Source organism: Variovorax sp. GW821-FHT09A10, assembly GCF_059418385.1.
In genome coordinates this window covers 1216673-1271887 of sequence record NZ_JBWKPT010000001.1, presented here as the reverse complement: position 1 = coordinate 1271887, position 55215 = coordinate 1216673, and the positions used below count along the sequence as shown (strand labels likewise).

Annotated in this window: 57 protein-coding genes (2 of these 57 only partly in view); 51 read left to right on the top strand and 6 right to left on the bottom strand. The window is 65.6% G+C overall.

What is annotated here, in order from left to right; genetic code table 11:
• Positions 1-247: the 3' portion of an iron donor protein CyaY gene (gene cyaY, locus AC07Q9_RS06100; RefSeq protein WP_495308026.1), read on the top strand. The gene continues 89 nt to the left of window position 1, outside the view; only the last 247 of its 336 coding nucleotides appear in the window; its start codon lies beyond the left edge, outside the window; the stop codon is at positions 245-247.
• Positions 248-268: 21 nt separating this feature from the next.
• On the opposite strand, the gene AC07Q9_RS06095 is transcribed toward cyaY, so the two are convergent.
• Positions 269-2680 carry a penicillin-binding protein 1A gene (locus AC07Q9_RS06095; RefSeq protein WP_489059004.1) on the bottom strand — a complete coding sequence of 804 codons (2412 nt, stop codon included), beginning with the start codon at positions 2678-2680 and terminating at the stop codon, positions 269-271.
• Positions 2681-2930: 250 nt separating this feature from the next.
• On the opposite strand from AC07Q9_RS06095, the gene AC07Q9_RS06090 reads away from it, so the two are divergent.
• The 20 genes from AC07Q9_RS06090 to AC07Q9_RS05995 all read left to right on the top strand — a co-directional run bounded on the left by AC07Q9_RS06090 (position 2931) and on the right by AC07Q9_RS05995 (position 24864).
• Positions 2931-4010, top strand: coding sequence for a pilus assembly protein PilM (locus AC07Q9_RS06090; RefSeq protein WP_495308023.1), 1080 nt, complete (start codon positions 2931-2933; stop codon positions 4008-4010).
• Positions 4007-4627 carry a PilN domain-containing protein gene (locus tag AC07Q9_RS06085; RefSeq protein ID WP_495308021.1) on the top strand — a complete coding sequence of 207 codons (621 nt, stop codon included), beginning with the start codon at positions 4007-4009 and terminating at the stop codon, positions 4625-4627. Before AC07Q9_RS06090 ends, AC07Q9_RS06085 begins: the two co-directional genes overlap by 4 nt.
• A gap of 6 nt (positions 4628-4633) precedes the next feature.
• A complete protein-coding gene (locus AC07Q9_RS06080) occupies positions 4634-5314 on the top strand; it encodes a type IV pilus inner membrane component PilO (RefSeq protein ID WP_495308019.1) in 681 nt (226 codons plus the stop codon).
• Positions 5311-5853, top strand: coding sequence for a pilus assembly protein PilP (locus tag AC07Q9_RS06075; protein ID WP_489058997.1), 543 nt, complete (start codon positions 5311-5313; stop codon positions 5851-5853). The genes AC07Q9_RS06080 and AC07Q9_RS06075 overlap by 4 nt, the downstream gene beginning before the upstream one ends.
• Positions 5850-7991: a type IV pilus secretin PilQ gene (locus AC07Q9_RS06070; RefSeq protein ID WP_495308016.1), complete on the top strand. Its 2142-nt coding sequence runs from the start codon at positions 5850-5852 to the stop codon at positions 7989-7991. The genes AC07Q9_RS06075 and AC07Q9_RS06070 overlap by 4 nt, the downstream gene beginning before the upstream one ends.
• A gap of 23 nt (positions 7992-8014) precedes the next feature.
• Entirely contained in the window at positions 8015-8563 is a 549-nt protein-coding gene (locus AC07Q9_RS06065; protein WP_495308014.1) for a shikimate kinase, read from the top strand.
• Positions 8564-8596: 33 nt separating this feature from the next.
• Positions 8597-9721, top strand: a complete 1125-nt coding sequence (gene aroB / locus AC07Q9_RS06060; RefSeq protein ID WP_495308012.1) for a 3-dehydroquinate synthase — start codon at positions 8597-8599, stop codon at positions 9719-9721.
• Positions 9718-10854 carry a deoxyguanosinetriphosphate triphosphohydrolase gene (locus tag AC07Q9_RS06055; protein ID WP_495308010.1) on the top strand — a complete coding sequence of 379 codons (1137 nt, stop codon included), beginning with the start codon at positions 9718-9720 and terminating at the stop codon, positions 10852-10854. Before aroB ends, AC07Q9_RS06055 begins: the two co-directional genes overlap by 4 nt.
• Positions 10851-12131 (top strand): MFS transporter, encoded by a 1281-nt coding sequence (locus AC07Q9_RS06050; protein WP_495308007.1) that lies wholly within the window; start codon positions 10851-10853, stop codon positions 12129-12131. Before AC07Q9_RS06055 ends, AC07Q9_RS06050 begins: the two co-directional genes overlap by 4 nt.
• Complete coding sequence (locus AC07Q9_RS06045) at positions 12128-12703, top strand: DUF1415 domain-containing protein (RefSeq protein WP_495308005.1); 576 nt, start codon at positions 12128-12130, stop codon at positions 12701-12703. Before AC07Q9_RS06050 ends, AC07Q9_RS06045 begins: the two co-directional genes overlap by 4 nt.
• Positions 12704-12717: 14 nt before the next feature.
• Positions 12718-13599, top strand: a complete 882-nt coding sequence (locus AC07Q9_RS06040) for a class I SAM-dependent methyltransferase (protein WP_159278667.1) — start codon at positions 12718-12720, stop codon at positions 13597-13599.
• Between the two features lie 29 nt (positions 13600-13628).
• A complete protein-coding gene (locus AC07Q9_RS06035) occupies positions 13629-14330 on the top strand; it encodes a transposase (protein ID WP_495308003.1) in 702 nt (233 codons plus the stop codon).
• A 178-nt stretch (positions 14331-14508) separates the two neighbouring features.
• Positions 14509-19254 carry a glutamate synthase-related protein gene (locus AC07Q9_RS06030; RefSeq protein WP_495308001.1) on the top strand — a complete coding sequence of 1582 codons (4746 nt, stop codon included), beginning with the start codon at positions 14509-14511 and terminating at the stop codon, positions 19252-19254.
• A gap of 35 nt (positions 19255-19289) precedes the next feature.
• Entirely contained in the window at positions 19290-20768 is a 1479-nt protein-coding gene (locus tag AC07Q9_RS06025) for a glutamate synthase subunit beta (RefSeq protein WP_495307999.1), read from the top strand.
• Positions 20769-20833: 65 nt separating this feature from the next.
• On the top strand, positions 20834-21697 hold the full coding sequence (locus tag AC07Q9_RS06020) for an ABC transporter ATP-binding protein (protein ID WP_489058979.1): 864 nt from the start codon (positions 20834-20836) through the stop codon (positions 21695-21697).
• Entirely contained in the window at positions 21694-22476 is a 783-nt protein-coding gene (gene mlaE, locus AC07Q9_RS06015; RefSeq protein ID WP_495307996.1) for a lipid asymmetry maintenance ABC transporter permease subunit MlaE, read from the top strand. Before AC07Q9_RS06020 ends, mlaE begins: the two co-directional genes overlap by 4 nt.
• A 41-nt stretch (positions 22477-22517) precedes the next feature.
• Positions 22518-23006, top strand: coding sequence for an outer membrane lipid asymmetry maintenance protein MlaD (gene mlaD / locus AC07Q9_RS06010; RefSeq protein ID WP_062471729.1), 489 nt, complete (start codon positions 22518-22520; stop codon positions 23004-23006).
• A complete protein-coding gene (locus AC07Q9_RS06005; RefSeq protein WP_495307993.1) occupies positions 23003-23752 on the top strand; it encodes an MlaA family lipoprotein in 750 nt (249 codons plus the stop codon). The genes mlaD and AC07Q9_RS06005 overlap by 4 nt, the downstream gene beginning before the upstream one ends.
• 161 nt (positions 23753-23913) lie before the next feature.
• The gene (locus AC07Q9_RS06000; protein WP_354347910.1) at positions 23914-24576 is read left to right on the top strand and encodes an MlaC/ttg2D family ABC transporter substrate-binding protein; all 663 of its coding nucleotides are present in this window, start codon (positions 23914-23916) and stop codon (positions 24574-24576) included.
• A 12-nt stretch (positions 24577-24588) separates the two neighbouring features.
• A complete protein-coding gene (locus AC07Q9_RS05995; protein WP_119554261.1) occupies positions 24589-24864 on the top strand; it encodes an STAS domain-containing protein in 276 nt (91 codons plus the stop codon).
• 4 nt (positions 24865-24868) lie between these two features.
• Here AC07Q9_RS05995 and AC07Q9_RS05990 read toward each other — a convergent pair whose 3' ends face one another.
• A complete protein-coding gene (locus AC07Q9_RS05990; protein ID WP_495307990.1) occupies positions 24869-26482 on the bottom strand; it encodes a serine hydrolase domain-containing protein in 1614 nt (537 codons plus the stop codon).
• Between the two features lie 152 nt (positions 26483-26634).
• On the opposite strand from AC07Q9_RS05990, the gene AC07Q9_RS05985 reads away from it, so the two are divergent.
• The 13 genes from AC07Q9_RS05985 to AC07Q9_RS05925 all read left to right on the top strand — a co-directional run bounded on the left by AC07Q9_RS05985 (position 26635) and on the right by AC07Q9_RS05925 (position 37560).
• Complete coding sequence (locus tag AC07Q9_RS05985; RefSeq protein ID WP_070059934.1) at positions 26635-27582, top strand: ABC transporter ATP-binding protein; 948 nt, start codon at positions 26635-26637, stop codon at positions 27580-27582.
• A 5-nt stretch (positions 27583-27587) separates the two neighbouring features.
• On the top strand, positions 27588-28343 hold the full coding sequence (locus AC07Q9_RS05980; RefSeq protein ID WP_495308231.1) for an ABC transporter permease: 756 nt from the start codon (positions 27588-27590) through the stop codon (positions 28341-28343).
• Between the two features lie 19 nt (positions 28344-28362).
• A complete protein-coding gene (locus AC07Q9_RS05975) occupies positions 28363-28605 on the top strand; it encodes a BolA family protein (RefSeq protein ID WP_062471708.1) in 243 nt (80 codons plus the stop codon).
• A 42-nt stretch (positions 28606-28647) separates the two neighbouring features.
• The gene (murA, locus tag AC07Q9_RS05970; protein WP_495307988.1) at positions 28648-29937 is read left to right on the top strand and encodes a UDP-N-acetylglucosamine 1-carboxyvinyltransferase; all 1290 of its coding nucleotides are present in this window, start codon (positions 28648-28650) and stop codon (positions 29935-29937) included.
• On the top strand, positions 29934-30575 hold the full coding sequence (gene hisG, locus AC07Q9_RS05965) for an ATP phosphoribosyltransferase (protein WP_062471702.1): 642 nt from the start codon (positions 29934-29936) through the stop codon (positions 30573-30575). Before murA ends, hisG begins: the two co-directional genes overlap by 4 nt.
• Positions 30576-30586: 11 nt before the next feature.
• The gene (hisD, locus tag AC07Q9_RS05960; RefSeq protein ID WP_492679583.1) at positions 30587-31909 is read left to right on the top strand and encodes a histidinol dehydrogenase; all 1323 of its coding nucleotides are present in this window, start codon (positions 30587-30589) and stop codon (positions 31907-31909) included.
• Between the two features lie 37 nt (positions 31910-31946).
• Complete coding sequence (locus AC07Q9_RS05955; protein WP_495307985.1) at positions 31947-32774, top strand: hypothetical protein; 828 nt, start codon at positions 31947-31949, stop codon at positions 32772-32774.
• Positions 32775-32786: 12 nt separating this feature from the next.
• On the top strand, positions 32787-33167 hold the full coding sequence (locus AC07Q9_RS05950) for a hypothetical protein (RefSeq protein ID WP_070059929.1): 381 nt from the start codon (positions 32787-32789) through the stop codon (positions 33165-33167).
• Positions 33164-34267, top strand: coding sequence for a histidinol-phosphate transaminase (gene hisC / locus AC07Q9_RS05945; protein ID WP_495307982.1), 1104 nt, complete (start codon positions 33164-33166; stop codon positions 34265-34267). Before AC07Q9_RS05950 ends, hisC begins: the two co-directional genes overlap by 4 nt.
• Positions 34264-34881 (top strand): imidazoleglycerol-phosphate dehydratase HisB, encoded by a 618-nt coding sequence (gene hisB, locus AC07Q9_RS05940; RefSeq protein WP_062471688.1) that lies wholly within the window; start codon positions 34264-34266, stop codon positions 34879-34881. The genes hisC and hisB overlap by 4 nt, the downstream gene beginning before the upstream one ends.
• Before the next feature lie 19 nt (positions 34882-34900).
• Entirely contained in the window at positions 34901-35560 is a 660-nt protein-coding gene (gene hisH / locus AC07Q9_RS05935; RefSeq protein WP_062471685.1) for an imidazole glycerol phosphate synthase subunit HisH, read from the top strand.
• Between the two features lie 63 nt (positions 35561-35623).
• Positions 35624-36367, top strand: a complete 744-nt coding sequence (gene hisA, locus AC07Q9_RS05930) for a 1-(5-phosphoribosyl)-5-[(5-phosphoribosylamino)methylideneamino]imidazole-4-carboxamide isomerase (protein ID WP_489058963.1) — start codon at positions 35624-35626, stop codon at positions 36365-36367.
• Between the two features lie 20 nt (positions 36368-36387).
• The gene (locus AC07Q9_RS05925; protein ID WP_495307980.1) at positions 36388-37560 is read left to right on the top strand and encodes an AAA family ATPase; all 1173 of its coding nucleotides are present in this window, start codon (positions 36388-36390) and stop codon (positions 37558-37560) included.
• A 16-nt stretch (positions 37561-37576) separates the two neighbouring features.
• On the opposite strand, the gene AC07Q9_RS05920 is transcribed toward AC07Q9_RS05925, so the two are convergent.
• Both AC07Q9_RS05920 and AC07Q9_RS05915 read right to left on the bottom strand, forming a co-directional pair.
• Positions 37577-38491, bottom strand: coding sequence for an amino acid ABC transporter substrate-binding protein (locus tag AC07Q9_RS05920; RefSeq protein WP_495307977.1), 915 nt, complete (start codon positions 38489-38491; stop codon positions 37577-37579).
• 11 nt (positions 38492-38502) lie between these two features.
• Positions 38503-39810 carry a dicarboxylate/amino acid:cation symporter gene (locus AC07Q9_RS05915; protein WP_062471672.1) on the bottom strand — a complete coding sequence of 436 codons (1308 nt, stop codon included), beginning with the start codon at positions 39808-39810 and terminating at the stop codon, positions 38503-38505.
• A gap of 132 nt (positions 39811-39942) precedes the next feature.
• Here AC07Q9_RS05915 and AC07Q9_RS05910 point away from each other — a divergent pair, with 132 nt between their 5' ends.
• The 9 genes from AC07Q9_RS05910 (at position 39943) to tatC (ending at position 44853) form a co-directional block, all read left to right on the top strand.
• On the top strand, positions 39943-40776 hold the full coding sequence (locus AC07Q9_RS05910) for a D-hexose-6-phosphate mutarotase (protein ID WP_495307975.1): 834 nt from the start codon (positions 39943-39945) through the stop codon (positions 40774-40776).
• A 22-nt stretch (positions 40777-40798) separates the two neighbouring features.
• Positions 40799-41584, top strand: coding sequence for an imidazole glycerol phosphate synthase subunit HisF (hisF, locus tag AC07Q9_RS05905; protein WP_056572731.1), 786 nt, complete (start codon positions 40799-40801; stop codon positions 41582-41584).
• A gap of 42 nt (positions 41585-41626) precedes the next feature.
• The gene (hisI, locus tag AC07Q9_RS05900) at positions 41627-42016 is read left to right on the top strand and encodes a phosphoribosyl-AMP cyclohydrolase (protein WP_495307973.1); all 390 of its coding nucleotides are present in this window, start codon (positions 41627-41629) and stop codon (positions 42014-42016) included.
• Positions 42013-42402 (top strand): phosphoribosyl-ATP diphosphatase, encoded by a 390-nt coding sequence (locus tag AC07Q9_RS05895; RefSeq protein ID WP_139701050.1) that lies wholly within the window; start codon positions 42013-42015, stop codon positions 42400-42402. The genes hisI and AC07Q9_RS05895 overlap by 4 nt, the downstream gene beginning before the upstream one ends.
• A 25-nt stretch (positions 42403-42427) precedes the next feature.
• Positions 42428-42817, top strand: a complete 390-nt coding sequence (locus tag AC07Q9_RS05890) for a DUF4870 family protein (protein WP_056572726.1) — start codon at positions 42428-42430, stop codon at positions 42815-42817.
• On the top strand, positions 42807-43166 hold the full coding sequence (locus AC07Q9_RS05885) for a histidine triad nucleotide-binding protein (RefSeq protein WP_159278421.1): 360 nt from the start codon (positions 42807-42809) through the stop codon (positions 43164-43166). The genes AC07Q9_RS05890 and AC07Q9_RS05885 overlap by 11 nt, the downstream gene beginning before the upstream one ends.
• Positions 43167-43231: 65 nt before the next feature.
• Positions 43232-43480, top strand: coding sequence for a Sec-independent protein translocase subunit TatA (tatA, locus tag AC07Q9_RS05880; RefSeq protein ID WP_062471655.1), 249 nt, complete (start codon positions 43232-43234; stop codon positions 43478-43480).
• Positions 43481-43499: 19 nt separating this feature from the next.
• Positions 43500-43961 carry a Sec-independent protein translocase protein TatB gene (gene tatB, locus AC07Q9_RS05875; protein ID WP_062471652.1) on the top strand — a complete coding sequence of 154 codons (462 nt, stop codon included), beginning with the start codon at positions 43500-43502 and terminating at the stop codon, positions 43959-43961.
• Between the two features lie 73 nt (positions 43962-44034).
• Positions 44035-44853, top strand: a complete 819-nt coding sequence (gene tatC / locus AC07Q9_RS05870; RefSeq protein ID WP_495307971.1) for a twin-arginine translocase subunit TatC — start codon at positions 44035-44037, stop codon at positions 44851-44853.
• A 110-nt stretch (positions 44854-44963) separates the two neighbouring features.
• Here tatC and AC07Q9_RS05865 read toward each other — a convergent pair whose 3' ends face one another.
• Positions 44964-46124: a S1C family serine protease gene (locus tag AC07Q9_RS05865; RefSeq protein ID WP_492679609.1), complete on the bottom strand. Its 1161-nt coding sequence runs from the start codon at positions 46122-46124 to the stop codon at positions 44964-44966.
• A gap of 292 nt (positions 46125-46416) precedes the next feature.
• On the opposite strand from AC07Q9_RS05865, the gene AC07Q9_RS05860 reads away from it, so the two are divergent.
• The 3 genes from AC07Q9_RS05860 to pdxA are packed head-to-tail and all read left to right on the top strand — an operon-like array spanning position 46417 to position 49576.
• Positions 46417-47769 carry an MFS transporter gene (locus AC07Q9_RS05860; RefSeq protein ID WP_495307969.1) on the top strand — a complete coding sequence of 451 codons (1353 nt, stop codon included), beginning with the start codon at positions 46417-46419 and terminating at the stop codon, positions 47767-47769.
• Entirely contained in the window at positions 47766-48539 is a 774-nt protein-coding gene (locus AC07Q9_RS05855) for a Nif3-like dinuclear metal center hexameric protein (RefSeq protein WP_489058948.1), read from the top strand. Before AC07Q9_RS05860 ends, AC07Q9_RS05855 begins: the two co-directional genes overlap by 4 nt.
• Positions 48536-49576, top strand: coding sequence for a 4-hydroxythreonine-4-phosphate dehydrogenase PdxA (gene pdxA, locus AC07Q9_RS05850; RefSeq protein ID WP_495307966.1), 1041 nt, complete (start codon positions 48536-48538; stop codon positions 49574-49576). Before AC07Q9_RS05855 ends, pdxA begins: the two co-directional genes overlap by 4 nt.
• Before the next feature lie 22 nt (positions 49577-49598).
• Here pdxA and mscL read toward each other — a convergent pair whose 3' ends face one another.
• Entirely contained in the window at positions 49599-50030 is a 432-nt protein-coding gene (gene mscL / locus AC07Q9_RS05845) for a large conductance mechanosensitive channel protein MscL (protein ID WP_139701059.1), read from the bottom strand.
• 751 nt (positions 50031-50781) lie between these two features.
• Here mscL and AC07Q9_RS05840 point away from each other — a divergent pair.
• The 5 genes from AC07Q9_RS05840 to rffA all read left to right on the top strand — a co-directional run.
• On the top strand, positions 50782-51855 hold the full coding sequence (locus tag AC07Q9_RS05840) for a polysaccharide biosynthesis/export family protein (protein WP_495308229.1): 1074 nt from the start codon (positions 50782-50784) through the stop codon (positions 51853-51855).
• Positions 51856-52012: 157 nt separating this feature from the next.
• A complete protein-coding gene (locus AC07Q9_RS05835) occupies positions 52013-53200 on the top strand; it encodes a nucleotide sugar dehydrogenase (protein ID WP_495307964.1) in 1188 nt (395 codons plus the stop codon).
• Between the two features lie 156 nt (positions 53201-53356).
• The gene (locus tag AC07Q9_RS05830) at positions 53357-54418 is read left to right on the top strand and encodes a TDP-N-acetylfucosamine:lipid II N-acetylfucosaminyltransferase family protein (protein WP_495307961.1); all 1062 of its coding nucleotides are present in this window, start codon (positions 53357-53359) and stop codon (positions 54416-54418) included.
• A gap of 5 nt (positions 54419-54423) precedes the next feature.
• Positions 54424-54996, top strand: coding sequence for an acyltransferase (locus tag AC07Q9_RS05825; protein WP_495307959.1), 573 nt, complete (start codon positions 54424-54426; stop codon positions 54994-54996).
• Positions 54983-55215, top strand: partial view of a dTDP-4-amino-4,6-dideoxygalactose transaminase gene (gene rffA / locus AC07Q9_RS05820; protein ID WP_495307958.1) — the start only. Its footprint extends 904 nt past the window's final position; only the first 233 of its 1137 coding nucleotides appear in the window; the start codon lies at positions 54983-54985; its stop codon lies beyond the right edge, outside the window. Before AC07Q9_RS05825 ends, rffA begins: the two co-directional genes overlap by 14 nt.

Genomic DNA, 55215 nt, shown 5'->3' with positions numbered 1-55215 from the left:
CGACATCGACAACCAGCGGGTCGGCGGGATGATCACGATGACCTTCCGCAACGGCAGCCAGTTGATCGTGAACCTGCAGAAGCCGCTGCACGAAATCTGGCTGGCGGCACGCTCCGGCGGTTACCACTACCGGCACGACGGCCGGGTGTGGGTGGACACCAAGACCGGGGAAGAATTCTTCGGCAACCTCTCGCGCGAAGCGACGCTGCAGGCGGGGCTGCCGCTGGTGTTCGCAGCGGCGGCCTGAGCCGCCGCTTCTCCTTTTTGATCAGTTCCTGAACAGGTCGAGGATGCGGTTGCGCTCCTCGGGCGGCGCAGGCGCGCTGATCGCCGGGCCGCTCAGGGACTCCGCGGGGGCTGCCGGCGCAGAAGATTCCACGCCCAGGCTCGACACGCCGCGGCCCGGCGCATAGTCGTCGTAGTACCACTCGCCGCCGACGCTCACGATGCCCGAGGGCGGCGTGGTCGACAGGTCGGTCACGGGCACGCCCTTGAGGGCGGTTTCCATGTAGTTGATCCAGATCGGCAGGCTCAGGCCGCCGCCGGTTTCGCGGTCGCCCAGGTTGCGCGGCGTGTCGTAGCCGATCCACGAGATCGCCGTCATGGTGGGCTGGAAGCCCGCGAACCAGGCGTCGAGCGAGTCGTTGGTGGTGCCGGTCTTGCCGTAGAGGTCGGGGCGCTTGAGCATCGCCTGCGCCTTCGCGGCCGTGCCGGCGCGCGTGATGGACTGCAGCAGCGTGTCCATGATGAAGGCGTTGCGCTGCGGGATGGCGCGCGACGTTTCATTCAGCAGCGGCGGCTGGACGTCGACCAGCACGCGGTCCTTGTGGTCGGTGATGCGGGTCACGAGGTACGGATTCACGCGGTAGCCGCCGTTGGCGAACACCGAGTAGCCCACCGCCATCTGCATCGGCGTGACGGCGCCGGCACCGAGCGCCATCGGGAGGTAGGCGGGGTGCTTGTCCTTGTCGAAGCCGAAGTTGGTGATCCAGTCTTGCGCGTAGCGCGTGCCGATGGACTGCAGGATGCGGATCGACACGAGGTTGCGCGACTTCATCAGCGCGGTGCGCATCGACATCGGGCCGTCGAAGCCGCCGCCGTAGTTCTTGGGCTCCCAGGGCTGGCCACCGGTGGTGCCGGCGTCGAAGAACAGCGGGCCGTCGTTGATGACCGTGGCGGGGGTGAAGCCCTTTTCGAGCGCGGCCGAGTAGATGAACGGCTTGAAGCTCGAGCCCGGCTGGCGCCAGGCCTGCGTGACGTGGTTGAACTTGTTCTTGCCGAAGTCGAAGCCGCCGACCAGGGCCTTGATGGCGCCGTCGCGCGGGTCCATGGCGACGAACGCGCCTTCGACTTCGGGCAGCTGGGTGATTTCCCAGGTGTTCTTGGGTGTCTTCGCGACACGGATCACGGCGCCGCGGCGGATCTTGATGTTGGGCGGTGCCTTGTCCGACAGGCCGGACTGCGCAGGCTTGAGGCCGTCGCCCGTGATCTGCACGGCGTCGCCGTTGGCGCGGATGGCCTGGATTTCCTTGGGCGTGGCCTTGAGCACCACGGCCGCCATCACGTCGCCGTTGTCGGGGTGGTCGTTCAGCACGTCGTCCACCGCTTCGTCGAGCTCCTTCGGGTCGTTCGGCAGGTCGATGAACTTCTCGGGGCCGCGGTACACCTGACGGCGCTCGTAATCCATGATGCCCTTGCGCAGCGCCTTGTAGGCGGCGGCCTGGTCGGCGGCGACCAGCGAGGTGTAGACCTTCAGGCCGCGCGTGTAGGTGCTGTCGCCGTACTGCGCGTACATCAGCTGGCGCACGGTTTCGGCGACGTACTCGGCGTGCAGGCGGTTCGGGTCGGCGGCGTCGCGCAGGTGCAGCTGCTCTTTCTTGGCCTCGGCCGCTTGCTCGGCGGTGATGAAGCCGGCTTCCTGCATGCGGTCGATCACGTAGAACTGGCGTCCGCGCGCGCGCTGCGGGTTGTTGACCGGGTTGTTCGCGCCGGGCGCCTTCGGCAGGCCGGCGAGCATGGCCGCCTCGGCGATCGTCATCTCGGACAGGGGCTTGCCGAAGTAGGCCTCGGAGGCGGCTGCGAAACCGTAGGCGCGGTTGCCCAGGTAGATCTGGTTCAGGTAGATCTCGAAGATCTGGTCCTTGCTGAGCAGGTGCTCCAGCTTGAAGGTCAGCAGCACTTCGTAGATCTTGCGCGTCAGCGTCTTCTCGGAACTCAGGTAGACGTTGCGAGCCACCTGCATGGTGATGGTCGATGCGCCCTGGCTCTTCACGCGGTTCAGATTCGCGAGGCCGGCGCGGACCAGGCCCTTGTAGTCGACGCCGCCGTGGTCATAGAAACGGGCGTCTTCGGCGGCGAGGACGGCGTCCTTCACGACCTTGGGGATCGCGGCGATCGGTGTGAGGTTGCGTCGCTCTTCTCCGAACTCGCCGATCTGCGTGCCTTCGGCGGAGAACACGCGCAGCGGCAGCTTGGGGCGGTAATCGGAGAGCTCCGAGATGTCCGGCAGGTTGGGATAGGCCACCGCCAGGGCCACGGCCACCACGCACAGGATGGAAAGCAGGCCCGCCGCAGCGATGCCCGCGCCCCAGAACACGAAACGCAACAGCCATTTGAGCCAGAAGGGGCGTTCGGGAGGAGGGGTCTTGGCGCGCCCCTTGGGGCTGGAAGTTTCTTGCATGGGGGCCCGGAGAGTCACCGGACATTATAAAAAGCCGCCCCCCGGCGCGCCCGGATCTTTGTTACCTCGCGCATTCCCTCCCCTTGGGCTAAGCAGAAAGTTACAGAATGCGGCTTTGACGTCACGTTTTGACAACGGTTGCCGGTTCCGGGCTTTCTGCATGCTTGGTGGGCGCTGTGCCTGCTGCTAGCATGCAACCGAACGCATATTTTTCCATTGGTTACAAATAACAGGGGGAGAGGGACCTAACTTGGCTGCTCTTGGATCATTGTTTCGTCGTCAGAACGCCCCCCTGCTGGGACTGGACGTCAGTTCGTCCAGCGTGAAGCTGGTGGAGCTCGGCCGCGAGGCCAGCGGCAAGCTGGTTCTGGAGCGCTGCGCCATCGAGCCGCTCGAACGCGGCTGGATCACCGACGGCAACGTCGAAAAATTCGACGAAGTGGCCGAAGCCGTGCGCCGCGTCGTGCGCAAGAGCGGCACCAAGACCCGCAACGTCGCGCTGGCGCTGCCGCCCTCGGCGGTCATCACCAAGAAGATCATTCTTCCGGGCGGCATGAGCGAGCAGGAACTTGAGATCCAGGTCGAGTCCGAAGCCAATCAGTACATCCCGTTCTCGCTTGATGAAGTGAGCCTCGACTTCTGCGTGACGGGACCGAGCACGACGTCCGTCGGCGACGTGGAAGTGCTGATCGCCGCCTCCCGCAAGGAGAAGGTGCAGGACCGCGAAGGCCTGGCGGAAGCCGCCGGCCTCAAGGCGATGATTCTCGATGTCGAGTCGTATGCTTCGCGGCTGGCCACGGCGCGCCTCATCGAGCAGCTCCCCGGCAAGGGCGTGGACGCCGTCGTGGCGCTGTTCGAAGTGGGCGCCTTCACGACCAGCATGCAGGTGCTGCGCAACCAGGAGGTGCTGTACGACCGCGACCAGGCTTTCGGCGGCGCACAACTCACCCAGCTGATCGTGCGCCAGTACGGTTTTTCCGCGGAAGAAGCCGAAGCCAAGAAGCGCAGCGGCGACCTGCCGGATGACTACGGCTCGGGCGTGCTCAAGCCCTTCGTTGAAAGCATCGCGCAGGAAATCGCGCGAGCGCTGCAGTTCTTCTTCACCAGCACGCCGCACAACCGCGTCGATTACGTGCTCCTGGCCGGCGGCTCCTCGTCGTTGCCGGGGCTGACGAACGCCGTGACCCGCCAGACTTCGTTCGCCTGCTCGCTTGTGAACCCGTTCGACGGCATGGATTTCGGTCCCAGCATCCGTGAGAAGAAGGTCCGCCGCGAAGCGCCTTCTTATCTGACCTCGTGCGGCTTGGCCATGCGGAGGTTCCTGCAGTGATCCTGATCAATCTGCTCCCGCACCGCGAAGCCGCGCGCAAGCGTCGCCGCGAGGCCTTTTACGGCACCCTGGGTGGCGCCGCGCTGCTCGGCGTTCTGATCGCCGGCCTGGGCTACCTCTGGTTCGAAGCCCAGATGTCGGCCCAGCGCTCCAAGAACGGCTTCCTGCAGGCCGAGATCAAGAAGCTCGAAGTCGAGATCAAGGAGATTTCGACGCTGCAGGAAGAAATCGCGGCCTTGCGTGCGCGCCAACTGGCTGTCGAGGACCTGCAAGGCGACCGCAACTTGCCAGTGCACCTGCTCAACGAATTGGTCCGGCAACTGCCCGATGGCGTCTACCTGACCAACATGAAGCAGGACAACCAGACCGTGACCCTGCAAGGCATGGCGCAATCGAACGAACGCGTGTCAGAGTTGCTGCGCAACCTCGGCAACAACAGCCCTTGGCTGGTCAAGCCCGAACTGGTCGAAATCACCTCGGCCAACGTGAGCCTGAGCCAGCGCGACCAGCGCCGTGTGGCGAACTTCACGATGCGCATCGGCCTCAAGCGGCCTACCGACGCCCAGAAGGCGGAGGCCGACAAGGCCCTGGCCGCCAAGGCGCAGGCGAAGGGATAACCGATCATGGCCATCAGCAAGCGATCCCTCCCCAAAGTCGACGTCGCCACCGCACTGCGGAACTTCGGCGACCAGTTCCGCGGACTGAATCCGAACGACCCTTCCATGTGGCCGGCGGTGCCGCGCTACGCGCTGTGCCTTGCCGTGACCGCGGCGGCGCTGGCGGGCCTGTGGTTTGTCTGGCTCACGAATTCCAACGACGAGCTCGAAGCCGAACGCGCCAAGGAAGTCACGCTCCGAGCCGACTACAAGAAAAAGGTGGCGCAAGCTGCCAACCTCGACCTGTTGAAGAAACAGCGCGAACAGGTGCAGCAGTACGTGATCCTTCTCGAGAAGCAACTGCCCAGCAAGGCGGAAATGGACGCGCTGCTCTCGGACATCAATCAGGCCGGCCTCGGCCGCAGCCTGCAGTTCGAGCTGTTCCGCCCGGGCCAAGTGTCGGTCAAGGACTACTACGCCGAGCTGCCGATCGCCGTGCGCGTCACGGGCCGGTATCACGACATGGGCGCCTTCGCGGCCGATGTGGCCAGCCTGTCGCGCATCGTGACGCTCAACAACGTGACCGTCACACCGCAGAAGGACAAGGATGTGCTGACGATGGACGCCACCGCGCGCACCTACCGCTATCTCGACGAAGACGAGCGGGCCGCCCAGAAACGCGCCACGGCGCCGAAGGCGAAGAAATGAAGCCGGTCGCGAAAGTTCTGTGGCTGGCACTGGCCGCGCTGGGCCTGAGTGCCTGCGGCGATTCCGACCAGGAAGACCTGCAGCGCTGGATGGTCGAGGAGCGCGCCCAGGTCAAGCCCTCGGTCCCGCCGATCTCGGAGCCCAAGAAGTTCACGCCGCAGGCCTACACCGAGGCATCGTCGTTCGAACCCTTCAACATGCTGAAGCTGACCCAGGCGCTGCGCCGGGAGTCGAACCAGCCGAGCACCTCCGAACTGATCGCGCCCGAGCTGGCGCGCCGCAAGGAGGCGCTCGAAGCGTTCCCGCTCGACACGATGGCGATGGTCGGCAGCATGAACCGCAACGGCCAGCCGGTGGCGCTCGTGCGTGTGGACAAGCTGCTCTACAAGGTGCGCGTCGGCGAATACCTGGGGCTCAACTACGGGCGCATCACCCGTATCAACGAAACCGAAGTCGCCCTGCGCGAGATCGTGCAGGACGCCGCGGGCGAATGGATCGAACGCGTAGCCACGCTGCAGTTGCAAGAGAGTGCGAAATGAACCATAAGAAATCAACGATGGCACAGTGGCTGCGCGCCGCCGGGCTGGGTCTGCTGGCTTTCGGTGCCTTGGCCGTCGCCCATGCGCAAAACGCAATCGAATCGGTGACGAGCTCGACCCAGTCGGGCGCGGAAGTGATCCGCATCGACCTGGCCCAGCCGCTCACCGCGGTGCCTGCCGGGTTCTCCGTGCAGACGCCGGCACGCATCGCGCTGGACTTCCCGGGCGTGACCAACGCCATCGGGCGTTCGGCCATCGAGGTGAACCAGGGCAACCTGCGCTCGGTCAACGTGGTGCAGGCCGGTGACCGCAGCCGTGTGGTGCTGAACCTGAAGCAGGCCACGGCGTACAAGGCCGAGATCCAGGGCAAGTCGCTGCTGGTGGTGCTCGAGCCGGTGGCTGGCACGGCGCTCGCGGCTTCCGCGGCGACCACTTTCGCCGAGAACCGCAACCGCGACACGCTGCCGCTGCGCGATGTCGATTTCCGTCTAGGCGCCGACAACACCGGCCGCGTGCTGGTCGACCTGCCGAACAACCAGGTCGGCGTCGATGTGAAGCAGCAGGGCAAGAGCCTGGTCGTGGAATTCACCAAGTCGACACTGCCCGAAGGCCTGCGCCGCCGCCTGGATGTCGCTGATTTCGGCACACCCGTGCAGTTGATCACCTCGCAGCAATCGGGTGACCGCGTGCGCATGACGATCGATGCCAAGGGCGATTGGGAACACAGCGCCTACCAGAGCGAAAACCAGTTCGTGGTGGAAGTCCGTGCCCGCAAGATCGACCCGAGCAAGCTCACGCAAGGCGTCGGCTACAACGGCGAGAAGCTGTCGCTCAACTTCCAGAACATCGAGATCCGCTCGCTGCTGCAGGTGATTGCGGACTTCACGAACTTCAACATCGTGACCTCCGACTCGGTCAATGGTGCTCTGACGCTGCGGCTGAAGGACGTGCCTTGGGACCAGGCGCTCGACATCATCATGCAGGCGAAGAACCTGGGCATGCGCAAGAACGGCAGCGTGCTCTGGATCGCACCCAAGGATGAGATCAACGCCAAGGAAAAGCTCGAGTTCGAGGCCAAGGCGGCGATCGAGAACCTGGAGCCGCTGCGCACGCAGTCGTTTCAGCTGAACTACACGAAGGCCATTGCCATTGCGCAAGGCTTGACGGGTACGGGCACCTCCGGTGGCGGTGGTGGTACGACCTCGCGCATCCTGAGCCCTCGCGGCAGCGTGATCGCCGAATCGCGGACCAACCAGCTGTTCGTTTCCGACATTCCCTCGCGCCTCGCGCAGGTCACCGATTTGATCCAGAAGCTGGACATCCCCGTCCGGCAGGTGCTGATCGAAGCTCGGATCGTGGAAGCCTCGGACACCTTCGGCAAGTCGTTGGGTGTGCGGCTGGGGGGCGGGATTTCCGGCGAGCGCTTCGCCTCGTCAAGTGGCAACAATGCCTACGGAAACATCGGCGTGATGCCTATCGTTACCCCAGGAACGAACGGTGGTTCGAGCACTGCCAGGACCACCTGGACCAACTCCAACTTCATCAACCTGCCCGCCGGCGACGCTGGCGGCACCGGCAACGCAGCAGGCAACTTCGCGATCTCGCTGTTCAACTCGAGCTTCTCGCGCATGCTGAACCTCGAAATCTCGGCGCTCGAAGCCGATGGCAAGGGCAAGCTGGTCTCCAGCCCCCGCGTCATCACGGCCGACCAGACCAAGGCGCTGATCGAGCAGGGCGAAGAAATCCCCTACCAGCAGGCCACCTCCAGCGGCGCCACCTCGATCTCGTTCCGCAAGGCGGTGCTCAAGCTCGAAGTCACGCCGCAGATCACGCCCGAGGGCAACATCATCCTCACGCTGGATGTGAGCAAGGACGCCCGCGGCGTCAACACTTCGGCGGGCCCGGCCATCAACACCAAGCACGTGCAGACCGAGGTGCTGGTCGAGAACGGCGGCACGGTCGTCATCGGTGGTATCTTCGAGCTCACCGAAACCAATGACGAATCGCGCGTGCCGGTGCTGGGTGAAATCCCCTACATGGGGGCATTGTTCCGCAAGCGCGAACGCGTTGCCAACAAGACCGAAATGCTCGTCTTTATCACCCCGAAGATGATTACCGACCGCAACGCCGCGCGCTGACGCGCGGGCGTAGCAGCCACCGCGTGGCGGTCGCACTTGTCGGGTTGCCCGGCGCCGGAAAGTCCGCAGTGGGCCGGCGCCTGGGTGCCCGGCTGAACACTCCCTTCATCGACACCGATCACGTGATCGAGCAGCGCATCGGCTGCACGATCCGTGATTTCTTCGATCGCGAGGGCGAAGCCGCCTTTCGCGACATCGAGCAGGCGGTCATCGCCGACCTGGCCGCCAGTCCCCATGGCGTGCTGGCGACCGGCGGTGGCGCCGTGCTGCGCGAGGCCAACCGCCAGCAGTTGCGCGGCCATTTCCACGTCATCTACCTGCGCTCCTCGCCCGAAGATTTGTTCAGGCGGCTGCGCCACGACGTCAAACGTCCGCTCTTGCAGGTGGCCGATCCGCTGGGTCGGCTGCGCGAGCTGCACGATGCACGCGACCCGTTCTACCGGGAAACGGCCCATGACGTGGTCGACACCGGCCGCCCGTCGATTGCCGTGCTCGTCAACCTCATCGTGATGCAGCTCGAACTGGCCGGCGTGGTCGAACCCGGTGCCCACCCGGAAGAGCCCTCCGACTGACCCCGACAGGCCCGAGCGCCTAAACTCGCGGCCATGTCCCTGTCCGTTTCGTCCGCACTTTCCGCCCCGCCACAGCCCGAACGCGTCGAGATCCAGCTCGGCGAGCGCAGCTACCCGATCCTGATCGGCGGTGGCCTGCTGGAAAACCCCGCCAGCTTCGGCGTCGTTCCTGCGGCCGCGAGCGCATTGATCGTCAGCAACACCACCGTGGCGCCGCTCTACGCCCGGGCCCTGCAAACCGTGCTGGCCGGCCGCTTCCGCACGGTCCACCTGCTCGAGTTGCCCGACGGCGAGGCGTACAAGAACCTCGAGACGCTCAACCTGATCTTCGACACCCTCCTGGGCCACGGCAGCGACCGCAAGACGGTGCTGTTCGCGCTCGGCGGCGGGGTGGTGGGCGACATGACCGGCTTCGCCGCCGCCAGCTACATGCGCGGCGTGCCCTTCGTGCAGGTGCCGACCACGCTGTTGGCGCAGGTCGACTCCTCGGTGGGTGGCAAGACGGCCATCAACCACCCGCTGGGCAAGAACATGATCGGCGCGTTCTACCAGCCGCAGGTCGTGCTGTGCGACCTGGACACGCTGCAGACGCTGCCCCCGCGGGAGCTGAGCGCCGGCTTGGCCGAGGTTATCAAGTACGGCCCGATCTACGACATGGCCTTCTTTGACTGGATCGAAGCGAACATCGAAGCGCTGGTGGCGCGCGACCCGGCCGCGCTGGCCCATGCCGTGAAGCGCAGCTGCGAGATCAAGGCGCTGGTGGTCGGCCAGGACGAGCGCGAGACCGGCCTGCGCGCCATCCTCAATTTCGGCCACACCTTCGGCCATGCCATCGAGTCGGGCCTGGGCTACGGCGAGTGGCTGCACGGCGAAGCCGTCGGTTGCGGGATGGTCATGGCGGCGCAGCTGTCGCAGCGGCTGGGCGGCGTCGACGCGGCCTTCGTCGCGCGGCTCACTCGCCTGATCGAGCGTGCCGGCCTGCCCACCGTGGGGCCGGCGCTGGGGGCCGAGCGCTACCTCGAGCTGATGCGCGTCGACAAGAAATCCGAAGCCGGCGAGATCCGCTTCGTCGTGATCGACCGACCCGGCTCCGCCGTCGTGCGCAGCGCGCCCGACGCGATGGTGCGCGACGTGCTCGCGCAGTGCTGCGCGGCATGAGCCTTGCGGCGTACGCCTGCCACCCCGCGCGCTCGCGCGGACGGCGCCACGCGGAGCCGCCCGCGCCCACGCGCGATGCCTTCCAGCGCGACCGCGACCGCATCGTCCATTCCACGGCCTTCCGCCGGCTGGTCTACAAGACCCAGGTCTTCCTGAACCACGAAGGCGACCTGTTCCGCACGCGGCTCACGCATTCTCTCGAAGTCGCGCAGCTGGGTCGTTCCATTGCGCGCGCGCTGCGCCTCAACGAAGACCTGGTCGAGGCGATCGCGCTGGCCCACGACCTCGGCCACACGCCCTTCGGCCACGCGGGCCAGGACGCGCTCAACGCCTGCATGGCCGAACACGGCGGCTTCGAACACAACCTGCAGAGCCTGCGCGTGGTCGATGCGCTGGAGCACCGCTACCCGCAATACGACGGCCTGAACCTCAGCTTCGAGACCCGCGAGGGCATTCTCAAGCACTGCTCGCGCGCCAACGCCGAGCGTATCGAGGCCGCCGAGCCGCAGGGCGTGGCCCGCCGCTTTCTCGATCGCACGCAGCCGGGGCTGGAGGCACAGTTGTGCAACCTCGCCGACGCCATCGCCTACAACGCCCACGACATCGATGACGGCGTGCGCTCGGGCCTCATCAGCGTCGAGCAGCTGGCCGACGTCGAGTTGTTCGATCGCTACCGCCGCGAGGCGTTGGCCGAGCATCCGCAGCTGCAGGGCCAGGGCCGGCGCGTGCTCTATGAAGCCATCCGCCGCATGCTCAGCGCGCAGGTCTACGACGTGATCGACACGACACGCGCGGCCATCGAGGCGCTGGGCCCCGTCGATGCCGATGCGGTGCGCCAGGCGCCGCCGCTGGTGGCCTTCAGCGGCGCCATGCAGGCGCAGTCGGAGGCGCTCAAGCAGTTCCTGTTCCGCAACCTTTACCGCCACCCGCAGGTCACGCAGACCACCGATCAGGCGAGCGAGGTCGTGCGCGGGCTGTTCGACGCCTACCTGGCGCGCGGCACAGAGATGCCCACGTCGTACGCCGAGCGCCGCGATCGGCACCGTGCCGTGGCCGACTACATCGCCGGCATGACCGACCGCTTCGCCATGCGCGAACACGAGCGGCTGACCGGCCGCCGAGGCATCGCATGACGGCAGCCGTGCGCTCGAACAGCACGTCGGCCCGCGTGCCCGCCGCCGCCTTCGCCGTCGTGTTGGGCGGCGTCAGCGCCGCGTTGCACCTGGGCAAGTTGCCGCCCGCCGTGCCGGCGCTGCAGGCGTCGCTCGGCATCGACCTGGTCGAGGCGGGCTTCCTGCTCTCGCTGGTGCAGGTGGCGAGCATGACCCTGGGGCTGATGGCCGGGCTCGCGGCCGACACCATTGGCCTGCGCCGCAGCATGCTGACTGGACTGGCGGTGCTGACAGTGGCCAGCTTGCTTGGGGGCGCCGTCGGCACCGGCCTGCTGGGCGGGTCGCATGCGGTGCTGTGGCTGTTCGTGTTGCGTGCGGCCGAAGGTATCGGCTTCCTGATGGCGGTGATGCCCGGCCCGGGGCTCATCCGCGCACTGACACCGGCGGGCGCCGACAAGGCGGCGCTGGGCCTGTGGGGCGCCTACATGCCGCTGGGTGTGGCGCTCGCGCTGCTCGTTGGGCCGGCCCTGATCGCCTGGGGCGGATGGGCCGACTGGTGGTGGACGCTGTCGCTGGTGTCGGCGGGCGCGGCGCTCTGGGTATGGCTGGCGGTGCCGCGCGACCGGGCCCGCGTGGCCGGGGCGAGTCTGCAGCCCGCATCGTCCGGCTGGGTCTCGCGGCTGCGCGAGACGGTCGGTGCGCGCGCGCCGTGGCTGATCGCGCTGACCTTCGCCGTGTACTCGTCCCAGTGGATGGCCGTGATCGGTTTTCTTCCCGCCATCTATGCCGATGCGAAGGTGCCAGCCGCCTGGAGTGCGGTGCTGACCGCGCTGGCCGCGGCGATGAACATCGTCGGCAACCTCATGGGCGGCCGTTGGCTGCAACGCGGCGTGGCGCCCGAGCGCCTGCTGCAATGGGGCTTCCTGGCCATGGCGTTGGGCGGAGTCGCTGCCTTCGCGCAGGTGGGGCAGGGCGCCGAGGCGCTGGGCCTGCCGCCCGCGTTGCGCTACGCCGCGATCTGTGCTTTTTCGCTCGGCGGCGGCATGGTGCCGGCGACGCTCTTCCTGCTGGGCGTGCGGCTGGCGCCGGGGCCGAGCACCGTCTCGACCACTGTCGGCCTGATGCAGCAGGCGTCGTCGCTTGGCCAGTTCCTGGCGCCGCCCGCGGTGGCCTGGGTGGCGCACCGCGTCGGTGGCTGGCACTGGACCTGGACCGCCACGCTGGCCTGCTCGCTCGCGGGCATGGCGATCGCCACGCGGCTCGGGCGCATTCGCAAGCTCGCGGAGGCCACGCCATGAACGAGCCAACTATCATTGAAACCGCACAAGCCGAAGCCGACACCCGTCGCTGGCTCGAACGCGCCGTGATCGGCCTCAACCTGTGCCCCTTCGCCAAGGCGGTGCATGTGAAGGGCCAGATCCACTACGTCACCTACCTCGACACCCACGAAGGCCGCCTGATCGATGCGCTGCTGGCCGAAGCCCGCGCGCTCGTGGCGCTCGACGCCGAGGTGCGCGACACCACCTTGCTGATCGTCCCCCATACGCTGGCGGACTTTCTCGACTTCAACGATTTCACGGAGCGCGCCGAGCGCAAGCTGGCCCGCGCGGGCTTCGACGGCGTGCTGCAGCTCGCCAGCTTCCATCCGCATTTCCAGTTCGCCGGCACCGAGGCCGACGACATCACCAACGCCACCAACCGCGCGCCGTACCCCACGCTGCACCTGCTGCGCGAAGACAGCATGGACCGCGCGGTCGAGGCCTTTCCCGAGGCCGAGGCGATCTTCGAGCGCAACATCGAGACGCTCGAAGCCCTGGGCCCGGCCGGCTGGGCTGCGCTCGATGTCGGCCCGGGAAGCGCCACGCCATGAACAACAAGAACACCATGCCCCGTCCCGCGAAAGCCCATCCCACCAATAAAGCCGCGAAGGCCGAGGCCGAATTGGCCGAAGTCCTGCGGCCGGGCCAGTCCGTCGAGCTCCTTAAGGAGCTGCACATCCTCACGCGCGAAGGCCGGCTCAACCAGGATTCACGGCGCAAGCTCAAGCAGGTCTACCACCTGTTCCAGTTCATCGAGCAGCTGCTGCGCGAGCTGCCGGGCGAGGGCGCCGAGGCCACGCTGGCCGACCATGGGGCGGGCAAGTCGTACCTCGGCTTCATCATCTACGACCTGTTCTTCCGCGCGCGGCAGGGCGGGCATGTCTATGGCATCGAGACGCGCAGCGAGCTGGTCGAACGCTCCCGCGCGCTGGCGCAGCAGCTGGGCTTCGGGCGCATGTCGTTCCTGAACCTCACCGTGGCCGAGTCGGCGCAGGCGAGCGAACTGCCGGCGCAGATCGACGTGGTCACCGCGCTGCACGCCTGCGACACCGCCACCGACGACGCCATCGCCTTCGGCCTCGCCAAGAAGGCGCGCTGCATGGTGCTCGTGCCCTGCTGCCAGGCCGAAGTGGCGGCCTGCTTGCGCGAGACCAAGGCGCTGGCCCTGTCGCGCACGCCGCTGGCCGAGCTGTGGCGCCATCCGCTGCACACGCGCGAGATCGGCAGCCAGCTCACCAACGTGTTGCGCTGCCTGTACCTGGAAGCCAACGGCTACAGCGTCACCGTCACCGAGCTCGTCGGCTGGGAGCACAGCATGAAGAACGAGCTGATCCTGGCGCGCTACACCGGCCAGCGCAAGGCGAGTGCGGCGACGCGGCTGCGCGAGCTGCTGGCGCAGTTCGGGCTCGACACGCTGGGCGACACGCGCTTCCGCCTCGCCGATTAAGTACCCGGACGGCGTCGTCCACCGTCACCATGGCCCGTCTCCCCCGTCTCACGCTGGCCGGCATGCCGCACCACGTGATCCAGCGCGGCAACAACCGCCAGCCGATCTTCGTCGACCGCGCCGACCACGAGAAGCTGCTCGGCCTGCTGGCCGAGAACGCCGCGCGCTTCGGCATTGCGCTGCATGCTTACGTGCTGATGGACAACCACTTCCACCTGCTGGCCACGCCCGACAGCACCACGGGCCTGCCGCAGTTCATGCAGTCGGTCGGGCGCAGCTACGTGCGCTACTTCAACGACCGCCACGGCCGCAGCGGCACCTTGTGGGAAGGGCGCTACAGATCGACACTGATCCAGACCGAGCGCTACCTGCTGACCTGCATGGCCTACATCGACCTGAACCCGGTGCGCGCCGGGGTGGTCGCCGAGGCGCGCGACTTTCCCTGGTCCAGCCACGGGCACTACGCCGGCCTGCGGCAGGACCGCCTGCTGACGCCGCATCCGCTGTACTGGGAACTCGGCAACACGCCCTTCGCGCGGGAGGCGGCGTATGCCGAACTGGTGCGTGGCGGTGTCCGCGCAGCCGATCAGCAGGCCCTGACCGACGCCACGCTGCGCGGCTGGGCGGCCGGCGATGGTGACTTTTTGGACACTTTGCAGAAGTCCACCGAGCGCCGCGTCATCAAGGCCAAGGCCGGCCGGCCGCCTGCATCCCCCAAAGATCAAGACTGAAAACAGCGGAGTGCCGCATATGTGTTGGAGTTTGTGCTTCTATTTTTGATGTGTCCCCAATTTAATTCTGACAAGAAAACTCAAGATTTAATAGGAATCTGACCCCTATTAAAGTGTTTGGCATTCTTTGTGCATCGCAATATGCTCCCTTTCCCTGCGAAAACTGAAGGAGCGCGCCATGACGACGGCTGCCGAGATTCAACACCTCCAAGAACACGGTCTGTATTCCGGTGCCGATGAGCACGACGCCTGCGGCGTCGGCTTCGTCGCCCATATCAAGGGCGAGAAGAGCCACGCCATCGTGCTGCAGGGCCTGAAGATCCTCGAGAACCTCGACCACCGCGGCGCCGTCGGCGCCGACAAGCTGATGGGCGACGGCGCGGGCATCCTGATCCAGCTGCCCGACCTGCTGTACCGCGAAGAAATGGCCAAGCAGGGCGTCACTCTGCCCCCGCCCGGCGAATACGGCGTCGGCATGATCTTCCTGCCCAAGGAACACGCCTCGCGCGAAGCCTGCGAACAAGAGATGGAACGCGCCATCAAGGCCGAAGGCCAGGTGCTGCTCGGCTGGCGCGACGTGCCGGTCAACCGCGACATGCCCATGTCGCCCACCGTGCGCGAAAAGGAACCGCTGCTGCGCCAGATCTTCATCGGCCGCGGCAACGACGTGATCGTGCAGGACGCGCTGGAGCGCAAGCTGTACGTGATCCGCAAGACCGCCAGCGCCAACATCCAGCGCCTGAAGCTCAAGCACAGCAAGGAATACTACGTTCCGAGCATGTCCAGCCGCACCGTGGTCTACAAGGGCCTGCTGCTGGCCGACCAGGTCGGTACCTACTACCTGGACCTGCAGGACAAGCGCTGCGTCTCGGCCCTGGGCCTGGTGCACCAGCGCTTCTCGACCAACACCTTCCCCGAGTGGCCGCTGGCCCACCCGTACCGCTATGTCGCCCACAACGGCGAAATCAACACGGTCAAGGGCAACTACAACTGGATGAAGGCGCGCGAAGGCGTCATGTCGTCGCCCGTGCTCGGCGCCGACCTGCAGAAGCTCTACCCGATCAGCTTCGCCGGCCAGTCCGACACCGCCACCTTCGACAACTGCCTCGAGCTGCTGACGATGGCCGGCTACCCGATCAGCCAGGCCGTGATGATGATGATTCCCGAGCCCTGGGAGCAGCACGCCACCATGGACACGCGCCGCCGCGCGTTCTATGAGTACCACGCCGCCATGCTCGAGCCGTGGGACGGCCCGGCCTCCATCGTGTTCACCGACGGCCGCCAGATCGGCGCCACGCTCGACCGCAATGGCCTGCGTCCCTCGCGCTACTGCGTGACCGACGACGACCTGGTCATCATGGCTTCGGAGTCGGGCGTGCTGCCCGTGCCCGAGCAGAAGATCGTGCGCAAGTGGCGCCTGCAGCCCGGCAAGATGTTCCTCATCGACCTGGAGCAGGGCCGCATGATCGACGACGAGGAGGTCAAGTCCACCCTCGCCAACAGCAAGCCCTACAAGCAGTGGATCGAGAACCTGCGCATCAAGCTCGACAGCGTCAAGGCCGAGCCGGCCGCGATTCCCGTGAGCCAGGTGGCGCTGCTCGACCGCCAGCAGGCCTTCGGCTACACCCAGGAAGACATCAAGTTCCTGATGAGCCCGATGGCGCAGGCCGGCGAAGAAGGCATCGGCTCCATGGGCAACGACAGTCCGCTGGCCGTGCTCTCCAGCAAGAACAAGCCGCTGTACAACTACTTCAAGCAGCTGTTCGCGCAGGTCACGAACCCGCCGATCGACCCGATCCGCGAAGCGATCGTGATGTCGCTCGTGTCCTTCATCGGCCCCAAGCCGAACCTGCTGGACATCAACCAGGTCAACCCGCCGATGCGGCTCGAAGTGAGCCAGCCGATCCTCGACTTCGCCGACATGGCGAAGCTGCGCGACATCGGCACCTACACGCAGGGCAAGTTCAAGAGCTACGTGCTCGACATCACCTACCCGCTGGGCTGGGGCGATGAAGGCGTCGAAGCCAAGCTGGCCTCGCTGTGCGCCGAAGCGGTCGACGCCATCAAGGGCGGCCACAACATCCTGATCGTGAGCGACCGCGGCGTGGGCCCGACGCAAGTCGCGATCCCCGCCGTGCTGGCGTTGTCGGCCGTGCACCAGTACCTCGTGCGCGAAGGTTTGCGCACCACCGCCGGCCTCGTGGTCGAGACCGGTTCGGCGCGCGAAGTGCATCACTTCGGCGTGCTCGCCGGCTACGGCGCCGAAGCCGTGCACCCGTACCTCGCGATGGAAACGCTGGCGGCCATGCACGCCGACCTGCCGGGCGACCTGAGCGCCGACAAGGCGGTCTACAACTACGTCAAGGCCATCGGCAAGGGCCTGTCGAAGATCATGTCGAAGATGGGTGTCAGCACCTACATGAGCTACTGCGGCGCCCAGCTGTTCGAAGCCATCGGCCTGAACACCGAAACGGTGAACAAGTACTTCACCGGCACGGCCAGCCGCGTGGAAGGCATCGGCGTCTTCGAGATCGCCGAAGAAGCCATCCGCATGCACAAGGCCGCCTTCGGCGACGACCCCGTGCTCGCCCATATGCTGGACGCCGGTGGCGAATACGCCTGGCGCACGCGCGGCGAAGAGCACATGTGGACGCCCGACGCCATCGCCAAGCTGCAGCACAGCACGCGTTCCAACAACTGGAACACGTACAAGGAGTACGCGCAGCTCATCAACGACCAGAACCGCCGCCACCTCACGCTGCGCGGCCTGTTCGAGTTCAAGATCGATCCGGCCAAGGCCATTCCGGTGGACGAAGTCGAATCGGCCGCCGAGATCGTCAAGCGTTTCGCCACCGGCGCGATGTCGCTGGGCTCGATCAGCACCGAGGCGCACGCCACGCTCGCCATTGCCATGAACCGCATCGGCGGCAAGAGCAACACGGGCGAAGGCGGTGAAGACCCCGCGCGCTACCGCAACGAACTGAAGGGCATCCCGATCAAGCAGGGCGACACGCTCAAGAGCGTGATCGGCGCGGCCAACGTCGAGGTCGACCTGCAGCTGAACGACGGCGACTCGCTGCGTTCGCGCATCAAGCAGGTCGCGTCGGGCCGCTTCGGCGTCACCGCCGAGTACCTGCACTCGGCCGACCAGATCCAGATCAAGATGGCGCAAGGTGCCAAGCCGGGCGAGGGCGGTCAGCTCCCGGGCGGCAAGGTCACCGAGTACATCGGCAAGCAGCGTTATGCCGTGCCGGGCGTGGGCCTCATCTCGCCCCCGCCGCACCACGACATCTACTCGATCGAGGACCTGGCCCAGCTGATCCACGACCTGAAGAACACCGCGCCGCACGCCAGCATCAGTGTGAAGCTGGTGAGCGAAATCGGCGTCGGCACCATCGCCGCGGGCGTGGCCAAGTGCAAGAGCGACCACGTCGTGATCGCCGGCCATGACGGCGGCACGGGCGCCTCGCCCTGGTCGTCGATCAAGCATGCGGGCAGCCCGTGGGAAATCGGCCTGGCCGAGACGCAGCAGACGCTGGTGCTCAACCGCCTGCGCAGCCGCATCCGCGTGCAGGCCGATGGTCAGATGAAGACCGGCCGCGACGTCGCCATCGGCGCGCTGCTGGGCGCGGACGAATTCGGCTTCGCCACCGCACCGCTGGTGGTCGAGGGCTGCATCATGATGCGCAAGTGCCACCTGAACACCTGCCCGGTGGGCGTGGCCACGCAAGACCCGATCCTGCGCAAGAAGTTCTCGGGCAAGCCCGAGCACGTCGTCAACTACTTCTTCTTCGTTGCAGAAGAAGTGCGCCAGATCATGGCCCAACTGGGCATCCGCAAGTTCGACGACCTGATCGGTCGCGCCGACCTGCTCGACATGCGCAAGGGCATCGAACACTGGAAGGCTTCGGGCCTCGATTTCAGCCGCCTGTTCGCGCTGCCGATCGTGCCGGCCGACGTGCCGCGCTTCCATGTCGAGAACCAGGACCACGGCCTCGAGCGCGCGCTCGACGTGAAGCTCATCGAGAAGTCGCGTCCCGCCATCGACAAGGGCGAGAAGGTGCAGTTCATCGAGGTGGCGCGCAACGTCAACCGCTCGGTGGGCGCGATGCTCTCGGGCGCGCTGACCAAGGTGCATCCGCAGGGTCTGCCCGACGATTCGATCCGCATCCAGCTCGAAGGCACGGGCGGCCAGTCGTTCGGCGCCTTCCTGGCACGCGGCATCACGCTGTACCTGATCGGCGACGCCAACGACTACACCGGCAAGGGCCTCTCGGGCGGCCGCGTGGTGGTGCGACCCAGCCTCGACTTCCGCGGCGAAGCGGTGCGCAACACCATCGTCGGCAACACCGCGCTGTACGGCGCGACGACGGGCGAGGCCTACCTGTGCGGCGTGGCCGGCGAACGTTTTGCGGTGCGCCTCTCGGGTGCCACGGCCGTCATTGAAGGCACTGGCGACCACGGCTGCGAATACATGACCGGCGGCACGGTGGCTGTGCTTGGCAAGACGGGCCGCAACTTCGCGGCCGGCATGAGCGGCGGCGTCGCCTTCGTCTACGACGAAGACGGCCAGTTCGCCTCGCGCTGCAACCTTTCGATGGTGTCGCTCGACAAGGTGCTGACCTCGGCCGAGCAAACCGCCAGCGTGCATCGCAAGATCTGGCACGGCGGCGAGACCGACGAAGCGCAGCTCAAGAAGCTGCTCGAAGAGCACCACCGCTGGACCGGCAGCAAGCGCGCGCGCGAACTGCTCGACCACTGGGCCGAGTCGCGCACCAAGTTCGTCAAGGTGTTCCCGAACGAGTACAAGCGCGCCCTGGCCGAGCTGCACGACCGCCAGGTCGAGCTGGCCAGCAGCGGCAACAACGCCCACGTGGGGCTCGAGCCGCACGCACTGGCCGCGCCCGCCACGGCCGCCGTTTGAGCGCGCCATAGATACGAAGAACAGAGGACAGCACGATGGGAAAAATCACCGGCTTCATGGAGCATGAGCGTGTCGAAGAGGGCTACAAGCCCGTCGAAGAGCGCGTCAAGCACTACAAGGAATTCGTGGTCGGCCTGAACACCGACCAGGCCAAGGTGCAGGGCGCACGCTGCATGGACTGCGGCACGCCGTTCTGCAACAGCGGCTGCCCGGTCAACAACATCATTCCGGACTTCAACGACCTCGTGTACCGCGACGACTGGCAGAACGCCTTCGCGGTGCTCGACTCGACCAACAACTTCCCCGAGTTCACCGGCCGCATCTGCCCCGCGCCCTGCGAGGCCGCCTGCGTGCTCAACGTGAACGACGACGCGGTCGGCATCAAGTCGCTGGAACACGCGATCATCGACCGCGCCTGGGACGAAGGCTGGGTGGCGCCGCGCGTCGCCAAGCACAAGACCGGCAAGAAGGTCGCCGTGGTGGGCTCCGGCCCGGCCGGCATGGCCGCCGCGCAGCAACTGGCGCGCGTCGGCCACGACGTGACCCTGTTCGAGAAGAACGACCGCATCGGCGGCCTGCTGCGCTACGGCATTCCCGACTTCAAGATGGAGAAGACGCACATCGATCGCCGCGTCGAGCAGATGAAGGCCGAAGGCGTGACCTTCCGCACCGGCGTCATGGTCGGTGCCGCGAAAGATCCGCTGGGCAAGGGCTCCAAGGTCACCAACCTGGCCAAGGAAACCGTCACGCCCGAGCAGCTGCAGAAAGACTTCGACGCCGTGGTGCTCACCGGCGGCGCCGAGCAGTCGCGCGACCTGCCCGTGCCCGGTCGTGACCTCGACGGCATCCACTTCGCGATGGAGTTCCTGCCGCAGCAGAACCGCGTCAACGCAGGCGACAAGGTCAAGGGCCAGCTGCGCGCCGACGGCAAGCACGTGATCGTGATCGGCGGCGGCGACACCGGCTCCGACTGCGTGGGCACCAGCAACCGCCACGGCGCCGTGAGCGTCACGCAGTTCGAACTGATGCCGCAGCCGCCCGAAGAGGAGAACCGTCCACTGACCTGGCCCTACTGGCCGATCAAGCTGCGCACCAGCTCCAGCCACGAAGAAGGCTGCGAGCGCGAGTTCGCCATCTCCACCAAGGAGTTCATCGGCGAAAAGGGCAAGGTCACCGGCCTGAAGACCGTTCGCGTCGAATGGAAGGACGGCAAGATGCAGGAAGTGGCCGGCAGCGAGCAGATCCTCAAGGCCGACCTCGTGCTGCTGGCCATGGGCTTCATCAGCCCCGTGGCCACCGTGCTCGACGCCTTCGGTGTCGAGAAGGACGCCCGCGGCAACGCGCGCGCCACGGTCGACTTCATCGGCGGCTATGCAACGAATGTGCCCAAAGTGTTTGCAGCCGGTGACATTCGCCGCGGCCAGTCGCTGGTGGTGTGGGCAATTCGCGAAGGACGTCAAGCGGCGCGCGCGGTCGACGAATTTTTGATGGGATTCAGCGACTTACCGCGCTGATTTTTGTTTCAGTGAAGCGGCGCCGTTCGCGGCCCCGTTATCATCCGCGGAAACCGCATGCCGGGATGCCTGAGAAGGCGCCCGGCTTTTTTATTGTGATGGACCCAGCCACACCACCGTCTTCCTCCTTCGTCGAATTCCGCGATGTCTCGTTCGGCTACGGCGCGCGCGCGATCCTCGACGGCGTGTCGTTTTCCGTGCCGCGAGGCAAGGTGACGGCACTGATGGGGGCGTCGGGTGGTGGCAAGACCACCGTGCTGCGCCTGATCGGCGGCCAGCAACGCGCCCAACGCGGCGAGGTGCTGTTCGACGGCAAGGATGTCGGACGCTTCGATGTCGCCACGCTGTATGCGGCGCGGCGCCGCATGGGCATGCTGTTCCAGTTCGGCGCGCTGTTCACCGACATCAGCGTGTTCGACAACGTGGCCTTCCCGCTGCGCGAGCACACGCAGCTGTCGGAAGCGCTGGTGCGCGACATCGTGCTCATGAAGCTCGACGCCGTCGGCCTGCGCGGCGCGCGCGACCTGATGCCCAGTGAGGTGTCGGGCGGCATGGCGCGGCGCGTGGCGCTGGCCCGTGCGATCGCGCTCGACCCCGACCTCGTCATGTACGACGAGCCCTTTGCGGGGCTCGATCCGATCTCCCTCGGCACGGCCGCGCGGCTGATCCGTCAGCTCAACGATGCGCTGGGTCTCACCAGCATCATCGTGTCGCACGACCTCGAAGAAACCTTCCGCATCGCCGACCACGTGATCGTCCTGGCCAACGGCGGCATCGCCGCGCAGGGGCGGCCCGAGGAGGTGCGCGAAAGCGCCGATCCGTTGGTGCACCAGTTCGTCAACGCACTGCCTGACGGGCCTGTGCGCTTCCACTACCCGGGCGTCAGCATCCAAGACGATTTCGGGAACCGGGAAGGGGGACGCTCATGAGCTGGTGGAAGCCCGCCGACATCGGCTTTGCCGTGCGCAGTCAATTGGCTGGCATGGGCCATGGCGCCAAACTCTTCCTGCGGCTGCTCGGCCCGGGCGCGCAGATCATGCGCCGCTTCGGGCTGGTGCGTGACCAGATCCATTTCCTGGGCAACTACTCGCTCGCGATCATCGGCGTGTCGGGGCTGTTCGTGGGCTTCGTGCTCGGGCTGCAGATGTACTACGCGCTGCAGCGCTACGGCTCGTCCGAAGCGCTCGGCCTGCTGGTCGCGCTGAGCCTCGTGCGCGAACTCGGTCCTGTGGTGGCGGCTCTGCTGTTCACCGGTCGGGCCGGCACTTCGCTGACGGCCGAGATCGGCCTGATGAAAGCCAACGAGCAATTGAGTGCCATGGAAATGATGGCGGTCGACCCGGTGCAGCGCATCCTTGCGCCGCGCTTCTGGGCTGGCGTCATCACCATGCCGCTGCTGGCGGCCGTGTTCAGCGCGGTCGGCATCATGGGTGGCTACGTCGTGGGCGTGATGATGCTGGGCGTGGACCCGGGCGCGTTCTGGGGCCAGATGCAGGGCGGCGTCGACGTCTGGCGCGACGTCGGCAACGGCGTCATCAAGAGCATCGTGTTCGGTTTCACCGTGACCTTCGTCGCGCTGCTGCAGGGCTTCGAAGCCCAGCCGACGCCCGAGGGCGTGTCGCGCGCCACCACGCGCACCGTGGTGATGGCGTCGCTGGCGGTCTTGGGGCTCGATTTCTTGCTCACCGCCATGATGTTCAGTATCTAAAGGGGCCCCGGCCCCATCGTTCTAGACAGAGAGTGCAAACCATGCAACGTTCCACCAACGACATCTGGGTCGGCCTGTTCGTGCTGATCGGCGGCGCTGCCCTGCTGTTCCTGGCACTGCAGTCGGCCAACCTGCTGAGCCTGAACTTCCAGAAGACCTACACGGTCACCGCGCGTTTCGACAACATCGGCGGGCTCAAGCCCCAGACGGCGGTCAAGAGCGCCGGCGTGGTCGTCGGTCGTGTGGAATCCATCGCATTCAACGACAAGGCCTTTCAGGCGGACGTGACGCTGGCGCTTCAAAACCGTTACAGTTTTCCCAAGGACAGCTCGCTCAAGATCCTGACCAGTGGCCTGCTCGGCGAGCAGTACATCGGGATCGAGGCGGGCGCCGAGGAAAAGAACCTGCAAGCCGGCGACACCATCACCGCGACTCAGTCGGCCGTGGTGCTGGAGAACCTGATCAGCCAGTTCCTGTACAGCAAGGCCGCCGAGGGGAATACGGCGCCGGGAACAGCCAACAAGAAATGACCACACGACTTTTTTCGTCGAATGCTATTAAAAGTGTAGCGAAATCCGCCCGCTGGGCTGGCGCAACCGTCGGGTTCGCGCTGGTGGCCGGATGCGCCACCGGACCCGGGACGAGCCCGGCCGACCCTTTCGAGCCATTCAACCGTGGCGTGACGCGCTTCAACGACACCGTCGACGAAGCGGTGCTCGAGCCCGTGGCCAGCACCTACCAGAAGGTGGTGCCCTCGCTGGTGCGACAGGGCGTGACCAACTTCTTCAGCAACATCGGTGACGTCTGGAGCTTGGCCAACAACGTGGCGCAGCTCAAGCTGCAGAACAGCGCCGAGACCTTCATGCGGCTGAACGTCAACACCTTCTTCGGGCTGGGCGGGCTGCTTGACGTGGCCACGGAAGCAGGCATTCCGCGCCACGAAGAAGATTTCGGTCAGACGCTGGGCTACTGGGGCGTGGGCGCCGGTCCTTATGTCGTGCTGCCTCTGCTTGGACCGTCCACGTTGCGTGACACAGTGGCCAAGCCGCTTGAACTCTATGGCGATGCACAGGGCTACATCCACGATGTCGCCTGGCGCAATTCTCTGTCGGTCCTGCGCATCGTGGACACCCGCTCGCGTTACCTGGGCGCGACCCGCCTGCTCGACGAAGCCGCGCTCGACAAGTATTCGTTCACGCGCGATGCGTTCCTGCAGCGCCGCCGCAACCAAGTCTACGACGGCAACCCGCCGGACGACGACAACGCCGGCAAGTGATGGCGGCGCGGCGGACGGGAAGCCTGCTTGCATCCGGTTGCAGGCTTCACCTCCGCTTCAGGAACCCGGTCGGCCTGGCGCCTGTCGAAACCGTTCCTGTCTCAGCACGGGGCCATTGGCTGCACCGTGCAGGGAAGACAATTCAACCTGAGGGACTCACCATGAACAACAAGATCTTGCTGCAACGACGCGACCTGGGCCGCCTGGCATTGGCCGGCGCGCTGCTGTTCGGCGCCGCCACCGCCTTCGTGCACCAGCCCGCATACGCGGCCGACGAAGCCCCCGACGCGCTCGTCAAGCGCCTGTCGACCGACGTGCTCGAGACCATCAAGGCCGATTCGTCGATCAAGGCCGGTGACATCAACAAGATCATGCTGCTGGTCGACAGCAAGATCATGCCCAACGTCAACTTCCAGCGCATGACCGCCTCGGCCGTCGGTCCGGCCTGGCGCCAGGCCACGCCCGAGCAGCAAAAGCGCCTGCAGGACGAGTTCAAGACCCTGCTGGTGCGCACCTACGCCGGCGCGCTCGACCAGGTGAGCGACCAGACCGTCACCATTCGCCCGTTCCGCGGCGCGCCCACCGACACCGACGTGCTCGTGCGCACCGAGGTCAAGGGCCGCGGCGATCCGGTGCAGCTCGACTACCGCCTCGAAAAGACGCCGGGGCAGGGCGCCGGCTGGAAGGTCTACAACCTGAATGTGCTGGGCGTGTGGCTGGTCGACACCTACCGCACCCAGTTCGCGCAGGAAATCAACAAGAGCGGCATCGATGGCCTGATTGCCGCGCTGGCCGCGCGCAACAAGGGCAACGGCAAGGGCTGACGGGCGCACGCCATGCTGGTCCTTCCCTCCCGACTCACCCACGACGAGGCTCCTGCCTGCATGCGCATGCTGCAGCAGGGGCTCAAGGGCCAGACCGACTCGACCTCCACCGTGGTCGACGCCACGGCGCTGGCCCAGTTCGATTCCTCCGCGCTGGCGGTGCTACTCGAGTGCCGGCGCGAATCGAGCGCGCTGGGCCGGGGGTTCTCGGTCAAGGGCCTGTCGCCGCGCCTGCGCGAGCTGGCCGCGCTGTACGGCATCGCGGGCCTTTTGCCCGCCGCGCCCTGACACCCTAGCGCGTGCGTGGCACTGCTGCGGTCAGCAGCGCGAGTGCCTTGTTCAGGGTCGGGGTCGCGAATCGCTCCCCCTTCGAGTGGCCGATGCGCACGACCACAAGATCGTGCGACGGAATCACGAGCACGAACTGGCCTCCTGCGCCGAGCATGTAGTAGGCCGTCGTCGGCGCCGCCAGCGCCCCCGTTCCATTGATCCAGAAAAATCCCCCATAGATGGGGCGCTGGTCCGCGGCCCAGGCCGGTGCGGCCGTGCTCACGAAATTGACGAACCCCTCGGGAAGAATGCGCTCGCCGTTCCACACACCGTCCTGCAGGTAGAGATTGGCCAGCCGGGCCCAATCGCGAGCCGACATGAAGTCGTAGCCTTGCGTGAGGAAGTTGCCGTAGGGATCGGTCTCGATCACCATGGAGCGGATGCCGATCTTGTCGAAGACGGCGCGCTGCGGGAACGAGAGGTACTCTTCGCCGCGCTTCTCGACCGCAAGGCGGACCAGGTAGTTGGCAAGCACCGGATCGGTGTTGCGGTAACGGCCCACCGTGTTGGGTGGCCATTGCTGCGGTCGGGTCGCGGCGTAGTTGAAGGCGTTGATCCGACCCGTGTAGTAGTAGATGTGATCGGGGTAGGTGCCGTTGGGATCGAAGTCCGGATCGTCCGGGGCCTTGATGCGCAGCCCGCTGGACATGCGCAGGATGTCGGCAATGCGGATCTGCTGGCGGCCGTCGCCGGCACCTTGCCATTCGGGAATCGGCGCGGGCTGGTCGAGCTTGTACACGCCCTGCTTGATCAGCACGCCCATCATCGTGGCCACGACGCTCTTGCCCATCGACCATGATTCGAGCGGCGTTGTCGCACTGATGCCGCTCATGTAGCGCTCGCCGATGAGCCGCCCCTTGTGCGTGACCACGAAGGCCGCGGTGTAGGCCTCCGTCGTTTCGAAGGCGGCGCCGATGGCCTGGTTCACCTTGGCCATGTCGACGTCGGCGGGCGGCGGGTCGTTCGGCAGCACATCGCCCATGGGCCAGGGCACGGTCGTGGGGTCGGCCAGCGCGCTCTTGACATTGACGGGTGTGAAGAAAACGTCGTCCTTGCCGGGCGGCAGTGTGATGCAGCCCTGCGAGCCGAAGTGGCGGGCCACCAGCGTCGGGCCGCCGTTGGGCATCGTGATGCGGACCTCTTTCTTGGTGCGGTCGACCACTGGCGCGCCCACCTTCTTGCGCTGTTCGTACGGCCCCGTGAAGTACCCGATGGTTTCAGCGGCGACTGCAGGATCGAGTCCGGTGATGAAGACCGCCGAGCACATGGCCTTGGCATACCCGGACGTGTTGTGCTCCAGCACATCGCCGGGTGGCGGCACGTAGGGCGTGTCCAGCTCCAGGCACTTGGCGCGCGCAATGAGTGCATCGCGGGCCGGAAGTTGGGCCGAACCGGCAGATGAGGCGCAAGGTGGGGCGGTGCCACCCCCTGCGCCAGCGCCAGCACCGCCGCCGAGGCCAAGGCCGATACCACCACCTCCGCCGCCACCGCCACCTCCTCCCCCGCAAGCGGTCAGCACCATCGCCAGGAGCAGGGCTGCAACGGTTGGGAGGGGACTGCGGGTCAAACACTTCATGGGCGTTCCTCGCGATGGGCGGTTGCGGTGCGCAAAATCGGCACCGGCGGGATTGTGGGTGAACTCCGGGCCGATGCCTAGGACGGTCGGCTTCCCGCGTTCACCCCTGAACAGCGCCGAACAACCCATCGCCCGTAAAATCGCGGGCTCCCATGCCCGCGATCTCATTCCAGTCGGTCTCCAAGACCTACCCTCCCTCCCGTCAGCAACGCGCCCAAGGCAAGCAGGGGCTGCGTGCGGTCGACGAGGTTTCCTTCCAGATCGAGCCGGGCGAGTTCTTCGGCCTGCTCGGCCCCAACGGCGCGGGCAAGACCACCCTGATCAGCATGCTGGCGGGCCTGTCGCGGCCCACGGCGGGGGCGATCAGCGTGCACGGCTTCGACGTGCAGCGCGACTACGCCGAAGCCCGGCGCCAGCTCGGCATCGTGCCGCAGGAGCTGGTGTTCGACCCCTTCTTCAACGTGCGCGAGTCGCTGCGCATCCAGTCGGGCTACTTCGGCATCAAGAACAACGAAGCCTGGATCGACGAGCTGCTGCAGAGCCTGGGCCTGGCCGACAAGGCCACGGCCAACATGCGCCAGCTCTCGGGCGGCATGAAGCGCCGCGTGCTGGTGGCGCAGGCGCTGGTGCACAAGCCGCCGGTCATCGTGCTCGACGAGCCCACGGCCGGCGTCGACGTCGAGCTGCGCCAGACGCTCTGGCAGTTCGTCGCCAAGCTCAACAAGCAGGGCAGCACCGTGCTGCTCACCACCCATTACCTCGAAGAGGCCGAGGCCCTGTGCAGCCGCATCGCGATGCTCAAGCTCGGCAAGGTGATCGCCCTGGACCGCACCAGCGAGCTGCTGAAGTCGGCCGCGAGCAACGTGCTGCGCTTCAAGACCGACGCCATGCTGCCCTGGGCCATCGCCCAGCACGCGCGCATCACCGGGCGCATCGTGCAGCTGCCGGCGCAGAACGCGCATGAAGTCGAACAACTGCTGGCCGCGATCCGCGAAGCCGGCGTCGCGGTGGAAGACGTGGAAATGCGCAAGGCCGACCTGGAAGACGTGTTCATCGACCTGATGGCGGGCGAGCAGACGCCGCTGGAGGTGTCGCGATGATGGCCGTGACCGGTTGGCGAGCGCTGTTCTACAAGGAAACGCTGCGCTTCTGGAAGGTCGGCTTCCAGACCGTCGGCGCGCCGGTGCTCACCGCGCTGCTGTACCTCATGGTGTTCGGCCACGTGCTCGAAGGCCGCGTCACGGTCTACGGCTCCGTGGGCTACACCGCCTTCCTGATCCCCGGCCTCGTGATGATGAGCGTGCTGCAGAACGCGTTCGCGAACAGCTCGTCCTCGATCATCCAGAGCAAGATCATGGGCAACCTCGTGTTCGTGTTGCTCACGCCGCTGTCGCACTGGGGCTGGTTCTTCGCCTACGTGGGCTCCTCGGTGATCCGCGGGCTGGCGGTGGGCGTGGGCGTGTTCGCCGTGACCTTCTTCTTCGCCGTGCCGAGCTTCGTGGCGCCGGTGTGGATCCTGGTGTTCGCGCTGCTGGGCTCGGCCATGCTGGGCACGCTGGGCCTCATCGCCGGGCTCTGGGCCGAGAAGTTCGACCAGATGGCCGTGTTCCAGAACTTCCTGATCATGCCCATGACCTTCCTGTCGGGCGTGTTCTATTCGATCGGCTCGCTGCCGCCGTTCTGGCAGAGCGTGAGTCACCTGAACCCCTTCTTCTACATGATCGACGGCTTCCGCTACGGCTTCTTCGGGGTGAGCGACGCTTCGCCCTGGCTGAGCTTCGGCATCGTCGGTTCCGCCTGGCTGGTGGTGAGCGCGATTGCCGTTCACCTGCTGCGCATCGGCTACAAAATCCGCGGCTGATCCCGCCTTCCAAGACCCCATGACCGCTGACGAACTCCAAGCCATCATCGCTGCCCATCTGCCGTGCGAGCACATCACGCTCGAGGGCGACGGCCGACATTGGTACGCGACCATCGTCTCGGCCGAATTCGAGGGCAAGCGCGCCATCCAGCGCCACCAGCGGGTCTACGCCACCCTCGGTGCGAAAATGCACACCGACGAGGTGCATGCGCTCTCGATGAAGACCTACACGCCGGCCGAATGGGCCGCCGTGGACAAATGACTTTCCGGCCCCTGCGGGCCTCCTGATTTCGCTGGATCCTTCATGGACAAACTTCTGATTCGCGGCGGGCGTGAGCTTCGCGGCGAAGTGCTCATTTCCGGCGCCAAGAACGCCGCGCTGCCCGAGCTGTGCGCAGCGCTGCTGACCGACCAGCCCGTGGTGCTGCACAACGTGCCGCGCCTGCAGGACGTGTCGACCATGCTCAAGCTGGTGCGCAACATGGGCGTGACGGCCGAGGCCGACGACAACGGCACCGTGCGCCTGAACGCCGGCGAGCTCGGCAACCCCGAGGCCCCCTACGAACTGGTGAAGACCATGCGCGCCTCGGTGCTGGCGCTCGGCCCGCTGCTGGCGCGCTTCGGCCATGCCAAGGTCTCGCTGCCCGGCGGCTGCGCCATCGGCTCGCGGCCGGTCGACCAGCACATCAAGGGCCTGCAGGCGATGGGCGCCGAGATCGTGGTCGAGCACGGCTACATGGTCGCGCGCCTGCCCGAAGGCCGCACGCGGCTGAAGGGCGCGCGCATCCTGACCGACATGGTCACCGTCACCGGCACCGAGAACTTCCTCATGGCCGCCGCGCTGGCCGAGGGCGAGACGCTGCTCGAGAACGCCGCGCAGGAGCCCGAGATCGTCGACCTGGCCGAAATGCTGATCCGCATGGGCGCCAAGATCGAAGGCCACGGCACCAGCCACATCCGCATCCAGGGCGTCGAGAAGCTGCACGGCTGCGAGCACGCCGTGGTGGCCGACCGCATCGAGGCCGGCACCTTCCTGTGCGCCGTGGCGGCCACGGGCGGCGAGGCCTTCCTGCGCCACGCGCGCGGCGACCACCTCGACGCCGTGATCGACAAGCTGCGCGACGCCGGCTGCACCGTCGTGACCGAGCCCGACGGCATCCGCATCGGCTCGCTGGGCCCCGCGTACGACCACCTGAAGGCGCAGAGCTTCAGCACCACCGAATACCCCGGCTTCCCCACCGACATGCAGGCCCAGTTCATGGCCCTGAACGTGATCGCGCGCGGCGCCTCGATGGTCACCGAGACCATCTTCGAGAACCGCTTCATGCACGTGAACGAGATGGTGCGCCTGGGCGCGCGCATCCACGTCGAAGGCAAGGTCGCGATGGTCGAGGGCGTGCAACAGCTCTCGGGCGCCACCGTGATGGCCACCGACCTGCGCGCCTCCGCCAGCCTCGTCATCGCCGGCCTCGTGGCCGAGGGCGAGACGCTGGTCGACCGCATCTACCACCTCGACCGGGGTTATGACCGAATGGAATCGAAACTGCGCGGCCTCGGTGCCGACATTGAACGCGTGACCGGAGCCGCCGCATGATCACCCTGGCTCTTTCCAAAGGCCGCATCTTCGAAGAGACGATGCCCCTGCTGGCCGCCGCCGGCATCGAGGTCACCGAAGACCCCGAGAAATCGCGCAAGCTCATCCTCGACACCACCCGCCCCGACGTGCGCGTGGTGCTGGTGCGTGCTTCCGACGTGCCCACCTACGTGCAGTACGGCGGCGCCGACCTGGGCGTGACCGGCCTGGACGTGCTGCTCGAGCACGGCAACCAGGGCCTGTACCAGCCGCTGGACCTGCGCATCGCCGCCTGCCGCCTCAGCGTGGCCGTGCGCGCCGACTACGACTACGCCTCGGCCGTGAAGCAAGGCTCGCGCCTGCGCGTGGCCACCAAGTACGTGGGCCTGGCGCGCGACTTCTTCGCCAGCAAGGGCGTGCACGTCGACCTGATCAAGCTCTACGGCAGCATGGAACTGGCGCCGCTCACGGGCCTGGCCGATGCCATCGTCGACCTGGTCTCGACCGGCAACACGCTCAAGGCCAACCACCTCGTCGAGGTGGAACGCATCATGGACATCAGCGCCCGGCTGGTCGTCAACCAGGCCGCGCTCAAGCTCAAGCGCGAACCCATCCGCCGCATCATCGACGCCTTCGCGTCCGCCATTCCCTCCGCCTGAACCTCAAACCCATGACTCTGCAAGCAGCCCCCGCCCGACTGTCCACGAACTCAGCCAGCTTCGACGCTGAATTCAAGGCGCGGCTGCATTGGTCCGCGGACGCGGACGCGGCGATCGAGAAGGTGGTGGCCGACATCCTCGCCGACGTGCAAAAGCGCGGCGACGAGGCGGTGCTGGAGTACACCAACCGCTTCGACAAGCTCGACGCGAAGACGCTGCCCGAGTTGGAGCTCACGCAGGCTGAACTGAAGGCCGCGTTCGAGGGCCTCCCGGCCGTGCAGCGCGACGCGCTCGAAGCCGCTGCCCGCCGCGTGCGCAGCTACCACGAGGCGCAGAAGAAGGCCTCCGGCGAAAGCTGGAGCTACCGCGACGCTGACGGCACGCTGCTCGGCCAGAAGGTCACGCCGCTCGACCGCGTGGGCATCTACGTGCCGGGCGGCAAGGCCGCGTACCCGTCGAGCGTGCTGATGAACGCCATTCCGGCGCACGTCGCGGGCGTGGGCGAGATCATCATGGTCGTGCCCACGCCGAAGGGCGAGAAGAACCAGCTCGTGCTCGCCGCCGCCTACGTGGCCGGCGTGACGCGCGGCTTCACCGTCGGCGGTGCGCAGGCCGTGGCCGCGCTGGCCTACGGCACGGCCACCATCCCGGCCTGCGACAAGATCACCGGCCCCGGCAACGCCTACGTGGCTGCCGCCAAGCGCCGCGTGTTCGGCACCGTGGGCATCGACATGATCGCGGGCCCGAGCGAGATCCTGGTGCTGGCCGACGGCTCCACGCCACCCGACTGGGTGGCCATGGACCTGTTCAGCCAGGCCGAGCACGACGAGCTGGCGCAAAGCATCCTGCTGTGCCCCGACGCCGCCTACATCGACCGCGTGCAGGCCGAGATCGACCGCCTGCTGCCGACCATGCCGCGCGCCGAGATCATCGCCGCATCGCTCAACGGCCGCGGTGCGCTGATCCACACGAAGAGCATGGAAGAGGCCTGCGAGATCAGCAACCGCATCGCGCCCGAACACCTCGAGGTCAGCAGCAGCGAACCGCACCGCTGGGAACCGCTGCTGCGCCACGCCGGCGCGATCTTCCTGGGCAACTTCACCAGCGAGAGCCTGGGCGACTACTGCGCCGGCCCGAACCACGTGCTGCCCACGAGCGGCACGGCGCGCTTCTCGAGCCCGCTGGGCGTGTACGACTTCCAGAAGCGCTCCAGCCTCATCGAGGTGAGCGAGGCCGGCGCGCAGGTGCTGGGCCCGATCGCCGTCACGCTGGCCGAAGGCGAGGGCCTGCAGGCGCACGCCGAAGCCGCGCGCATGCGCCTGCGTAAGATCTGAGGCTCCAACAACCCCGCTTCAGGGAGGAGCACGCCAGATGATTCAACGCCTCTATCGCTCGCGATTTTTCCGGTTCGCCACCGGCCTCGTTGCCGGTGCCGCCTTGCTGGCCGCCTGCACCCAGATGCCGCAGAACCGCGCCGAGACGACGGCGATGGCGGCCACGTCCAGTGCTGCAAAGCCCGCACCGGCGCCGGCCCAGCTCGGCACGCAATGGGGCGAAGGCATCGAGTCGAAGACCCGCACGGTGGCTGCCAAGCGCCTGTCCGACCAGCCCGACGACGTGGCCTCGATCGGCTACAACGACGCGGCCAGCGTGCGCCGCGACGCGGGCAGCAACCCCGAGCGCCGGTTGAACCTGCAGCTGGCCCAGGGCGACATCGAATGGTCGGTGCTCGACGAGAACGACCGCCCGCTGCCGTTGCAGCGCGCGCGCCAAAGCGGCAATGACATGTTCCGCCTCGCCGGCGTGGAAGGCGCGCGCTACACGCTGCGCTTTCGCAACCTCAGCGACCGCAGCTACGAGGTGATCGCCACCGTCGACGGCCTGGACGTGCTCAACGGCAAGCCCGGCAGCCTGCGCAACGGCGGCTACGTGCTGCGCCCGCAGCAGACCCTGAACATCGAGGGCTTCCGCAAGAGCCAGAGCGAAGTGGCCGCCTTCCGTTTCGCCACGCCGGGCCGTGCTTACGCCGCGAACACCGAGGCCGGCGACGTGCGCAACATCGGCGTGATCGGCGCCGCGCTGTTCGAACTCGAAGAGCCGAACGCCCCGCGCCGCACCCGCCGCGACGCCTCGCCGTCGCAGCCCAGCGCCTTCCCGGCCGACGGCGCGTACGCGCCGCCGCCGCGCTACCGCAAGTAAGCCAGCGAGGCCATGCAACGCGCCGCCGTCCTGCTGTTGCCGCGCCTGCCGGCGCTGCTGCTCGCCCTGGCGGCCGGTGCGATCGGCGCCGGCGCGCAGGCCATGAGCATCCGCGAGCTGCGCACGCTCGAAGCCAACGAGAAGGACGGCAAGGCCTACGCCAGCTACTACCTCGTCGGCGTGCTCGAAGGCCTGCGCGAGGGCGTCGAGTCGTCGCAGCGCAACGGCCAGGTGCCGCCGTTCTGCATCGAGGGCCGCCGCCTCGAACCCTCGATGGCCCGCTCGCTCTACCAGACCGAGCTGAGCCGTAACGCCGACAGCTACGAAGCCGACATGCCCGTGCAACTGGTCATGGCCGGCGCCCTCCGCAACAGCTACCGCTGCACCCGATGACCGTTTCCGACTCTTCCGCCTCCGACACCCGCCTGCCCCTCGAGCGCATCCGCGCCGACGTGCGCGCCATGCACGCCTACGCGGTGCAGGACGCGCGCGGCTTCCTCAAGCTCGACGCGATGGAGAACCCCTACGGCCTGCCGCCCGCGCTGCAGGCCGAACTGGGCGCGCGCCTGGGCGCGCTGGCGCTCAACCGCTACCCCGGCGACCGCGGCGCCGACCTGCAGCGCGCGCTGGCCGCCCATTCGGGCCTGCCCGAAGGCTTCGGGCTGATGCTAGGCAACGGCTCGGACGAACTGATCTCGCTGCTGGGCATCGCCTGCGACCAGCCCGGCGCCGCCGTGCTGGCGCCCGTGCCCGGCTTCGTCATGTACGCGATGAGCGCCCAGCTGCAGGGCCTGCGCTTCGTGGGCGTGCCGCTGACGGCCGATTTCGAACTCGACGAGGCCGCCATGCTGGCCGCCATCGCGCGCGAGAAGCCCGCCATCGTCTACCTCGCCTACCCGAACAACCCGACCGCCAACCTCTGGGACGACGCCGTCATCGAGAAGATCGTGCAGGCCCAGGGCGCGCAAGGCGGCCTGGTGGTGATCGACGAGGCCTACCAGCCCTTCGCCGCCCGCAGCTACATCGACCGGCTCGCCAAGCACCGCCACGTGCTGCTGATGCGCACCCTGAGCAAGTTCGGCCTGGCCGGCATCCGCCTGGGCTACCTCATGGGCCCCGCCGCGCTTGTCGCCGAGATCGACAAGGTGCGCCCGCCCTACAACATCAGCGTGCTCAACTGCGAGGCCGCGCTGTTCGCGCTGGAGCACGCGAACGTGTTCGAGGCGCAGGCGCGCCAGATCCGCGAAGGGCGCGACCAGCTCATGGCCGCGCTGGCCCGGCTGCCGGGCGTGAAGACCTGGCCCAGCGACGCCAACATGATCCTGCTGCGCGTGCCCGATGCCACCCGTACCTTCGAGGGCATGAAGGCCCGCGGGGTGCTGGTGAAGAACGTTTCTAAAATGCATGAACTGCTCGCCAACTGCCTGCGCCTCACCGTCGGAACGGCCGACGAGAACACGCAGATGCTGGCGGCGCTCGAAGCCTCACTATGACCACCCCCACGACCCCGGGCAGCACCGATCGCATCGCGACGGTCACCCGCCACACCGCCGAGACGAAGATCACGGTCAGCGTCAACCTCGACGGCACCGGCAAGGCCAAGCTCTCCACGGGCATCGGCTTTTTCGATCACATGCTCGACCAGATCGCCCGCCACGGGCTGATCGACCTGGACATCGACTGCGAGGGCGACCTGCACATCGACGGCCACCACACGGTGGAAGACGTGGGCATCACGCTCGGCCAGGCCGTGGCCAAGGCCATCGGCGACAAGAAGGGCATCCGTCGCTACGGCCATGCCTACGTGCCGCTGGACGAAGCGCTGAGCCGCGTCGTCATCGATTTCTCGGGCCGCCCCGGCCTCGTGATGCACGTGCCCTTCACCAGCGGCATGATCGGCACCTTCGACAGCCAGCTCACCTACGAGTTCTTCCAGGGCTTCGTGAACCACGCCTTCGTCACGCTGCACATCGACAACCTGAAGGGCGTGAACGCGCACCACCAGTGCGAGACCGTGTTCAAGGCCTTCGCGCGCGCCATGCGCGGCGCGCTGGAGCTCGATCCGCGCTCCGTCGGCGTCATTCCCTCGACCAAGGGTTCGCTCTGAAATCCCTCAGCGAACAGCTATGAAATCTGTAGCAAAGAATTCCGTCGCGGTCGTCGACTACGGCATGGGCAACCTGCACTCCGTGTCGCAGGCCGTGCGCCATGCGGCCGACCAGGTGGGCGTGGAGGTGTTCGTCACCTCCGACCCGGACGTGGTGCGCCAGGCCACCCGCGTGGTGCTGCCGGGGCAGGGCGCCATGCCCGACTGCATGCGCGAGCTGCGCGACTCGGGCCTGCTCGAATCGGTGCTCGAAGCCGCGGCCAGCAAGCCGCTCTTCGGCGTGTGCGTGGGCATGCAGATGCTGCTGTCGCGCAGCGACGAAGGCCCGACCGACGGCCTGGGGCTCATTCCCGGCGAGGTCGTCAAGTTCGACCTGGCCGGTCGCCTGCAGCCCGACGGCAGCCGCTTCAAGGTGCCGCAGATGGGCTGGAACCAGGTGCGCCAGGCCCAGCCGCACGCGGTGTGGGCAGGCATTCCCGACCAGAGCTACTTCTATTTCGTGCACAGCTTCTACGCGTGCCCGGCGGATGCCCGGCACAGCGTGGGCGAGGCCGATTACGGGGCATGCTTTACCGCGGCCATCGCACGCGATAACATTTTTGCCACCCAGTTCCACCCGGAGAAGAGTGCGGACCATGGGCTGCAGCTGTATCGCAACTTCCTCCATTGGAACCCCTGACCTTATATTCCCGCCCGGGCCGCACCGTTCGCAGCCCGGCTTTCGCACACTCGCGTCACTTCCATGCTCCTCATTCCCGCCATTGATCTCAAAGACGGCCACTGCGTTCGCCTCAAGCAGGGCGACATGGACCAATCCACGGTCTTCAGCGAAGACCCCGCCGCCATGGCCCGCAAATGGGTCCAGGCCGGCGCGCGCCGGCTGCACTTGGTCGACCTGAATGGCGCCTTCGCCGGCAAGCCGCAGAACCACGCAGCGATCAAGGCGATCCTGAAGGAAGTCGGCGAGGACATCCCCGTGCAGCTCGGCGGCGGCATCCGCGACCTCGACACCATCGAGCGCTACATCGACGACGGCCTGCGTTATGTGATCATCGGCACCGCCGCGGTCAAGAACCCCGGCTTCCTGAAGGACGCCTGCAGCGCCTTCGGCGGCCACATCATCGTGGGCCTGGACGCCAAGGACGGCAAGGTCGCCACCGACGGCTGGAGCAAGCTCACGGGCCACGAGGTGGCCGACCTGGGCAAGAAGTTCGAGGACTACGGCGTCGAATCGATCATCTACACCGACATCGGCCGCGACGGCATGCTCTCGGGCATCAACATCGACGCCACCGTCAAGCTCGCGCAGGCGCTGACCATTCCCGTGATCGCCTCGGGCGGCCTGTCGAACATGGCCGACATCGACCAGCTCTGCGCGGTCGAGTCCGAGGGCGTCGAGGGCGTGATCTGCGGCCGCGCCATCTACTCGGGCGACCTCGACTTCGCCGCCGCCCAGGCGCGCGCGGACGCGCTGGCCGGCGCCTGACGCCTTTGCCGTAGCGGCGCGTGCTCTCCGCGCTCGCCATCGCCAACTACCGCTCGCTGCGCCAGCTGACGGTGCCGCTGGACCGCCTCACGGTGGTCACGGGCGCCAACGGCAGCGGCAAGTCGAGCGTGTACCGCGCGATGCGCCTGCTGGCCGACATCGCCAACGGCGGCGTGATCCGCTCGCTGGTGCGCGAGGGCGGGCTGTCTTCCACGCTGTGGGCCGGGCCCGAGCGCTTTTCGGCGGCCATGTTGCGTGGCGAACAGCCGGTGCAGGGCACCACGCGCAGCGAGCCGGTGGCGCTGAAGCTGGGCTTCGCCGGCGCTGAAACCGACGATTTCGGCTACGCCATCGACATCGGCCTGCCGCCGCCGGTCCCATCGACCGCCTTCTCGCGCGACCCGCAGATCAAGCACGAGGCGATCTGGAGCGGCCCGTTGCTGCGCCCCGCCACGCACCTGGTCGACCGCAAGGGCGCCGCGCTGCGCCTGCGTGACGGCAAGGGCTGGCAGGCCGTCGGCCGGCCGATCCCGGCCTTCGCCAGCATGATGACCGAGCACGCCGACCCGCGCGACGCGCCCGAGATGCTCACGCTGCGCGAGCAGATGCGCTCCTGGCGCTTTTACGACCACTTCCGCTCGGACGCCGAGGCGCCCGCGCGCCAGCCGCAGCTGGGCACCTACACGCCCGTGCTGGCGAACGATGGGGCCGATCTGGCCGCGGCCCTGCAGACCATTCGCGAGATCGGCGACGGCGTGGCGCTCGACAGCGCCGTGGACGACGCCTTCCCGGGCGCCCGCATCGAGGTGCAGGCGAACGGCGACCGCTTCGAGACGCTGATGCACCAGCACGGCCTGCTGCGGCCCCTGACGGCCGCCGAGCTGTCGGACGGCACCCTGCGCTACCTGCTGTGGATCGCGGCGCTGCTGACGCCCCGTCCGCCCGCGCTGCTGGTGCTCAACGAGCCCGAGACCAGCCTGCACCCCGACCTGCTGCCGGCGCTGGGCCGCCTCATCGCGCAGGCCGCGCGGTCGTCGCAGGTGATCGTGGTGTCGCATGCGGCGCGCCTGATCGCCGCCCTGGACGACAGCGAGGGCCTGCAGCCGGTGGTGCTCGAAAAGCGCTTCGGCGAGACCCGCATCGCGAACCTCGACATGAGCGAGATTCCGCGCTGGGAGTGGCCCGCGCGGTAGAGAAGGGCTGGCGGGCCTACTCGGCCTTCACCGCCATCGTCTGGATGATCGTTTCCAGCTGCGCGCTCATCGGCAGGTTGAGGCTTTCCCCCGAGGGCAGCTTGCGCATGAACCAGCGCTTGTACTGGCGGTGGATCTCGCCGTCTTCCGCCAGCACCTGGAAGGTGTCGATCACCACCTTGTTCAGCTGCGGGTCGCCCTTGCGGTACATGACCGCGTACGGGTCGTAGGAGAGGAAGTCGCCCACGACCTCGTACTGCGCCTTGGCGGCGTCGCGGGCGATCAGGCCGTAGAGCAGCACGTCGTCGGTGGCGAAGGCGTCGGCCTGGCCTTCTTTCACGAGCGCGAACGACTCGGCATGGTCGCGCGCCACCTTCAGCTCGATGTTGAGCTTGAACTTCTGCGACAGGTCGCGCAGCGTCTTCTCGTTGGTGGTGCCGGCCGTCACGGCCACCTTCTTGCCGGCCAGGTCGCGGAACGACTGGATCGGCGCGCCCTTCTTCACCAGCACCTTGGTGCCCGAGACGAACATCGTCGGCGAGAAGGCCACGCGCTTCTGGCGCTCCAGGTTGCTGGTGGTGGAGCCGCACTCGAGGTCGACCTGGCCGCTCACGACCGCGTCGATGCGCGAGTCGGAGGTGACGGGCACCCACTTGATCGTGAGGCTCTTGTTGACCGTGTCCTCGATGGCCGTGACGAGCGCGCGGCACAGCTCGATGGAATAGCCGATCGGTTCCTTGCGCGCATTGAGGTACGAGAAGGGCACAGAGGCCTCGCGGTGGCCGATGGCGATGGTGCCGCTCTCGCGCACCTTGGCCAGCGTGCCGGTGAGGAGTTCCTGCGCCTGCGCGGGGCCGGCCGGCAAGGCCAGGACCACGGCCGCCAGCAGCCATGCGGCGACAGCAGGGGGCAGCGTGGCGATGCGCGTCATGGCGTGGCGCCTCACGCGTGCGCCGGGTGGGCGAGGGTGGCGGCGGCTTCCTCGTCGAGCACCTTGGCGTTGGCCTCGGCATCGCTCTCGGACAGCAGCTCGCCCTCCCACTTGGCGACCACGGCCGTGGCGATGGAGTTGCCCACCGCGTTGGTGGCCGAGCGGCCCATGTCCAGGAAGGTGTCCACGCCCAGGATCAGCAGCAGGCCGGCCTCGGGAATGTCGAAGTGGTTCAGCGTGGCGGCGATCACCACCAGCGACGCACGCGGCACGCCGGCCATGCCCTTGGAGGTGAGCATCAGGATCAGCAGCATGGTGATCTGCGTGCTGATCGGCATGTGGATGTCGTAGGCCTGCGCGATGAACAGCACGGCGAAGGTGCAGTACATCATCGAGCCGTCGAGGTTGAACGAGTAGCCCATCGGCATCACGAAGCTGGAGATCTTGCGCTTCACGCCGAAACGGTCGAGCGCCTGCAGGATCTTCGGATAGGCGGCTTCGGAGCTCGCGGTGGCGAACGAGAGCAGGAACGCCTCCTTGATGAGCACCAGCAGCTTGAACACGCGCGGCCCCAGGAACAGCAGGCCGGCCATGATCAGCACGCCCCACAGCACGAACAGGCCCAGGTAGAAGTCGCGCATGAACACGGCGAACTTGATGAGAATGCCCAGCCCGTTCACGGCCACGGTGGCGGCCATGGCGGCCAGCACCGCCAGCGGCGCGAGCTTCATGACGTAGCCCGTGATCTTGAGCATGGCGTGCGACAGCTCCTCGATGGCGGCCACCAGCGTCTTGGCCTTGTCCCCGAGCGAGGCCAGGGCCACGCCGAAGAACATCGAGAACACCACGATCTGCAGGATCTCGTTGTTGGCCATCGCCTCCACGAACGACTTGGGCACCGTGTGGCTCACGAAGTCCTTGAAGGTGAACTTGTTGGTCGCCAGGTTGGCCGAGGCGCCGATGTCGGGCAGCGGCAGGCCCAGGTTCTCGCCGGGCTTGAGCAGGTTGGCCATGACCAGGCCGATCACCAGCGAGATCAGCGAGGCCGTGAGGAACCAGCCGATGGCCTTGCCGAACACGCGGCCGACCGACTTGGCGTCGCCCATGTGCGCGATGCCCACCACCAGCGTGGAGAACACCAGCGGGCCGATCAGCATCTTGATCAGGCGCAGGAAGACGTCGGAGACGATGGAGACGTAGTCCGCGATCTCCTTGGCGGCCTTCTTGTCGGGAAAGCTCGTGAAGATCATGTAACCGACGATGATGCCGAGCACCATGGCGATCAGGATCCAGGCGGCCATGGGCAGCTTTTTCTTCATGCGTATCCCCTTTGTCGTGTGAGAGTGGTTCTTTTCGAGTGCACGGGACCGACCCGGCACAGGGTATCCAAGAAAGGCGGATGCACGCAATGGCCTGCTGCCAGGATGCGGCGGCTGCCTACAATTCCTCACATGGATATCCGCTCGATCGAGTTTCGAGGCCAACCGGCGTTGCACGCCGTGGCGGCCGATGGCAGCACGCTGACGGTGGCGTTGCATGGCGCCCAGGTGCTTTCCTGGGCCCCGGCCCGCGGTGGGGAGCGACTGTATCTGAGTCCGAAGGCCGTTTTTGACGGCCAAACCGCCATCCGCGGCGGCATTCCCCTGTGCTGCCCCCAGTTCAACCAGCGCGGCATGCTCCCCAAGCATGGCTTCATGCGCAATCTGCCTTGGATTCGCGAGGATTCGGGCGCGCCCGACATGCTGCGGCTGGTGCTGCGCGACAACGACGCCACCCGCAGGCTCTGGCCGCATGCCTTCGAGGCGCGGCTGGACGCCACGCTCGCTGCAGGCCGGCTGCGCACAGCGCTCACCCTGAGCAACACCGGCGACGCACCCTGGCCGTTTTCGGCCGCGTTGCACACCTACCTGCGCGTGGACGACATCGCCGCCGTGCGCCTCGAGGGCCTGCAGGGCGCCGCCCGCTGGGACGCGGTGCGCGACGTGCGCCAGACCGAAACCGCTGCCGCGCTGCAGTTCGACGCCGAGTTCGACAGCGTCTACACCGCCCCGGCGCAGCCGCTGCGGCTGGTGCAGCCCGACGGCACGCTCGAAATCACCCAGAGCGAAACCTGCACCGAAACCGTGGTCTGGAACCCCGGCGCCGTGCTCGGTGCGACACTCGCGGACATGCCCGCAGAGGGCTTCCGCCACATGCTGTGCGTCGAGGCGGCCCGCATCGACGAACCCGTCGTGCTGGCGCCCGGCGCCCAATGGCAGGGCTGGCAACAGCTTTGCGTTCTCTGATTTCTCTCTGGTTCACCACCCCATGCTTGCCAAACGCATCATTCCCTGCCTCGACGTCACCGGCGGCCGTGTCGTCAAGGGCGTCAACTTCCTCGAGCTGCGCGATGCCGGCGACCCGGTCGAGATCGCCGCGCGCTACAACGCGCAGGGTGCCGACGAACTCACCTTCCTGGACATCACCGCCACCAGCGACGGCCGCGACCTGATCCTGCCGATCATCGAGGCGGTGGCCTCGCAGGTCTTCATTCCACTGACCGTGGGCGGCGGCGTGCGCACCGTGGCCGACGTGCGCCGGCTGCTCAACGCGGGCGCCGACAAGACCAGCTTCAACTCGGCCGCCATCGCCGACCCGCAGGTGATCAGCGACGCGGCCCAGAAGTACGGCTCGCAGTGCATCGTGGTCGCCATCGACGCCAAGCGCCGCAGCCCCGAAGACGCCGCCACGCGCGGCGCGGGCTGGGACGTCTACAGCCACGGCGGGCGCAAGAACACCGGCCTGGACGTGGTGCAGTGGGCGACCGAGATGGCGCGTCGCGGCGCGGGCGAGATCCTGCTCACCAGCATGGACCGCGACGGCACCAAGAGCGGTTTCGACCTGGCCCTGACGCGCGCCGTGAGCGACGCGGTCAACGTGCCCGTGATCGCCTCGGGCGGCGTCGGCAACCTCGACGACCTGGCCGACGGCATCCAGAAGGGCGGCGCCGACGCGGTGCTGGCCGCGAGCATCTTCCACTACGGCGAGCACACCGTGGGCGAGGCCAAGGCGCGCATGGCCGAGCGCGGGATTCCCGTGCGCATCGATGCCTGAGCGGGACCGGAAGGGTCTTTTCCTATCCTTGACAATATCCCCATGAATTGGCTCGATGAAGTGAAGTGGGACGCGAGCGGGTTGGTGCCCGTGATCGCCCAGGAACAAGGCACGAACGACGTGCTCATGTTCGCGTGGATGAACCGCGAGGCGCTCGAAAAGACCGCCGAGCTGGGCCGCGCGGTGTATTTCAGCCGCTCGCGCAACAAGCTGTGGTTCAAGGGCGAGGAGTCGGGTCACGTGCAGACCGTGCACGAGATCCGCCTGGACTGCGACAACGACGTGGTGCTGCTCAAGGTGACCCAGCTCGGGCACGAACCCGGCATCGCCTGCCACACCGGCCGCCACAGCTGCTTTTTCAGCAAGTACGAGAAGGGCCAGTGGACCGTGGTCGAACCGGTCTTGAAAGACCCGGAGTCGATCTACAAATGAGCGCCACAGTGAACGATTCGAACACCTCCGACGCGCTCGCCCGCCTGGCCGCGGTGCTCGAGAGCCGCCTGCCCGCGAACGGCGGCGACCCCGAGAAAAGCTACGTCGCCCGGCTGCTGCACAAGGGCCCCGACGCCTTCCTCAAGAAGATCGGCGAGGAAGCCACCGAGGTCGTGATGGCCGCCAAGGACGCCGACCATGGCGGCGACCGCTCGAAAATAGTGAACGAAGTGGCCGACCTGTGGTTCCACACCATGGTGGCGCTGGCCCACTACGGTTTCTCGCCAGCCGACGTCGTCGCGGAGCTCGAGCGCCGCGAGGGCACCAGCGGCATCGAGGAAAAAGCCCTGCGCAAGGTGCAGGCCCGCGAAGCTTCCAACGACTGACTGATCGATTGAAAGGGCATCGACCATGGCCAATGACATCGTGAACGTGGAACCCGACGACTCCCTCAAGACCTGGGGCTGGGTCAGCTACGTGCTGCACCTGATCGTGGCCATCGGCGCGGTCGTGCCGGGTGCGCAGGCCTCCGTGCTGCTGCTGCTCATCGCCCTGCTGATCGATTTCGTGAAGCGCGACGACGCGGCCGGTACCTGGCAGGCCTCGCACTTCAGCTGGCGCATCCGCTCGGTGCTGTGGGCCGGCCTGCTGTACATCGTCACCTCGTGGCTCTGGCTGCTGCTGTTCGTGCCGGGCTGGATCGCCTGGAGCCTGATTTCGCTGTGGTTCCTCTACCGGATCGTGAAAGGCATGATCCGGATGAACGACGGCCGTCCCATGGAACCCAAAGATGTCATCTGATCCGAACTGCGTCTTCTGCAAAATCATCGAAGGCAAGATCCCCTCGCGCAAGGTCTACGAAGACGACGACCTGTTCGGTTTCCACGACATCGCCCCCTGGGCGCCCGTGCATTTCATGCTGGTGCCCAAGAAGCACATCGCCTCGATGGCCCAGCTCACGCCCGAGGATTCGGCGCTCATGGGAAAGATCATGACGCTGGCCCCCCAGCTGGCGCTGGAGCAGGGCTGCAGGCCCTATCCGGACGGCGGCTACCGCGTCGTCGTGAACACCGGCACCGAGGGCGGGCAGGAGGTTCACCATCTCCATGTGCACGTCATGGGCGGCCCCCGGCCCTGGCTTCGCGGCTGAGCAGGGTTAAGCCAAACTGTCACATTCCCCCCGACTAAAATCGGACACATTCTTAGGAGTTCTCCATGGGTTCTTTTTCCATCTGGCACTGGCTGATCGTGCTGCTCGTCGTGGTCATGATCTTCGGCACCAAGAAGCTGCGGAACATGGGTTCGGATCTCGGTGGCGCCGTCAAGGGCTTCAAGGACGGCATGAAGGACGGCTCGGCCTCCCCCGATGCCTCCACCACGTCGGCTCCCACGCAGCAAGTGACCGGCCAGCCGGCCAACAGCGACAAGTCGACGATCGACGTCGAAGCGCGCCAGAAGTCCTGAGCACCGCAGGCACACATCCGTGATCGACCTCGGCATTGAGAAGCTGGCGCTCATCGGCGTCGTGGCGCTGATCGTGATCGGGCCGGAGAAGCTGCCGCGCGTTGCACGCACGGTGGGCGCCCTGCTCGGCAAGGCCCAGCGCTACGTGAACGACGTCAAGGCCGAAGTCAACCGTTCGATGGAGCTCGACGAGCTCCGCAAGATGAAGACCACGGTCGAGGACGCGGCGCGCGACGTGGAGCACAGCATCCACACCGGCGCCAGCGAGTTCGAGAAGCAGTTTTCCGGCGCGTCCGGCGACACCTTGTCGGCACTGGCCGAGCCCGAGCAGGCGGTGCCCGAATACAGGCACCCCCGCAAGAACTGGCGCCTGAAGCAGGGCGCCACGCCGAATTGGTACAAGGCACGCAACGGCGTGCGCACCAAGGCGCTGTCGGGCGCGGCGCGGGTCGCCCGCTTCCGCCCCCACAAGATCAACTGACGTACGCGCGCACGCCCTGCGGCGTTCCCGGGCGCCCCGTGCGCCTGTGTCTCCCACGCTTTCTCCTTTCCCCATGGCCGATTCCGACAACAAGAACAAAGAAGAAGACGAGCTGGCGGGCACCGAGCAGCCGTTCGTGCAGCACCTGGTCGAGCTACGCGACCGGCTGCTGTACTGCGTCTACGGCCTCGCGGTCGCGGGCATCCTGCTGGCGATCTGGCCCGGCCCGGGCGGGCTGATGGACATCATCGCCATGCCGATCCGCGCGCACATGCCGCCGGACGCCAAGCTGATCGCCATCGGCGTGTTCTCGCCGTTCTTCGTGCCGCTCAAGGTGCTGATGATGGCGGCTGTGCTGCTGGCGCTGCCCTGGCTCATGTACCAGGCCTGGATGTTCGTCGCGCCGGGCCTGTACAGCCACGAGAAGCGCTTTGCACTGCCGCTGATCTTCTTCGGCAGTGCGCTGGCCTACGGCGGCATCGCCTTCGTGCAGCTGTTCGTGCTGGACAAGATGTTCGGCTTCATCCAGAAGTTCACGCCCGCGGCGGTGGCGGCCACGCCCGACATCTCCTCCTACGTCGAGGCCATCCTGTCGCTGTACATCGCCTTCGGCGTGGCCTTCCAGGTGCCGATCGTGGTGATGCTGCTGGTGCGCTTCGAGATGGTCACCATCGAGAAGCTGCGCTCGTTCCGCGGCTACTTCATCGTGATCGCCTTCGTGGTGGCCGCGGTGCTGACGCCGCCCGACGTGGTCTCGCAGCTCGCGCTGGCGGTGCCGATGTGCCTGCTGTACGAGGTGGGCATCATCGGGGCGCGTTATTTCGCCGGTGCTGGCAAGGCGCCCGAGGGTGAGGAAGAGGGCGCAGGGTCGGGGTCTTCCGGCAGTTCCTGATCCCCCGGATCGATCGGCTCCGCCCCGGCGGCTTGCCCAAAAAGAAAGCGGCCCTCGGGCCGCTTTCTTTTTGCCTTCCGCGGCCTCGGCCGCGTCTTGCGTTGCTTCGTCTATTCGTTGTTGGGCAACTGCTGCCTGATCGGGCTCTTCGGCCGCAGCCCCGGCGTCACGTCCAGTTCCATCTTGTCGGTGCCGCGCTGCAGCGCGAAGCGGGAGGTGTCGCCAGGCTTGAGGCCGGCCACGGCGGTCAGCAGGGCCTGCACGCTGTCGGTCTTCTTCTCGCCCACCGAAGTGATCACGTCGCCCGGGCGGATGCCGGCCTTGGCGGCGGGGCCGTTCTGCAGCACGCCGGTGATGATCACGCCCGCGTCGGCCTTCACGCCGAAGGTCTCGGCCAGTTCGGGCGACAGGTCGCTCGGCTCGACGCCGATCCAGCCGCGGCGCACCTGGCCTTCCTTCACGATGCCCTCGAGCACGATCTTGGCCATCGACACCGGAATGGCGAAGCCGATGCCCATGCTGCCGCCCGAACGCGAGTAGATGGCGGTGTTGATGCCCTGCAGGTTGCCGTTGACGTCGATCAGCGCGCCGCCCGAGTTGCCGGGGTTGATGGCCGCATCGGTCTGGATGAAGTTCTCGAACTGGTTGATGCCCAGCTGGTTGCGCCCCAGCGCCGAAACGATGCCGCTGGTCACCGTCTGGCCGACGCCGAAGGGGTTGCCGATGGCCAGCACCTGGTCGCCCACCAGCAGCTCGTCGGAGTTGCCCAGCACGATCACCGGCAGCTTGTCGAGCTCGATCTTCAGCACCGCCAGGTCGGTGTCGGGGTCGGTGCCGATCACCTTGCCGCGCGCATGGCGGCTGTCGTTCAGGGTGACCTCGATTTCGTCGGCGCCCTCGACCACGTGGTTGTTCGTGAGGATGTAGCCGTCGGGGCTCACGATGACGCCGCTGCCCAGGCCCACCTGGGGCTGGTCGGCCTGGTCACCGAAGAAGAAGCGGAACCAGGGGTCGTCGCTGCGCGGGTGGCGCTGCGCGGCCTTGCTGGTGTTGATGCTCACGACCGCCGGCGAGGCCTTCTTGGCCGCCGCGCTCAGGCTGCCCGCGGCGGGCACGGCCGGCGCGCCGCTGGGCGCTTCCACGATGGACACCACGCCGCCCAGCGAGGTCGAGCGCTTGTGGATCCACTCGGGCTTGAGCGTCGCGACGACGAAGTAGGCCGCCAGCAGGACGGTCACGGCTTGGGCAAAGAGCAGCCAGGTGCGTTTCATGAAAGCTTGAAGAAAGAGCGTTGGAAAAGCGCTGAAAGACGGCGCCGGTTGCAATTGTCCCTCAACCGGCCTGGCGCCATAGACCACGCGGCAGGGTCGAGATTGCGCGGCCTGCGGGGCGTGAATACGGGCTAACCCTTAGTATCGGCAGGCGATCCGACCCGGATCGCCCCCTCAGGCCTTCCGCGCCGCCCACCCGGCGGACGCGGCCAGGCGATTCTTTCGTTGGCGTGCCACGCTCTGCCCCTATCCGGTTCAAGGCAGGCGAGCAGCCACGATACCCCTGCCTGCCATGACCTCAGAAGCTACCTACACGGACGGCGCCACGCCCGCTCTGGCGCGCACGCTCGATGCGCGCGACTACAAGACCCTGGCCCTGTCCGCCCTCGGCGGCACGCTCGAGTTCTACGACTTCGTCATCTACGTCTTCTTCGCGACCGTGCTGGGCGCGCTGTTCTTCCCCGCCGACATGCCCGACTGGCTGCGCCAGCTGCAGACCTTCGGCATCTTCGCGGCGGGCTACCTCGCGCGGCCCGTGGGCGGCATCGTCATCGCGCACTTCGGCGACCTGCTGGGGCGCAAGCGCATGTTCACGCTGTCGATCTTCCTGATGGCGGCGCCCACGCTGGTGATCGGCCTCTTGCCCACCTACGCGAGCATCGGCGTCGCGGCGCCCCTGCTGCTGCTGGCGATGCGCGTGCTGCAGGGCGCGGCCATCGGCGGCGAGATGCCCGGCGCCTGGGTGTTCGTGGGCGAGCACGTGCCGGCGAAGCGCTACGGCTTCGGCATCGGCACGCTGACTTCGGGCATCACCGGCGGCATCCTGCTGGGCTCGCTGGTGGCCGTGGCCATCAACCGCCATTACTCGCCGGAGCAGGTGAACGACTTCGCCTGGCGCATTCCCTTCATCCTGGGCGGTGTGTTCGGGCTGTTCTCGGTCTACCTGCGCCGCTTCCTGCACGAGACGCCGGTCTTCAAGGAACTGGCCGGCCGCAAGACGGTCGCCCGCGAGCTGCCGCTGCGCACCGTGCTGCGCGAGCACCGCCTGGCGAGCGTGTACGTGGGGCTGCAGACCTGGGTGCTGTCCGCGGCCATCGTCGTGGTCGTGCTGTACACGCCCACCTACCTGCAGAAGGTGCACCACATCCCGGCGGCGCTGGCGCTCGAGGCCAACGCGCTCGCCACGCTGACCCTGACCATCGGCTGCGTGATCGTCGGCTGGGCCAGCGACCGCATCGGCACGCGCGCCGTGATGCTCATCGGCTGGGGCGGCCTCTTTGCCACCGCCTACCTGTTCTACACCGGGCTGCCCGGCACGCCGGCCACGCTGTTCTGGCACTACGGGCTGGTGGGTCTGTTCGTGGGCACCATCGCCACCGTGCCGATCGCGGGCGTGCGGGCGTTTCCGGCGCCGGTGCGCTTCACGGGGCTTTCGTTCGCCTACAACATGTCTTATGCCGTCTTCGGCGGCCTGACGCCGGTGATCCTCACGCTCTGGCTGCAGCACGACACCATGGCGCCGGCGCACTACGTCGCCGCGCTGGCGGCGCTGGGTTTCCTGCTGGCCCTGTGGCCCCTGGCCGCACGCGGCCACCCGATGCGCGATGGCGCGCCGGCCGCAGGGAGCGCGACAATGTCGCGATGAGCACCACACGCCACGAACTGCTTCACGCATTCGACCTGCTGCTGGCCCCCGGGCGCTTCAAGGATTACGGACCCAACGGCCTGCAGGTCGAAGGGCGCACCGTGGTCCGCAAGATCGTCTCGGGCGTGACCGCCAGCCGCGCGCTGATCGAGGCCGCGATCCACGCCGAGGCCGATGCCATCTTCGTCCACCACGGCCTGTTCTGGCGCGGCCAGGACGGCTGCGTCACCGGCTGGATGAAGCAGCGCCTGGGCCTGCTGCTGGGCGACGACGTCAACCTGTTCGCCTACCACCTGCCGCTCGATGCGCACCCCGAGCTGGGCAACAACGCGCAGCTAGGCCTGCAGCTGGGGCTCGTGGCGCATCCGGGGTCGGCCGGGCGCTTCGGCGAGCAGGAGCTGGGCTTCCTGGGCGCGCGCGAGAACGGCGAGCACTTCGCCAGCGCCAAGGCCCTGGCGACCCATGTCGAGAAGGTGCTGAAACGCCCCGTCACGCTGGTCGACACGGCCCATCGCCCGATCAAGAACATCGCGTGGTGCACGGGCGGCGCCCAGGGCTACTTCGAGGCCGCCATCGCGGCCGGCGCCGACGCCTTCATCACCGGCGAGATTTCCGAGCCGCAGGCGCACTACGCCCGCGAGCTGGGCGTGGCCTTCCTGGCCTGCGGGCACCACGCGACCGAGCGCTATGGCGCGCAGGCCGTGGCGGCCCATGTGGCGGCGCAGCTCGGGCTGAAGCACGAATTCATCGACATCGACAACCCCGCATGAAGGCGCCGATCGCGATCACGCTCGGGGACCCGGCGGGCATCGGCCCCGAGATCATTGCCAAGGCCTTCCGCGACGCGCCTGACGCCGTGCGCGGTGCGTTCGTGGCCGGCGACGTCGGCACGCTGCGAAAAGCCTCGCAGGCGCTGGCGGCGCCGGGGCGGCTGGCGTGGCCTGTCGTGGAGATCGCCAGCGTCGCTGAAGCGGCCACCGTGCCGCCGGGGTGTATCCCGGTGCTGCAGGTGATCGCGCCGCCGACGGGCATCGAACAAGGGCGCATCAGCGCCGAAGCCGGCCGCGCCGCCGGCGACTGTGTGGTGTGGGCCGCGCGCGCCGCATTGCGCGGCGAGATCTCGGCGCTCGTCACCGCGCCGCTGCACAAGGAAGCGCTGGCCGCGGCCGGCTTTCCGTACCCTGGTCACACAGAGCTCCTGCAGGCCGAGGCCGCCGCCCACCTGGGCCGCACCGTGGCCGATGTGCCCGTGCGCATGATGCTGGCCAACGACGAACTGCGCACTGTGCTCGTGAGCATCCACATGTCGCTGCGCGACGCCATCGAGGCCGTGCGCTTCGACGGCGTGCTGGACACGCTGCGCATCACCCATCGCGCGCTGACCCACGCGCTCGGCCGGCCGCCGCGCATCGGTGTGGCGGGGCTCAACCCGCACGCGGGTGAGGGCGGCCTGTTCGGTTTGGAAGAGCGCACCGTCATCGCGCCGGCCATCGAGGCCGCGCGTGCCGAGGGCATCGACGCTCAGGGGCCCCATGCGCCCGACACCGTCTTCATGCGCGCGCGCGCCAAGGCCGGCGTGCCGTCCAGCGGTGAGTTCGATGTGGTGATCGCGATGTACCACGACCAGGGCCTGATCCCGGTCAAGTACCTCGGGGTGGAGAAGGGCGTGAACGTGACGCTCGGGCTGCCGCTGGTGCGCACCAGCCCGGATCACGGCACGGCGTTCGACATCGCGGGCCAGGGCGTGGCCGATGCCTCGAGCCTCGTCGAGGCGTTGCGCATGGCGCGAACGCTGGCCGGCGCCTGAGCGCGCGGCCAGTAAGAAAAGCTCAGGGGCGCTTCAGGCTGTCGCGGATCTCACGCAGCAGCGTGATGTCTTCCGGCGTGGCGGCCGGCGCTGCGGGGGCAGCTTCTTCGGTCTTGCGCAGCTTGTTGATCTGCTTGACCATGATGAAGATGATGAAGGCGAGGATCACGAAATTGACAGCAATCGTGATGAAGTTGCCATACGCCAGCACCGGCACGCCGGCCTTCTTCAACTCCGCCAGCGTGTTCGCCACGCCCGGCGGCACCGTGCCCAGGATCACGTAGAGGTTCGAGAAGTCGAGCTTCCCGAACACCATGCCCACGAGCGGCATGATGATGTCGGCCACGAGCGAGTCGACGATCTTGCCGAACGCCGCCCCGATGATCACGCCGACGGCGAGGTCGATGACGTTGCCCTTGACGGCAAACTCCTTGAATTCACTGAGGATGCTCATGATTCAGAAAGGGTGCTGAAGACCTGCTGTTGAAAGGGGTGCCAGTATGCCTGTGGAAGCGGGGGGGCAAGACGGGCGGCGCCTCGGGTGATGCGGGACCGCAACTCAGGAATGACCGCTGGCGGCTCCTGCTTGGAAGGGACGGAGGGTACCCAGTCTCCGTAGCTAAACCTTGCCGACTACGCTTTGGAACGTCTTGTTTCCAATTTCGCGGGATGGGTAGAACCGGTCGGATACGTCGTGTTTTGCTCTCGAAAAGAAGGCAAAACGGCGCAGTGCGGGCATTCCAGAAGCATCCTGGAACGCAGGCAAAGCCCCATTGACAGTGCACTGCACTGGTACGATGAGAGGGGAGCAGTGGGGAGCGGCCGCGCGAAATCGACCTTCAAGACTTCTGTCTGTCAGAGCGCATCCGACCGGGTGCGCCTAGTTCTTGCGTGACCCCGCGATGAATTCTGCACCTTTGTTGCCTGAATTTGCCAGTTTCAGCGCGACTATAGCTGTTCAAATTTTTACATAAATGGTGCCGCGTAGTGGTGGTGATCACAAGTGTTTGAAAAAGAAGCGCGATACAAAAGATCGGATGTGCGAGCCTTGCATGCCTCCGGGAATTGCCGTTCTTTCGCCGCTTCGTTGTTGATACGACTGACTGACTTTCAAGGGACCTGAATTGAGAAGAGATGCGAAAGCCCTCGCGTGGGTAGCGCTTGCCGGCGCGGTGTTGCTCCAGGGCTGTGCCGTGGTGCCCGGCATGGGCTCGGTGGAGCCTTACGAAGCAGGCGGCGAGTTGCCGTCGCAGTTCCGGTACCTTCCTGACGAAGCGCCTGAGGGTGAAATCACTCCGATCTCGCTGGCGCTGGTGCGTACGTTGGCAGAGGTGTCGCCGAAGGGGGTGCCGCCTGAGGTGCAGGCGTTGTTTGGCAAGGGGGCGCGCTACACCATCGGGTCGGGCGACGTCGTAGGCGTGATCGTTTACGACCATCCAGAACTGTTGCCCAACGCTGGCGCCGTGATCTCGCAAGCCGCTGACCCAACCGGCGTCCAAGTGGCGCCGGGCTTCATCGTTGACGCAGACGGCGAAATCGCTTTTCCATATATCGGCCGTGTGCGCGTGGCTGGCTTGAGTGAAGGCGATGCTTCCGACCTGATTGGCAAGCTTCTGCGGCCGCACGTTCGCGATCCTCAAGTGACGGTGCGCATCCAGTCCTTCCGGAGCCGTCGCGCCTATGTTGAAGGTGAAATACGTAACCCGGGATCGCAGATCTTCACCGATGTGCCCATGACCTTGAACGAGGCGATCAACCGCGCCGGCGGCATGACGGCCAATGCCAATCGCTCGGCTGTTACGCTCATTCGCGACGGCCGTTCAGTCCCGATCGACATGACCCGGTTGCGTGAGGCTGGCTATGACGGGAACAACATCCCCCTGAAGAACGGTGACACCGTCCGCGTGGCGCACCGGGAAGACTCCAAGGTCTTCGTGATGGGCGAAATCATGGCGCCTGTCGCCCTGTCCATGCGCAGCAACGGTCGCTTGAGCCTCAGTGAGGCCCTGGGCGAGGCGGGTGGTCCGATGACGACGACCTCCAACGCCGGGCAGATCTACGTGATTCGCCAAGGCGCGACCGGCGCACCGGCCATCTTTCACCTGAACGCAAAGAACCCGGCGACGATGGCGTTGGCAAGTCAGTTCCGGTTGCAGTCGCAGGACGTCGTGTATGTCGACCCGGTGCCGCTGGTCAAGTGGAACCGCGTGGTCAGCTTGATCCTTCCGTCTGCACAGGTGGTCAACAACGCCAGCGAGGTCTACATCAGGCATCGCTAATCGAGCCTGGTTCCGGGTCGCGTTCGTTGCCTGGACAGCGATTGTGACGGACGGCCCGCCAAGTTGAACGTTGGTGGGGCGGAAGCTCGGCGCGATCGCGTGCAGCCAAAACCTTTCGCAACAGACGCGAACAGCTATTTACTAGATAGATTTACTTATGAAAATCGCGATCGCGGGAACTGGTTATGTTGGTCTTTCAATTGCTGTATTGTTGGCGCAGCACCATGAGGTGGTGACGCTTGATATTGTTCCATCTAAAGTGGATCAAATTAATCGTCGTGAATCTCCTATTGAAGACAAAGAAATTGAACGTTTCTTGCGAGAAAAATCATTAAAGCTGCGCGCTACCTTGGATCCGCGAGATGCGTACTCTGAGGCAGACTTTGTTGTAGTTGCAACGCCCACAGACTACGACGCCACGACTCATTGCTTTGACACTAGTAGCGTGGAGTCGGTGATTCGCGATGCCATGGTCAATGCCCCAAATGCAGCGATCGTAATCAAGTCGACAGTGCCCGTGGGCTTTACCGAAAAGCTGCGCTCTTTATTGCAGCACGTGGCGAGTAATGACGCGTTTGAGTTGTTCTTTTCACCAGAGTTTTTGCGCGAAGGCAAAGCACTCTATGACAACCTACATCCGAGCCGCATCGTGATAGGAGCACGCTCAGAACGCGCTCGGTTATTCGCAAAACTCCTGCAGGAAGGCGCCGAGCGAACAGACATACCAGTTCTCTTCACCGATAGTACCGAGGCTGAGGCCATCAAACTTTTTTCCAATACTTATCTGGCGATGCGCGTGGCTTACTTCAATGAGTTGGATACATATGCGGCCACTCATAACCTAGACACACAGCAAATTATCCAAGGCGTTGGGCTGGATCCTCGTATTGGCAATCAATATAACAATCCGAGCTTTGGTTACGGCGGTTATTGCCTGCCAAAAGACACCAAACAGCTGCTAGCTAACTATCTGAACGTTCCGCAAACGCTAATTGGTGCAATCGTTGCCGCAAATACTACGCGCAAAGATTTCATTGCAGATGATGTCTTGCGTCGTAAACCCCAGGTCGTGGGGGTTTATCGATTGATCATGAAGATGGGAAGCGATAACTGGCGCCTCAGCAGTATACAGGGCGTAATGAAGCGCATAAAGGCCAAGGGTGTGCCCGTGCTGGTATACGAGCCTGCGTTGCAGCAGGAAGATTTTTTTGGTTCAGCTGTGGTGCGCGACTTGGCAGAATTCAAGGAGCGTTGCGACGTAATCGTCGCTAATCGCATAACGGCCGATTTAGACGACGTGCTATCAAAAGTCTATACACGAGATATCTATGGCCGGGATTCTTGAAGCGGGTTCGAGACCGAGACAAATATGAAATGGAACTCACCTTGCTGGCGCGTGACAGCAATCAAGAGATCTTGGCCTCCTCCTCTGCTGAAAACTAAGATTCGAGCGAAATGCGTTTACGCCCTAACGGTGGTCAGTCAATAGCGGAATCATTTCATGATCATAGGTGAGAAAAAAATCCTCCATGTAGGAAGTGTGGATAAATTTATTCCACCCTTTATTAAATTTGTCCACGAGAACTTTGATCCAAATGAACATCATTTTTTGCTCTCGTACGGAATGGCGAGCAAGGAACTCGTAGCTCAAAAAGGAGTGGTTGCTTTTGGTCGTGGGCTGCTTAATCGGTTCAAGTTTTGGGCCGCATTTTTTTTGCACGGAAATGCATCAAAAAAGATTATCGTTCATGGATTATTTGACGTGGGCGTAATTTTTTTACTGACCCTGCAGCCATGGTTGTTGAGGAAAAGTTATTGGGTTATCTGGGGAGGTGATTTGTATGCTTATAGATCTGGTGACCAAAAGGCAAAATCGCGCATAACGGAGTTCTTGAAAAAAATAATCGTTCCTCGCATTGGAAATTTCGTCACACATGTCAAAGGTGATTATGAGTTGGCGCGCCAATGGTATGGCGCTATGGGTATTTGGCATGAATGTTTTTTATATCCCAGCAACTTGTACAAGGAATATGCCTTAGAGGCCAGTTCTCATGAGGGCGTCAATATTCTTTTGGGAAATTCGGCGACGCCCAGCAATAATCATATTGATGCACTCGAGAAATTGCGTCCTTTTTCGAATGATTTGATTCAGATCTACTGCCCACTTTCATATGGTGATCCTGCGTACGCTGAAAAAGTAGCGCAGAGCGGTCAGGCAATGTTCGGCAGAAAATTCATAGCGTTACGAGATTTCACCCCCTTTGATGAGTATCTGAAACTACTCGCTAAGATCGATATAGCAATCTTTAATCATGATCGACAACAAGCGATGGGCAATATCACCACGCTATTAGGGCTGGGTAAAAAGGTCTACATGCGCAATGACCTGTCTTCATGGCATGTTTTTTCAGGCATTGGTGCATCATTGTTTGATATCAATAATTTGGAATTGAATGTGCTTGATTTGGAGATGAAAAACAAAAACACTGAGGCAATGATTGGTTATTTTTCAACCGAGCGCCTCGCTAAAAGTTGGTGCGGTATATTTGCGAAAATCGATTAATCTTTATGAGCTATCTTGACGAAAAAGAGTTGGCCGCCGTTGGATTTAAGAAGATCGGAAAAAATGTAAAAGTCAGTAAAAAGGCAGGCATATACAACCCCGAGTTAATGGAGCTGGGCGATTTTTGCCGAATCGATGATTTTTGTGTGGTGTCTGGGTCAATTGTTTTTGGAAAATTCGTTCATGTCACGCCAATGTGTCTCCTTGCAGGAGGCGCGCCGGGATTATCTATCGGTGATTTCTCTACCTTCGCCTACGGCGTGAAGGTCTTTACGCAATCAGATGATTATTCAGGCGATACGATGTGTAACTCGCTGATTCCAAAAAAATTTAAAAAAGAAATTTTTAAAGAAACGCTGATCGGGCGTCAAGTAATTGTCGGCGCTGGCACGATAGTCATGCCCGGTGCGAATGTTGGAGAGGGCTGCGCGATCGGTTCAATGAGTCTCGTATTGCGGCCTCTTGATTCATGGGGCATCTATGCCGGCATCCCAGCCAAAAAAATTAAAAATCGAAGTAAGAAACTCCTTCAGTTGGAGTCGAAATTTACGGAAGAGATGAAAAATGATTCCCTTTAATCGCCCGCCGCGTACGGGCAACGAAGATCAGTATGTCCTCGATGCCATGAAGAGCGGAAAAATTTCTGGAGATGGCCGATATGGACACAAATGCCAAGCTTGGTTTGAGTCGCACCTAAGCTGTACAAAAACACTGTTGACCCCCTCTTGCACCCAAGCGCTGGAGATGGCGGCTTTATTAATTGACATTCAACCGGGTGATGAAGTCATCATGCCCAG

Bases quoted from the DNA above. Each gene is read 5' to 3' on its own strand.
- mlaD (WP_062471729.1), top strand. From the start codon at position 22,518: ATGCAACGTTCCACCAACGACATCTGGGTCGGCCTGTTCGTGCTGATC.
- AC07Q9_RS06040 (WP_159278667.1), top strand. From the start codon at position 12,718: ATGCCCCGTCCCGCGAAAGCCCATCCCACCAATAAAGCCGCGAAGGCC.
- hisH (WP_062471685.1), top strand. From the start codon at position 34,901: ATGAAATCTGTAGCAAAGAATTCCGTCGCGGTCGTCGACTACGGCATG.
- AC07Q9_RS05860 (WP_495307969.1), top strand. From the start codon at position 46,417: ATGACCTCAGAAGCTACCTACACGGACGGCGCCACGCCCGCTCTGGCG.
- AC07Q9_RS06055 (WP_495308010.1), top strand. From the start codon at position 9,718: ATGAGCCTTGCGGCGTACGCCTGCCACCCCGCGCGCTCGCGCGGACGG.
- AC07Q9_RS05950 (WP_070059929.1), top strand. From the start codon at position 32,787: ATGCAACGCGCCGCCGTCCTGCTGTTGCCGCGCCTGCCGGCGCTGCTG.
- AC07Q9_RS06035 (WP_495308003.1), top strand. From the start codon at position 13,629: ATGGCCCGTCTCCCCCGTCTCACGCTGGCCGGCATGCCGCACCACGTG.
- AC07Q9_RS05915 (WP_062471672.1), bottom strand. From the start codon at position 39,810: ATGAAGAAAAAGCTGCCCATGGCCGCCTGGATCCTGATCGCCATGGTG.
- tatC (WP_495307971.1), top strand. From the start codon at position 44,035: ATGGCCGATTCCGACAACAAGAACAAAGAAGAAGACGAGCTGGCGGGC.
- AC07Q9_RS05855 (WP_489058948.1), top strand. From the start codon at position 47,766: ATGAGCACCACACGCCACGAACTGCTTCACGCATTCGACCTGCTGCTG.
- AC07Q9_RS05910 (WP_495307975.1), top strand. From the start codon at position 39,943: ATGGATATCCGCTCGATCGAGTTTCGAGGCCAACCGGCGTTGCACGCC.
- AC07Q9_RS06005 (WP_495307993.1), top strand. From the start codon at position 23,003: ATGACCACACGACTTTTTTCGTCGAATGCTATTAAAAGTGTAGCGAAA.
- AC07Q9_RS06020 (WP_489058979.1), top strand. From the start codon at position 20,834: ATGCCTGAGAAGGCGCCCGGCTTTTTTATTGTGATGGACCCAGCCACA.
- AC07Q9_RS06025 (WP_495307999.1), top strand. From the start codon at position 19,290: ATGGGAAAAATCACCGGCTTCATGGAGCATGAGCGTGTCGAAGAGGGC.
- hisF (WP_056572731.1), top strand. From the start codon at position 40,799: ATGCTTGCCAAACGCATCATTCCCTGCCTCGACGTCACCGGCGGCCGT.
- mscL (WP_139701059.1), bottom strand. From the start codon at position 50,030: ATGAGCATCCTCAGTGAATTCAAGGAGTTTGCCGTCAAGGGCAACGTC.
- hisC (WP_495307982.1), top strand. From the start codon at position 33,164: ATGACCGTTTCCGACTCTTCCGCCTCCGACACCCGCCTGCCCCTCGAG.
- AC07Q9_RS05985 (WP_070059934.1), top strand. From the start codon at position 26,635: ATGCCCGCGATCTCATTCCAGTCGGTCTCCAAGACCTACCCTCCCTCC.
- tatA (WP_062471655.1), top strand. From the start codon at position 43,232: ATGGGTTCTTTTTCCATCTGGCACTGGCTGATCGTGCTGCTCGTCGTG.
- AC07Q9_RS06050 (WP_495308007.1), top strand. From the start codon at position 10,851: ATGACGGCAGCCGTGCGCTCGAACAGCACGTCGGCCCGCGTGCCCGCC.
- AC07Q9_RS06045 (WP_495308005.1), top strand. From the start codon at position 12,128: ATGAACGAGCCAACTATCATTGAAACCGCACAAGCCGAAGCCGACACC.
- pdxA (WP_495307966.1), top strand. From the start codon at position 48,536: ATGAAGGCGCCGATCGCGATCACGCTCGGGGACCCGGCGGGCATCGGC.
- AC07Q9_RS05990 (WP_495307990.1), bottom strand. From the start codon at position 26,482: ATGAAGTGTTTGACCCGCAGTCCCCTCCCAACCGTTGCAGCCCTGCTC.
- AC07Q9_RS05825 (WP_495307959.1), top strand. From the start codon at position 54,424: ATGAGCTATCTTGACGAAAAAGAGTTGGCCGCCGTTGGATTTAAGAAG.
- hisI (WP_495307973.1), top strand. From the start codon at position 41,627: ATGAATTGGCTCGATGAAGTGAAGTGGGACGCGAGCGGGTTGGTGCCC.
- AC07Q9_RS05895 (WP_139701050.1), top strand. From the start codon at position 42,013: ATGAGCGCCACAGTGAACGATTCGAACACCTCCGACGCGCTCGCCCGC.
- AC07Q9_RS06070 (WP_495308016.1), top strand. From the start codon at position 5,850: ATGAACCATAAGAAATCAACGATGGCACAGTGGCTGCGCGCCGCCGGG.
- AC07Q9_RS05840 (WP_495308229.1), top strand. From the start codon at position 50,782: ATGGGCTCGGTGGAGCCTTACGAAGCAGGCGGCGAGTTGCCGTCGCAG.
- hisA (WP_489058963.1), top strand. From the start codon at position 35,624: ATGCTCCTCATTCCCGCCATTGATCTCAAAGACGGCCACTGCGTTCGC.
- AC07Q9_RS05830 (WP_495307961.1), top strand. From the start codon at position 53,357: ATGATCATAGGTGAGAAAAAAATCCTCCATGTAGGAAGTGTGGATAAA.
- AC07Q9_RS06075 (WP_489058997.1), top strand. From the start codon at position 5,311: ATGAAGCCGGTCGCGAAAGTTCTGTGGCTGGCACTGGCCGCGCTGGGC.
- AC07Q9_RS05890 (WP_056572726.1), top strand. From the start codon at position 42,428: ATGGCCAATGACATCGTGAACGTGGAACCCGACGACTCCCTCAAGACC.
- AC07Q9_RS05995 (WP_119554261.1), top strand. From the start codon at position 24,589: ATGCTGGTCCTTCCCTCCCGACTCACCCACGACGAGGCTCCTGCCTGC.
- AC07Q9_RS05865 (WP_492679609.1), bottom strand. From the start codon at position 46,124: ATGAAACGCACCTGGCTGCTCTTTGCCCAAGCCGTGACCGTCCTGCTG.
- AC07Q9_RS05955 (WP_495307985.1), top strand. From the start codon at position 31,947: ATGATTCAACGCCTCTATCGCTCGCGATTTTTCCGGTTCGCCACCGGC.
- murA (WP_495307988.1), top strand. From the start codon at position 28,648: ATGGACAAACTTCTGATTCGCGGCGGGCGTGAGCTTCGCGGCGAAGTG.
- hisB (WP_062471688.1), top strand. From the start codon at position 34,264: ATGACCACCCCCACGACCCCGGGCAGCACCGATCGCATCGCGACGGTC.
- hisD (WP_492679583.1), top strand. From the start codon at position 30,587: ATGACTCTGCAAGCAGCCCCCGCCCGACTGTCCACGAACTCAGCCAGC.
- AC07Q9_RS06030 (WP_495308001.1), top strand. From the start codon at position 14,509: ATGACGACGGCTGCCGAGATTCAACACCTCCAAGAACACGGTCTGTAT.
- hisG (WP_062471702.1), top strand. From the start codon at position 29,934: ATGATCACCCTGGCTCTTTCCAAAGGCCGCATCTTCGAAGAGACGATG.
- AC07Q9_RS06095 (WP_489059004.1), bottom strand. From the start codon at position 2,680: ATGCAAGAAACTTCCAGCCCCAAGGGGCGCGCCAAGACCCCTCCTCCC.
- AC07Q9_RS06000 (WP_354347910.1), top strand. From the start codon at position 23,914: ATGAACAACAAGATCTTGCTGCAACGACGCGACCTGGGCCGCCTGGCA.
- AC07Q9_RS06080 (WP_495308019.1), top strand. From the start codon at position 4,634: ATGGCCATCAGCAAGCGATCCCTCCCCAAAGTCGACGTCGCCACCGCA.
- mlaE (WP_495307996.1), top strand. From the start codon at position 21,694: ATGAGCTGGTGGAAGCCCGCCGACATCGGCTTTGCCGTGCGCAGTCAA.
- AC07Q9_RS05920 (WP_495307977.1), bottom strand. From the start codon at position 38,491: ATGACGCGCATCGCCACGCTGCCCCCTGCTGTCGCCGCATGGCTGCTG.
- AC07Q9_RS05975 (WP_062471708.1), top strand. From the start codon at position 28,363: ATGACCGCTGACGAACTCCAAGCCATCATCGCTGCCCATCTGCCGTGC.
- aroB (WP_495308012.1), top strand. From the start codon at position 8,597: ATGTCCCTGTCCGTTTCGTCCGCACTTTCCGCCCCGCCACAGCCCGAA.
- AC07Q9_RS05835 (WP_495307964.1), top strand. From the start codon at position 52,013: ATGAAAATCGCGATCGCGGGAACTGGTTATGTTGGTCTTTCAATTGCT.
- AC07Q9_RS05885 (WP_159278421.1), top strand. From the start codon at position 42,807: ATGTCATCTGATCCGAACTGCGTCTTCTGCAAAATCATCGAAGGCAAG.